The organism is Shewanella sp. OMA3-2 (assembly GCF_021513195.1).
Taxonomy (GTDB): domain Bacteria; phylum Pseudomonadota; class Gammaproteobacteria; order Enterobacterales; family Shewanellaceae; genus Shewanella.
The window spans coordinates 2,797,539-2,855,209 of record NZ_CP090974.1; the positions used below are offsets into that span (position 1 = coordinate 2,797,539).

General features: G+C 41.0%; 46 protein-coding genes and 1 pseudogene (2 of these 47 cut by a window edge). 32 read left to right on the forward strand and 15 right to left on the reverse strand.

What is annotated here, in order from left to right:
• The 4 genes from L0B17_RS12365 to L0B17_RS12380 all read left to right on the forward strand — a co-directional run.
• On the forward strand, positions 1–1,329 hold the end of the coding sequence (locus tag L0B17_RS12365; protein WP_235085195.1) for a TonB-dependent receptor. The gene continues 1,395 nt to the left of window position 1, outside the view; the window shows 1,329 of its 2,724 coding nt (coding positions 1,396–2,724); its start codon lies off the left edge, out of view; its stop codon occupies positions 1,327–1,329.
• A 79-nt stretch (positions 1,330–1,408) separates the two neighbouring features.
• Positions 1,409–2,908 carry a tryptophan halogenase family protein gene (locus L0B17_RS12370; protein ID WP_235085197.1) on the forward strand — a complete coding sequence of 500 codons (1,500 nt, stop codon included), beginning with the start codon at positions 1,409–1,411 and terminating at the stop codon, positions 2,906–2,908.
• A gap of 158 nt (positions 2,909–3,066) precedes the next feature.
• Entirely contained in the window at positions 3,067–5,013 is a 1,947-nt protein-coding gene (locus L0B17_RS12375) for a glycoside hydrolase family 13 protein (RefSeq protein ID WP_235085198.1), read from the forward strand.
• A gap of 19 nt (positions 5,014–5,032) precedes the next feature.
• Positions 5,033–7,027: an alpha-amylase family protein gene (locus tag L0B17_RS12380; protein WP_443019951.1), complete on the forward strand. Its 1,995-nt coding sequence runs from the start codon at positions 5,033–5,035 to the stop codon at positions 7,025–7,027.
• 533 nt (positions 7,028–7,560) lie between these two features.
• On the opposite strand, the gene istB is transcribed toward L0B17_RS12380, so the two are convergent.
• Together istB and istA are read right to left on the reverse strand one after the other, a co-directional pair.
• A complete protein-coding gene (istB, locus tag L0B17_RS12385) occupies positions 7,561–8,319 on the reverse strand; it encodes an IS21-like element ISShfr5 family helper ATPase IstB (RefSeq protein WP_011637026.1) in 759 nt (252 codons plus the stop codon).
• Positions 8,320–8,347: 28 nt separating this feature from the next.
• Entirely contained in the window at positions 8,348–9,892 is a 1,545-nt protein-coding gene (istA, locus tag L0B17_RS12390) for an IS21-like element ISShfr5 family transposase (protein WP_041412878.1), read from the reverse strand.
• Positions 9,893–10,620: 728 nt separating this feature from the next.
• Between istA and L0B17_RS12395 the strand changes: the two genes are divergently transcribed.
• Entirely contained in the window at positions 10,621–11,370 is a 750-nt protein-coding gene (locus L0B17_RS12395) for a TerC family protein (protein WP_235085202.1), read from the forward strand.
• Positions 11,371–11,738: 368 nt separating this feature from the next.
• On the opposite strand, the gene L0B17_RS12400 is transcribed toward L0B17_RS12395, so the two are convergent.
• The 3 genes from L0B17_RS12400 to L0B17_RS12410 form a co-directional block, all read right to left on the reverse strand.
• Positions 11,739–12,590, reverse strand: a complete 852-nt coding sequence (locus tag L0B17_RS12400) for a mechanosensitive ion channel family protein (protein WP_160056807.1) — start codon at positions 12,588–12,590, stop codon at positions 11,739–11,741.
• A gap of 65 nt (positions 12,591–12,655) precedes the next feature.
• Positions 12,656–13,627: a calcium/sodium antiporter gene (locus L0B17_RS12405; RefSeq protein ID WP_124017004.1), complete on the reverse strand. Its 972-nt coding sequence runs from the start codon at positions 13,625–13,627 to the stop codon at positions 12,656–12,658.
• A 9-nt stretch (positions 13,628–13,636) separates the two neighbouring features.
• Positions 13,637–14,437 carry an undecaprenyl-diphosphate phosphatase gene (locus L0B17_RS12410; RefSeq protein WP_124017005.1) on the reverse strand — a complete coding sequence of 267 codons (801 nt, stop codon included), beginning with the start codon at positions 14,435–14,437 and terminating at the stop codon, positions 13,637–13,639.
• A gap of 503 nt (positions 14,438–14,940) precedes the next feature.
• On the opposite strand from L0B17_RS12410, the gene L0B17_RS12415 reads away from it, so the two are divergent.
• The gene (locus L0B17_RS12415; RefSeq protein WP_124017006.1) at positions 14,941–15,537 is read left to right on the forward strand and encodes a tyrosine-type recombinase/integrase; all 597 of its coding nucleotides are present in this window, start codon (positions 14,941–14,943) and stop codon (positions 15,535–15,537) included.
• Positions 15,538–15,764: 227 nt separating this feature from the next.
• On the opposite strand, the gene L0B17_RS12420 is transcribed toward L0B17_RS12415, so the two are convergent.
• Positions 15,765–16,852 (reverse strand): IS3 family transposase gene (locus L0B17_RS12420; RefSeq protein WP_188923338.1). Its coding sequence is split into 2 segments (ribosomal slippage): positions 15,765–16,591 and positions 16,591–16,852, totalling 1,089 coding nucleotides; the frame shifts between segments, so codons are not numbered across the junction.
• 138 nt (positions 16,853–16,990) lie between these two features.
• On the opposite strand from L0B17_RS12420, the gene L0B17_RS12425 reads away from it, so the two are divergent.
• From L0B17_RS12425 to L0B17_RS12455, 7 genes are all read left to right on the forward strand, one after another.
• Positions 16,991–17,281 carry a hypothetical protein gene (locus tag L0B17_RS12425; RefSeq protein WP_235085204.1) on the forward strand — a complete coding sequence of 97 codons (291 nt, stop codon included), beginning with the start codon at positions 16,991–16,993 and terminating at the stop codon, positions 17,279–17,281.
• Positions 17,282–17,356: 75 nt separating this feature from the next.
• Positions 17,357–17,683, forward strand: coding sequence for a hypothetical protein (locus tag L0B17_RS12430; RefSeq protein ID WP_235085206.1), 327 nt, complete (start codon positions 17,357–17,359; stop codon positions 17,681–17,683).
• A gap of 32 nt (positions 17,684–17,715) precedes the next feature.
• Positions 17,716–18,189, forward strand: a complete 474-nt coding sequence (locus L0B17_RS12435; RefSeq protein ID WP_235085208.1) for a DUF2971 domain-containing protein — start codon at positions 17,716–17,718, stop codon at positions 18,187–18,189.
• A 215-nt stretch (positions 18,190–18,404) separates the two neighbouring features.
• Positions 18,405–19,538 (forward strand): tyrosine-type recombinase/integrase, encoded by a 1,134-nt coding sequence (locus tag L0B17_RS12440; RefSeq protein WP_188741110.1) that lies wholly within the window; start codon positions 18,405–18,407, stop codon positions 19,536–19,538.
• A gap of 8 nt (positions 19,539–19,546) precedes the next feature.
• A complete protein-coding gene (locus L0B17_RS12445) occupies positions 19,547–21,184 on the forward strand; it encodes a hypothetical protein (protein WP_235085209.1) in 1,638 nt (545 codons plus the stop codon).
• Positions 21,181–22,983: a site-specific integrase gene (locus L0B17_RS12450; RefSeq protein WP_235085211.1), complete on the forward strand. Its 1,803-nt coding sequence runs from the start codon at positions 21,181–21,183 to the stop codon at positions 22,981–22,983. The genes L0B17_RS12445 and L0B17_RS12450 overlap by 4 nt, the downstream gene beginning before the upstream one ends.
• A complete protein-coding gene (locus tag L0B17_RS12455; RefSeq protein WP_011638872.1) occupies positions 22,976–23,383 on the forward strand; it encodes a hypothetical protein in 408 nt (135 codons plus the stop codon). The genes L0B17_RS12450 and L0B17_RS12455 overlap by 8 nt, the downstream gene beginning before the upstream one ends.
• Before the next feature lie 1,148 nt (positions 23,384–24,531).
• On the opposite strand, the gene ltrA (L0B17_RS12460) is transcribed toward L0B17_RS12455, so the two are convergent.
• Together ltrA (L0B17_RS12460) and ltrA (L0B17_RS12465) are read right to left on the reverse strand one after the other, a co-directional pair.
• Entirely contained in the window at positions 24,532–25,881 is a 1,350-nt protein-coding gene (ltrA, locus tag L0B17_RS12460; protein WP_235084858.1) for a group II intron reverse transcriptase/maturase, read from the reverse strand.
• 661 nt (positions 25,882–26,542) lie between these two features.
• Complete coding sequence (ltrA, locus tag L0B17_RS12465; protein WP_235084858.1) at positions 26,543–27,892, reverse strand: group II intron reverse transcriptase/maturase; 1,350 nt, start codon at positions 27,890–27,892, stop codon at positions 26,543–26,545.
• Between the two features lie 569 nt (positions 27,893–28,461).
• Between ltrA (L0B17_RS12465) and L0B17_RS12470 the strand changes: the two genes are divergently transcribed.
• On the forward strand, positions 28,462–29,067 hold the full coding sequence (locus L0B17_RS12470; protein ID WP_235085213.1) for a DUF998 domain-containing protein: 606 nt from the start codon (positions 28,462–28,464) through the stop codon (positions 29,065–29,067).
• Between the two features lie 147 nt (positions 29,068–29,214).
• On the forward strand, positions 29,215–30,981 hold the full coding sequence (locus tag L0B17_RS12475; RefSeq protein WP_235085214.1) for a hypothetical protein: 1,767 nt from the start codon (positions 29,215–29,217) through the stop codon (positions 30,979–30,981).
• A 203-nt stretch (positions 30,982–31,184) separates the two neighbouring features.
• On the opposite strand, the gene L0B17_RS12480 is transcribed toward L0B17_RS12475, so the two are convergent.
• Together L0B17_RS12480 and L0B17_RS12485 are read right to left on the reverse strand one after the other, a co-directional pair.
• A protein-coding gene (locus L0B17_RS12480; protein ID WP_235084953.1) for an IS3 family transposase occupies positions 31,185–32,353 on the reverse strand; the annotation gives its coding sequence in 2 pieces (ribosomal slippage) (positions 31,185–32,107 and positions 32,107–32,353; 1,170 coding nt in all).
• A 62-nt stretch (positions 32,354–32,415) separates the two neighbouring features.
• Positions 32,416–33,120 (reverse strand): annotated as a pseudogene (locus tag L0B17_RS12485) (IS110 family transposase); the annotation flags it as partial.
• A gap of 1,065 nt (positions 33,121–34,185) precedes the next feature.
• Between L0B17_RS12485 and trmY the strand changes: the two are divergent.
• The 14 genes from trmY (at position 34,186) to L0B17_RS12555 (ending at position 50,660) form a co-directional block, all read left to right on the forward strand.
• On the forward strand, positions 34,186–34,782 hold the full coding sequence (gene trmY / locus L0B17_RS12490; RefSeq protein ID WP_235085216.1) for a tRNA (pseudouridine(54)-N(1))-methyltransferase TrmY: 597 nt from the start codon (positions 34,186–34,188) through the stop codon (positions 34,780–34,782).
• 560 nt (positions 34,783–35,342) lie between these two features.
• Positions 35,343–35,747 carry a large-conductance mechanosensitive channel protein MscL gene (gene mscL, locus L0B17_RS12495; RefSeq protein WP_235085218.1) on the forward strand — a complete coding sequence of 135 codons (405 nt, stop codon included), beginning with the start codon at positions 35,343–35,345 and terminating at the stop codon, positions 35,745–35,747.
• A gap of 330 nt (positions 35,748–36,077) precedes the next feature.
• Positions 36,078–37,256, forward strand: coding sequence for a porin (locus L0B17_RS12500; protein WP_235085219.1), 1,179 nt, complete (start codon positions 36,078–36,080; stop codon positions 37,254–37,256).
• A 167-nt stretch (positions 37,257–37,423) separates the two neighbouring features.
• On the forward strand, positions 37,424–37,996 hold the full coding sequence (locus L0B17_RS12505; RefSeq protein WP_235085221.1) for an FMN-binding protein: 573 nt from the start codon (positions 37,424–37,426) through the stop codon (positions 37,994–37,996).
• Entirely contained in the window at positions 37,983–38,486 is a 504-nt protein-coding gene (locus L0B17_RS12510) for a PepSY domain-containing protein (RefSeq protein WP_235085222.1), read from the forward strand. Before L0B17_RS12505 ends, L0B17_RS12510 begins: the two co-directional genes overlap by 14 nt.
• Positions 38,487–38,499: 13 nt before the next feature.
• The gene (locus L0B17_RS12515; RefSeq protein ID WP_235085224.1) at positions 38,500–38,805 is read left to right on the forward strand and encodes a PepSY domain-containing protein; all 306 of its coding nucleotides are present in this window, start codon (positions 38,500–38,502) and stop codon (positions 38,803–38,805) included.
• A gap of 198 nt (positions 38,806–39,003) precedes the next feature.
• On the forward strand, positions 39,004–39,201 hold the full coding sequence (locus L0B17_RS12520) for a CPXCG motif-containing cysteine-rich protein (RefSeq protein ID WP_235085226.1): 198 nt from the start codon (positions 39,004–39,006) through the stop codon (positions 39,199–39,201).
• Between the two features lie 325 nt (positions 39,202–39,526).
• Entirely contained in the window at positions 39,527–39,997 is a 471-nt protein-coding gene (locus tag L0B17_RS12525; RefSeq protein ID WP_235085228.1) for a DUF6795 domain-containing protein, read from the forward strand.
• A gap of 21 nt (positions 39,998–40,018) precedes the next feature.
• A complete protein-coding gene (locus tag L0B17_RS12530) occupies positions 40,019–41,173 on the forward strand; it encodes a lipase family protein (RefSeq protein ID WP_235085230.1) in 1,155 nt (384 codons plus the stop codon).
• A 363-nt stretch (positions 41,174–41,536) separates the two neighbouring features.
• On the forward strand, positions 41,537–43,318 hold the full coding sequence (locus L0B17_RS12535; protein ID WP_235085231.1) for a protein adenylyltransferase SelO: 1,782 nt from the start codon (positions 41,537–41,539) through the stop codon (positions 43,316–43,318).
• A gap of 139 nt (positions 43,319–43,457) precedes the next feature.
• The gene (locus tag L0B17_RS12540) at positions 43,458–45,623 is read left to right on the forward strand and encodes a glycoside hydrolase family 97 protein (protein ID WP_235085233.1); all 2,166 of its coding nucleotides are present in this window, start codon (positions 43,458–43,460) and stop codon (positions 45,621–45,623) included.
• Between the two features lie 365 nt (positions 45,624–45,988).
• A complete protein-coding gene (locus tag L0B17_RS12545; protein WP_235085235.1) occupies positions 45,989–47,518 on the forward strand; it encodes an MFS transporter in 1,530 nt (509 codons plus the stop codon).
• A 106-nt stretch (positions 47,519–47,624) separates the two neighbouring features.
• Entirely contained in the window at positions 47,625–50,087 is a 2,463-nt protein-coding gene (locus tag L0B17_RS12550; RefSeq protein WP_235085236.1) for a glucan 1,4-alpha-glucosidase, read from the forward strand.
• A gap of 177 nt (positions 50,088–50,264) precedes the next feature.
• Positions 50,265–50,660: a DUF805 domain-containing protein gene (locus tag L0B17_RS12555; protein ID WP_235085238.1), complete on the forward strand. Its 396-nt coding sequence runs from the start codon at positions 50,265–50,267 to the stop codon at positions 50,658–50,660.
• A gap of 157 nt (positions 50,661–50,817) precedes the next feature.
• Here the strand turns inward: L0B17_RS12555 and L0B17_RS12560 are convergent, their stop codons facing one another.
• The 5 genes from L0B17_RS12560 to L0B17_RS12580 form a co-directional block, all read right to left on the reverse strand.
• Complete coding sequence (locus tag L0B17_RS12560) at positions 50,818–51,798, reverse strand: DUF808 domain-containing protein (protein WP_235085240.1); 981 nt, start codon at positions 51,796–51,798, stop codon at positions 50,818–50,820.
• 28 nt (positions 51,799–51,826) lie between these two features.
• Positions 51,827–52,195, reverse strand: a complete 369-nt coding sequence (locus L0B17_RS12565; protein ID WP_235089955.1) for a hypothetical protein — start codon at positions 52,193–52,195, stop codon at positions 51,827–51,829.
• Positions 52,102–52,680 (reverse strand): transporter, encoded by a 579-nt coding sequence (locus tag L0B17_RS12570; RefSeq protein ID WP_235085242.1) that lies wholly within the window; start codon positions 52,678–52,680, stop codon positions 52,102–52,104. The genes L0B17_RS12565 and L0B17_RS12570 overlap by 94 nt, the downstream gene beginning before the upstream one ends.
• A gap of 183 nt (positions 52,681–52,863) precedes the next feature.
• Positions 52,864–53,895, reverse strand: coding sequence for a LacI family DNA-binding transcriptional regulator (locus L0B17_RS12575; protein ID WP_235085243.1), 1,032 nt, complete (start codon positions 53,893–53,895; stop codon positions 52,864–52,866).
• Positions 53,896–53,943: 48 nt separating this feature from the next.
• Positions 53,944–54,645 carry a DUF3334 family protein gene (locus L0B17_RS12580; RefSeq protein ID WP_235085245.1) on the reverse strand — a complete coding sequence of 234 codons (702 nt, stop codon included), beginning with the start codon at positions 54,643–54,645 and terminating at the stop codon, positions 53,944–53,946.
• A gap of 271 nt (positions 54,646–54,916) precedes the next feature.
• Here L0B17_RS12580 and L0B17_RS12585 point away from each other — a divergent pair, with 271 nt between their 5' ends.
• The 3 genes from L0B17_RS12585 to ptsP form a co-directional block, all read left to right on the forward strand.
• The gene (locus tag L0B17_RS12585; RefSeq protein WP_235085247.1) at positions 54,917–56,524 is read left to right on the forward strand and encodes a methyl-accepting chemotaxis protein; all 1,608 of its coding nucleotides are present in this window, start codon (positions 54,917–54,919) and stop codon (positions 56,522–56,524) included.
• 101 nt (positions 56,525–56,625) lie between these two features.
• The gene (locus tag L0B17_RS12590; RefSeq protein ID WP_235085248.1) at positions 56,626–56,883 is read left to right on the forward strand and encodes an HPr family phosphocarrier protein; all 258 of its coding nucleotides are present in this window, start codon (positions 56,626–56,628) and stop codon (positions 56,881–56,883) included.
• Between the two features lie 9 nt (positions 56,884–56,892).
• Positions 56,893–57,671, forward strand: partial view of a phosphoenolpyruvate--protein phosphotransferase gene (gene ptsP, locus L0B17_RS12595; protein ID WP_235085250.1) — the 5' end (the start) only. 940 nt of this gene lie beyond the right edge of the window; only the first 779 of its 1,719 coding nucleotides appear in the window; its start codon is at positions 56,893–56,895; its stop codon lies beyond the right edge, outside the window.

The following is a 57,671-nucleotide window of genomic DNA, read 5'->3' on the forward strand; positions in this document are numbered from 1 at the left end:
ATCGAATTTGGCGTAAACCTCACTGAACGTGACAAAACAAAATTAGACAAAGGTTACTACTTAACTCTTAAAGGTTATGACGGCACCGATCCTAATTATATGATGACAGTACCAGACCAATACCTGTTAGCGCCGACATCACTTGGCTTCTTTGGTATGGGTGATGTGCTCAGCTATGATTCATTAGCCTTCTATAATGACGGTAACTATACTGAAACTGACGTCGCTAGCGTTGATTTATCACGTGCTACCAATTCTTGGGCAGTAAGTGAAGAAATTACCACAGCATACGTGATGGGTAATTTAGAAACTGAATTATTTGATATCCCAGTGACCGGTAACCTAGGTTTACAAGCAGTACAGTCTAAGCAAAGCTCTGACGGTACTGTGGCAACGGTTGCTGATGGTGAAGTCACCATGACACCACGCACAGCAGGCGATGATTATGTTGAATGGTTACCGAGTATCAACTTAGGCTTTGAAGTGGCTGATAGCCAAATGATCCGCTTTGCCGCAGCGCGTACATTAACTCGCTCTCGCATGGATCAAATGAATGCTAACGTTAACTTTAGCTACAATGAAAATCCAAATGACGGTATTAACTGGTCTGGTGGTGCAGGTAACCCTGAACTACGTCCTTGGTTAGCCCGCCAGTTTGATTTAAGTTACGAAAACTACTTTAGTGACCAAGGTTACTTTGCAGTAGCAGCATTCTATAAAGACCTAGAAAACTTCGTATACAATCAACAGGCTGTATTTGATTTTAGTACAATTTTACCGCAAAACCCAGGTGATAACCCAATGGGTCTAGTATCGCAACCACAAAATGGTGACGGCGGTTATGTACAAGGTATCGAAGCAACATTCTCGTTAGACTTCGGCTTATTTGCTGATTCACTAACGGGTTTTGGTACTGTGCTTAGTGGCGCTTATAACGATTCTGAAGTTAAAGAAACCGCAGACAGTGACCCTACGGCACTGCCTGGTTTATCAGAAAAAACATTTAGCGCAACGGTTTACTATGAAAACTCAGGCTTTGAAGCCCGTGTTAGCTCACGTTACCGTAGCGACTTCTTAGGTGAAGTCACTGCTATCAGTTTGACTCGTCAAAATGTTAACGTTAAAGCTGAAACCGTGGTTGATGCGCAAGTGGGTTATGACTTTACTGAAAGTGGAATTGATGCCTTATACGGTCTATCAGTGGTACTTCAAGTGAACAACTTAACCAATGAGCCATTCACTTCATATACTGGTGATGATGCCCGTCATGTACGTGACTATCAAAACTACGGTCGCAATTTCATGTTAGGTGCGAACTACAAGTTCTAATCTAGCGGCGACTAAAAAGCCTCTGTAACCTGTTACAGGGGCTTTTTTACTTTATAGCTAATATTACAAGGCGATTACTATGAATAATAACAAAATCAATAACATTGTAATTGTAGGTGGCGGTACATCGGGTTGGATGACAGCGGCCATGCTCACTCGGCTATTTAAGTCTCAACTCAACATTACCTTAATTGAATCTGAGGACATTGGTACCATAGGCGTTGGCGAAGCAACAATACCCCCGCTACAAATATTTAATAGTGTGCTGGGCATTAAAGAAGCAGACTTTATCAAGCAAACCCAGGCCACCTTTAAATTGGGTATTGAATTTGAAAATTGGGGCAAACAACAACAAAGTTATATGCATGCCTTTGGCGACATAGGTAAAAACATTGGTTTTACCCAGTTTCACCATTATTGGTTAAAATCAAACCCACTAGCTAATGCCGACTTCTGGCAATACTCTCTCAATTACCAAGCAGCCAGAGCCAACAAATTTAGCCTAATGGACAAGGTTCCTGGCTCGCCACTGGCGGGCATTACCCACGCCTATCATTTCGATGCAGGCCTTTATGCCAAACTACTGCGCCAATACAGTGAAAACCTTAACGTTAAACGTGTTGAAGGAATAATCACCTCCACTCAATTAACTCAAAACGGCGATATTGAGTCGGTGACGTTAAATGATAATCAGTGTATTTATGGTGACTTTTTTATCGATTGTTCAGGCTTTGCCGCACTCCTTATTGAAAAACAATTGCGCGTTGGTTTTGAAAATTGGCAACACTGGCTTCCCTGTGACAGTGCTTATGCTGTGCAATGTGAACGCACAGCAACAATCACGCCCTATACACGTTCAATTGCCCACGATGCAGGCTGGCAATGGCGTATACCGTTACAAACCCGTACCGGTAATGGTTTGGTTTATTGCAGTAAATTTATCTCCGATGACGATGCTAAAGCACTGTTATTAAACAATCTTGACGGTAAACCATTAACCGAACCCAGAAAGATTACCTTTAAAACTGGCCGACGTGAAAAGCAGTGGTACAAAAACTGTGTCGCTATTGGGTTATCAAGTGGATTTTTAGAGCCGCTGGAATCAACCAGTCTTCATTTGGTTCAGTCAGCCATTATTCGGCTCAGCAAACTATTTCCCCATAATGGGGTTCAGCAAGCCAATATTGATGAGTTTAATCGCCAATCAAAAACAGAGTTTGAACAAATTCGTGACTTTATTATTCTGCATTACCACCTTAATCAGCGGGTAAATAAGCGCGATGAACAAGCTGATTTATGGCAACAATGCCGCGAAATGACCATACCTGAATCACTGCAACAGAAGATAGATTTATTTAAAGCAACAGGTACCGTGACTCGTCATCAGGATGAATTATTTACTGAAGCCGCCTGGGTGCAAGTGATGTTAGGCCAAGGCATAACGCCAAAGGATTTCAATCCACTGGCTAATAGCATTCAAGATAGCGATTTGCAGGAGTTTCTGTCTAATATCAAAACCATCATAGGCCGTGCAGTTGATGCAATGCCTGAACATGAGCATTTTATTAACACCCTGTAGATGACAGGCTTTGATAGCTGATGCTTTACACCAGCCCTTAAAGTAATCAGCTTAAACCGTTTTATCGATAACTGAGTCACTTAGCTATTAGCTATTAGCTATTAGCTATTAAGAATTAGCAATTAAGAATTAAAAACTAAAATTAACTAAGGTATCCCATGGAATTAACTCGTCACCAGCAGGCCAACGCCCTTATCTCAGGTATGATATTCAGTGCCACTGTCTTGTTCAGTGCAGCGACTTTTGCTGATATAAAGTCAGCAAAAGTAGAATCCGCTAAGGTTAACTCAGTGGCCGTCGAACCAGAGTTCTGGTGGTCTGGTATGCACAATAGTCAATTACAACTATTAGTGTATGGCAAAAATATTAGCCAATTTGACGTTAAACTGATTAATGCCACCGATATTAACTTAGTCAGTGTTGACGCTGCACAAAGTGACAATCACCTGTTTATCAATCTAGACTTAGCTAATGCACAACCACAAACGTTAACTATCGGGCTTTATGATAATAATACCTTAGTACAACGTATTGATTACGCTATTCTCGCCCGAGAAAAAGAGTCTAGAAATCGTCAGGGATTTAGCAATAAAGATGTAATTTACCTCATCACCCCCGACCGTTTTGTAAATGGCAATCCTGATAATGATAATCACCTGGATATGCTTGAACAGGCTAACCGAGCCGATAAAGATGGCAGGCATGGTGGTGACATTATGGGTATTCGCAAAGCGCTACCCTATTTGAAGGATTTAGGTGTGACTCAGTTATGGATCAATCCATTACTGGAAAATAATCAAGCGCAGTATTCTTACCACGGCTATTCAACCACCAACTTTTATAAAATTGATCCACGCTTTGGCAGTAATCAAGAATATAAATCCCTGGTAGAAGAAGCTAATACCTTTGGCATAGGTATTATTAAAGATGTGGTTGTTAACCATATGGGCTCGGGTCATCAATGGATGAAACCTAATGGTTTAGGTTTTCCAACCTCGACATGGATTAACGGCCAAGCTAAATGGCAACAGGATAGTAAAGATATTACCTACACCAGCCACAGACGCACTACAGTACAAGACCCGTACACAGTGACCGCAGACACCGCTGAGTTTGAAGATGGCTGGTTTACCGACACCATGCCTGATTTAAATCAGCGCGATCCGCACTTTGCTACTTATCTTATTCAAAACAGTATTTGGTGGGTCGAATATGCAGGCCTAAGTGGTATTCGTGAAGACACTTACTCTTACGCCGATAAAGCTTTTTTAGCAAAATGGTCTAAAGCTGTGATGGATGAATATCCGCACTTTAATATTGTGGGTGAAGAATGGACCGCCAACCCTGTCACGGTAAGTTATTGGCAAGCTGGCAAAAATAACAAAGACGGTTATCAGTCATACGTGCCTAGTATGATGGATTTCCCTTTGTATGAAAAAATCATTTCAAGTTTGAATGAAAAAGAAGACTGGGGGTCTGGGTTAATCAACTTATATGAAATGCTCGCCAACGATGTGGTGTATGCCGATCCTACTGAGCTGGTGTTATTTGAAGGTAATCATGACACTAATCGTTTATACAGCTTGTTAAATGAAGACATGGCATTATACAAAATGGCCATGGCATACGTGCTCACCAGTAACCGTATTCCACAAATTTTTTATGGTACTGAAATCGCGATGACCAGCCCAACAAAAGACCGAAATGATGGCGCGGTTAGAGCTGACTTTCCAGGTGGTTGGCAAAGCGATAGCAGCAGCGTGTTAGATAATACCAATCTCAGCGCCAGCCAATTAGATGCGCTTAATTTTAATAAAACACTATTAAATTATCGTAAAAAGTCTGTCGCCATCGCGTCGGGCACATTGCAGCACTTCGCACCTAAAAATGGGGTTTACGTGCAATTTAGACAAGCCGATGGTGAAACCTTGATGATCATTTATAACAAAAATGAACAGCCCGTTGAGTTAGATTTACAGCGTTTTAATCAAATTATTCAGCAATCGAAGCAGGCGAAAGATATCCTAACATCTAAAACTTACTCATTGGATTCAGCGCTTAAATTGACACAAAAAGGTGTCACTATTTTGTCAATCACTCAATAAAGAATACAAGACTTATATGATGAAACAATATCAACATAACCGTTATGCGCTATCAATCATCACCGCAACGGCTCTACTAACACTGTCGGCTTGCTCAGACACTGCGCCTAACACTGCCGATTCAGCTAAGCAGATAATAGAGGCTAAACAAGGCGTTGCTAAACAAGATGCTGTTAAAGAAAACGGGCCGAGTAAAGAGTCAGCAAACAAATTTAGCCCTGAGTTGCCCCATAAAGCCGTGGTTTATCAAGTATTCACTCGACTTTATGGCAACACCAACACAAGCAATAAACCTTGGGGCACCATTGATGAAAACGGCATTGGTAAATTCAGCGACTTTACCGACACCGCATTGCAAGATATTAAATCATTAGGCACCACCCATATTTGGTATACCGGAGTCCCCCACCACGGGGTCATTAATGACTACAGTGCAATAGGTATTAGCAATGACGACCCTGATGTGGTCAAAGGCCGTGCGGGTTCACCTTATGCGGTAAAAGACTATTACAATGTTAACCCTGACTTAGCAGATAATCCTGCTAACCGCTTAGCCGAGTTTGAATCGTTAATTGCCCGAACCCATCAACAAGGCATGAAGGTGATTATCGATATCGTACCTAACCATGTGGCGCGTAATTATCAATCTTTATCCTCGCCCGCAGGTGTAGAAGATTTTGGCGCTAAAGATGATAAAACCCAAACCTACAGTAAAAATAACAACTTCTATTATGTGATCGGCGAAAACTTTCAAGTCCCTGAGGCAAGTAATGGTTATCAACCACTTGGCGGCGATACTAATCCACTCAGTGACGGTTTGTTTACTGAGTCACCAGCTAAATGGACGGGCAATGGCTCACGTTTAGCCAAACCGGACGCTAATGACTGGTATGAAACAGTTAAAATTAATTATGGTGTTAAGCCCGATGGCAGCCATGATTTTCCTGCCTTGCCCAGTGGCTTTGACACAAAATCTGCCGCTGAACATTATCAATTTTGGCAATCGCAACCAAATGAGAAGATTCCTGATTCATGGCGTAAATTTGAAAACATCACCCAATACTGGTTAGCCAAAGGTGTTGATGGGTTTCGTTACGACATGGCCGAAATGGTGCCCGTTGAATTTTGGAGCTATCTCAACAGCCACATTAAACACACCAAACCCGATGCGTTCTTACTTGCAGAGGTATATAACCCAAGTCTTTATCGCGCCTACATTCAGCAAGGTAAAATGGATTACTTGTACGATAAAGTCGACTTATACGACACCCTAAAGAACATCATTCAAAACAAAGCCAGTACCGCTCAAATTGCAACCGATCAGGCAAAAGTTGCTGATATTGAAGCGCATATGCTGCACTTTTTAGAAAACCACGATGAACAGCGAATTAATACCGCAGACTTTGCTGGCAGCCCTGAAGCCGCCTTACCTGCTATGGTTATATCAACCACATTAAGTCGCTCGCCGACACTAGTGTATTTTGGTCAGGATGTGGGCGAGCAAGGTGCAGAAAATGCCGGTTTTGGTCAGCCTACTCGCACCAGTATTTTTGATTATATCGGCGTACCAGCACATCAACGTTGGATGAATAACGGCAAGTTTGATGGTGGACAATCAACAGACCAAGAAAAAGCCCTGCGTCAATACTATCAACGCCTGTTAAATTTAAGCCACAGCGCACCGGCATTACAGGGCGAATATCAGGAATTAGATACCACTCAGCGTCAACTTAACGTGGTCGGATATGATGATAAAGTGTTTGCCTTTAGCCGTTATAATCAGCAGCAACAATTAATTATTGCCAGTAACTTTAGCCAGCATGAAGCCAAGCAATTTAACCTTGTATTACCGCAAACATTAATCAAAACATGGCAAGTCAGTGAAAATAGATCATTAACCGACTTACTCACATCGCCACAAACGCCCTATTCATTAGCAATACAAGCTGACGGCAGCGCAATAGTTGATATTAGCCTACAACCGCTACAATCTGTGATACTTGATCTTAAGTAACAATAAAGTAAAGACCATAACTTCCGACTCCCACCCTTAGAAACATTCGAGGGTGGGCTTTGTACGTTGATATTAAAGCTTGATAAATCATAATAAAGTCTGTTATGAATCCCTAAAGGTGTAACACCCATTATAATGGTTAATATCTAAGATTATGTGGGTGAACTGAAAGAAAGCATGGTTCTTATAGGAACTGTGTTTTCATTGCTGATTAGGATCGGATAGGGGCGATATTGGCAAACTCATTTCTGCCCCAAAGTTACTTAGAATCAAAACTCTATTTAACAATGCTTGCCTTCGTTTTCCATACAAAATTTAATTGATACTGCTCTTTTACAGAGACCATTTTTTACTGCCTAGATTGCATAATCTAATGAGCTGATTTTATATACAGTTATAATGCATTTTGGTTTAATTTATATAAAACAAGATAATAAGTAAATCCAAGTGCGTAATACCATGATGCCGATCGGTCAATACCATTCAAGCCGATCACTTTTTTGTTCGCCAGTAGACCTCCGTAAAATCTAGCTTCAGTGATCGGCTTCAGTCAAGGTATTTAGTTTTTTTCGCATCGATTCGCCTTTTAATTCCAACTTTATTGCTCCGTGAACAAGTCGATCTAGAATCGCATCAGCATGTGTCGATTCTCCTATCATTTCATACCAATTTTCGATCGGTAATTGACTGGCAATTAATGTCGATTTTGTATCATATCTTGCATCAATTAATTCCAATAAATCACTACGTTGTTGAGCCGTTAATGGCTCTAATCCCCAATCATCTAAGATCAGTAAATTAGCAGAGCTAAGCTTGTTGATCAGTTTTCGATAACTACCATCGGCTTGCGCTAAGAACATCTTTTCTAATAGCTCCTTGAGCCTAAAATAATAAACGCTACTCCCTTGTTGGCAGTGGTTTTGACCAAGAGCGCAAGCGAGGTAAGTTTTGCCACACCCCGTTGCTCCCGTAATCAAAATATTTTGGTGAAGGCGAAGCCATTCACCTTGTGCTAATGAACGGATCTGAGTTTTATCGAGTTGTCGTGCTGCGCCATAGTTGAGTTGAGCAAGCGTGCCGCCAACTCTGAACTTTGCTTGTCGAGTTAGGCGGTCAATTTTACGCTGGTCACGCTGCGTTATTTCATGCTCAAGCAATAAACTTAGCCGCTCTTCGAAGCTTTGTTCTACGTATAGATTAGGTTGTTCAAGTTGCTGTAATAGCGCATCACGTATGCCGCTTAGCTTTAAGTTACTTAACTGGTTATTGACTTGTTGATTGATATTTTTCATAAGATTTCCTTTGATTGGTTAGTTTTTATTAATGGTAATAGTTATTGCCGCGGATATTTTTATGATCAATATCTTGTAGCGAATCACCCTGAGCTTGTGGCAAGGGTTGCTTATCCAAGCCTTTTTCTAAGATGGTTTTCACTTGTTTTACGCGAGTAACACCTGTGGCTAATGCGCGATGACAGGCGGCTTCAAGACGTTGGTCTGTAAACTTCTTGCCTAGGCTTAATAACCCCATACAAGCACGGTAGCTTTGCTCTGGATGCTTTTTAGCTTGCATCAATTGCATAACAAACTGCTCGGTTGATTTACCAAACTGACTTGCCCAGCGCTCAAATCGCTGCGGTGTCCATTGCTGTTGTTTTTGGTGAGCGATAGGCATATGTAGCTCAAGTGTTGTATGCGCACCTTCTCGGTATGATCTGGGGTGAACAGCGACTCGTATGCCTTGATGGTAGAGTGTCACCAATTTTCCTGAGGCATGTGCTTCAAGTTTTTGCTTGATCAAGGTATGTGGCACTGAGTAATAGTGCTTTTCAATCTCAATATGATAATCAATATGTACTCTCACTTGTTTCACTAAGGTGTAGCTGTAAGGCTGCAAGGGCAATGGTTTTAACGCTGGTTTATCAATGGCTTCAAATTGACTTAATCGTGAGCCAGGATGTTTTTTCATTTGTCGCTGATTTAAATCGATGAGTAATTCTTGAATCTTTAGATTTAATTGACGCAAGCTAAAAAAGGTTTCATTACGAAGACGTGCCATGATCCAACGTTCAACAATTTGTACACCCACTTCAGCCTTGGCTTTATCCTTTGGTTTATAGGGTCTTGCAGGCACAATGACGGTATCGTAATGCGTCGCTAGTTGTTGGTAGGTTGGGTTTAAGTCAGGCTCATATCGGCAGGGTTTGGTGACGGCACTTTTAAGGTTGTCAGGAATGATCTGCTCAGGAACACCACCAAGAAACTCAAAACAACGGGCATGACTCATCACCCAATCTTCAAGTTTCTGGCTGTAAGTCGCTTCGGCATAGGTATAATTTGATGCCCCCATGACCGCGACGAATACTTGTGCAGTACGGCATTCGCCTGTACTTCTATCAACAATACTCATGGTTGGGCCACAGTAATCCACAAACAGTTTTTCACCAGCTTTATGGTTTTGTCGCATCGAGGGTTTTTGGCATTTAAGCCATGCCTTGTACTGACGGCAGAAGTGAGTGTAACTGTAAAAACCTTCCGCGTGCCGCTCTTTGTATTCTTCCCAAAGCAGCAACAACGTCATGGTTTTAGGCCGAAGCTCTTGTTGAACTAACGACCAGTCAGGAATGGTAAAGCCTTTTAAACGAGGCTTTGTTTTGAAAAACGCTTGTTGTAGAGAGTTATCATCCCACTTCTCATCAAGCGGCCAGCAAGTAATGTCTAGCTCTGCTGATTTACAGGCATATTTAGACACGATTGAGGGTGAAACAGATAAGCTTTTTGCTATCTGACGATGACTGAGTTTACAGCCGTATTTTAGTCTTAAAATTTCTTTGAGTTTACGCATTGAAATAGGTGCCGTTGGCATGGTCATTCTCATCATCAAAAATGAAAAGAATAACGGTTAAAAACACCTACGGGCAGACAAAAAAGTACAAAAAACGAACGGTACTATTCAAGCCGATCACTCAATACTATTTTGACCGAAAAGTGATCGGCATCGATGGTATTGAGTGATCGCGATGAATGGTATTAGGTGATCGGCTTAGATGGTATTAGGTGATCGCGATGCATGAGAATATGCATCAAGGTAGTAAGTATCAATTATGCGATTAAACTTAACTGATTGATATTGTAGTAAATAAATTTTATGAACACTTTATTTAGGCTACATCAGTTTGTTCTTGGGTTTTGCGAATATCTTATTGCTTTACATCAACGATATTGCAAATGTAGGATGATATTGATCAATAACTTTATTTGGCGAGCCGTTCAATAAGCTATTAAACTAAGCCGCTGCGCGGAGCCAAATCAAGCTTCAATTGACTGTATTACTCATATTGAAGCAGCACACAGCAATGACAAGGGAATTTCAATGAAATACGTAAAAACCAAGCTATATGATCAGTTCGAAACTACTCTACAGCCCAGAGTTAGCATCAAAAAAGGAAAACCCTATAGTATAAAGCGTACCAATTAACCTGGACTAGGCATCGACCAAGTCAAACAAGAGATTTATGCGCAGCAAACAGCGCAACGCATAAGTACTAAAACGTTAGCCAATCGTAACTTCACACAAATGTAGAGTAAAAAAGAATGTTTGAATGGATCGCAAGTCCAGAGGCGTGGGTAGCATTAGCAACCCTGATAGCCTTGGAGATTGTTCTTGGAATAGACAACATAATATTTATATCAATACTTGTTGGCAGATTGCCAGAAAAACAGCGGGCTAAAGCTCGACAGATTGGTCTATCTTTAGCTATGGGCACTCGGTTACTACTGCTTTTCAGCTTGGCTTGGGTTATGGGCTTAGTTGAGCCTTTGTTTATTGTCTTCGGAAATGAAATATCTGGTAGAGACATCATACTAGTTATAGGTGGGCTTTTTCTTCTCGCAAAATCCACACACGAAATACACGGTAGCTTTGAAATACAAGAAGCATCTCAGGCACAGGTTGCAGCCTCCGGGTTTATTTCGATCCTCATTCAAATTGCTATCCTTGATGTTGTGTTTTCACTTGATTCGGTAATAACTGCTGTAGGGTTAGTTGATCATCTAAGCATTATGGTGATAGCAATAGTTGCATCGGTTGGCGTTATGCTTGTAGCTGCAAAACCAATAGGTGATTTTGTAGATGCGAATCCTACAATCAAAATGTTGGCATTGTCTTTCTTGATATTAATAGGATTCACTCTTATAGCAGAGGGGTTCGATGTTCATATACCAAAAGGTTACGTTTACTTTGCTATGGCTTTTTCCTTCTTCGTGGAGATGCTCAACATAAAAATAAGAGATCGCAGGGCAAAAGCTATTGAGACAATCCATCTAGCAAAAAAAAATCACTGAAGATGAAAATACCTAACAAGTACATCATGCAAGGACTGGAATAGACTGTCACCTTTTTCGCGCTGCGCGGCAAAAAAGCCGCCAGCTTACCAGGCTGAAAACGCAGGCATTAACGGCTCTCATAGTCATACTTTTCCTAATGGTAATAGGCTAACACTCTAAAACGTTTATTATCCAAAAGTTTGTTAGATAGAACACAAGCCATTTTGTTTTTCGTAAAAAAATATCATTCTCCCATAAATATCTATTTTTTATATGTTTCGATTTGTCAGACTATGGGTTTATTTTATATGCGGTCATGTCAGTGATTAGGTTCGGCGACAGAACTGCAACTAAACCCATTGTTAGGGTAAATAAAAGGAAAGTAATTAATCTTTTCGTGCATTTTTCTGTATTGCTTGGGCGTTTTGTTCACCGACAATATGCAATGTTCGCTGAGGGAATGGGATGGTTAGCCCTGCGACTTCTATTGCTTCTTTCACTCGCTTATTTAAATCCCAGTACGCTGACCAGTAATCTTCATTTTTTGCCCATACTCTTAGCTGAATGTTCACTGCACTATCGATCATTGATGCAACCATCACTTGAGGCGCAGGTTCAGCTAACAATCTTGATTCACTCTCAGCAATTTTCTTTAATACAGCAAACCCTTCATTAATAGAGTCTGAATATGAAATACCCACAATAATATCCATACGTCGTTTACCATTACGAGTGAAGTTTTTAATATTATTACCCCATAGCATGTTATTAGGTGAGGCAATATATAATCCATCAGTGGTTTCAAGAATGGTTGTAAATAAATTTATTTCTCTAACGGTACCTTGCGTTCCACCAAACTCAATAAAATCGTCGGCGCGAAATGGGCGTACTATTAGTAACATAATACCTGCGGCGATATTGCTTAACGTGTCTTTCAGAGCCAGTCCAATCGCTAAGCCCGCAGCACCAACCAGCGCGATTAAGCTCGCTGTATTGACGCCAAAAATATCCAGAATAAATACACCACCAATGACATAAACCGCGTAACTGGCTATTGTTGAAAATAACGGGATTAATGTTTTATCAAGCCTGGTTCTCGTATTCGCGATTGCTTTACGAACCGTTTTGGCTATTAATGAGCTAGCGATCAGTATGGCAACTGCCAATAACAAATTATACCCGAGTGTTATAATTGTTTGTGAGTGATCAGACCAAAACTGCATGAGTGATTCTTTCATATCATTTATTCCTGTTTTTTGTTAAATAAAGCTAAATGTTAAGGCGTACTTAAAAAGGAGTAAAGCTAAGCAATTACTGATGACACCAACCAGACATTGTAGGCACAAAACGCGATTAATAAACCAACACCTTCATATCGGTTAATACGGCCCGCTCGACGAAAACCATAAGCAATAATCAATAAGGCTACCGTCATGCTCATCATCACTAACCAGTCGCGTGATAGTACTTGTTCAGGTAAGCTGGACATTGGCGAAATAACACCCGCAATACCAACAACAGCAAGTAAGTTAAACATGTTCGAACCAACAACGTTGCCTATCGCAATATCGTGCTCGCCTTTTCTAACGGCTATAACCGAAGCGGCAAGCTCTGGGAGTGAAGTACCCAATGCGACGATGGTGAGTCCAATAATCAAGTCACTTACACCAAATGCATGTGCAATGTTTACAGCTCCCCATACCAAAACACGCGAACTTACGATTAACAGCACAAGACCCAGCACTAACCAAAAAATGGCTTTTTTGAGCGGCATAGCATGATCAACTAATTCCTGATCCATCTCCGTTTCTAATTTGTCACCTTTACTTTTAATGGCAGAAAAAATACTCCAACCAATCAAAGTAAAGAACCCAACCAATAGCAGCACCGCTTCAACACGCGTCAATGCGCCATCCAAGAGAAAATAGCCCAACAGTAAGCCTATTAACAACAACAAGGGGATTTCTTTTCGGACAATTTTAGACTGCACCATAATCGGTGTAATAACGGCTGTTACGCCAAGAATTAAGCCAGTATTAACAATATTCGAGCCTAAGGCATTCCCCAGCGCTAAATCAGGATTACCATCTATTGCCGCCATGGCGGAAACCACCATTTCAGGTGCAGACGTACCAAAACCAACGATCACCATACCAATAAGCAGCGAGGGCATTCCAGCATGCTTAGCGGTTACCGCAGCGCCTTCAACAAAGCGATCAGCGCTCCACACTAATAAAATAAAACCACCTAATATAGCCAATATAGCAAGTGTCATAACGTTACCTTAAGTTAAAAAAATGAAATAAATTAATGCAGCCAAGACGATTCTATAAATCACATAAGGCCACATACCAAATCGATCCAGCCACTTTAAGAAAAAGTGGATAGCAGTCAAAGCCATGACGAAAGAAGTTAATCCGCCTACCAAAAAAGCAAGCAAATCGATATGTATGTCACTTGATGCCACTTCCAATATTTTTGCGCTCGCGGCCAATGCTGTAATGGGAATGGCAAGTAAAAATGAAAAGCGCGAAGCGGCTTCTCTGCTTAAACCTAGCAGCAAGCTTGCGGTGATGGTTGCACCTGAACGAGAGGTGCCAGGAATAAGAGCAAATGCTTGTGCGATACCGATGAGTAAAGCGTCTTTTAAGCGCAATGAAGATAAGTCGCATTGCTGGTTAGGCCGCCAATCAGCCCAGCCTAATAACAAACCAAACCCCAATGTGGTGAAAAAGACGACTTCAACGGATCGTAACTGCTCGTCAATGAGATCCATTAACAACAAACCAACCAAAGCCGCCGGCACTGTCGCAATGATTAACAACAGCAGGATTTTCCCTTGACCAACGAATTGACGATGTTGAAATGAACACAAACCATCGTAAATTAGGTTTGTTACATCATTTTTAAAGTAGAGTAAAACAGCAAGCAAGGTGCCTATATGGACAGCTAGGTCGAATGCCACCCCTTGGTCCTTCCAGCCAGCAACCAGAGGAGCGAGAATAAGGTGAGCAGAACTTGAAATCGGTAGGAATTCTGTAATACCTTGTATAATCCCTAGTATTACAGCATTAATTAAATCCATGTACACTCACTGAATACAAGAATGTACAAAAATAAAAATCAGACAAAATATTTATATCCTTGGGGTGGTTTGGACACAGGCAAACGTGGCTCTCCACCCCGAGAGCCGCATTTGCCTTAAGTCTTGTCAATCCAAATAGGACATAACCGCCACGAACTGCTGTTCGGGATATGTTGACTGCTATCTCAGACGGTACTGAGAGACTACTCCCCTAAGGTTATAATCATTATTTTAATTTTTTATATTCAACAGGTCAATAGAGTACTTTTGTATCCCTATTGAAGTGAAAATACTTTAACTGTGGATATACACTTAATGATAACTATGTCGTGAATTAGCTAATTTTCTCTGCAACATAGAGGTTATCCGTCAATCAAAACTTGCGTTAATGGGTAAGTTTGGCTAACTCATTTATCACTAAATTAGTGGGCGGCCTGACTCATTTCTGTCCTAATTCCACTAACTATAATCGTGATGACCAAGCAACCAAAAAGGAGGTCATCATGGTCATATTAAACCGTGGGCAACGAAGTGGTGTCAAAAAGCCTTTTCGTCTTGAAGAAATTTGGCGAATTCGTACCAGACTTGAGATTGAGAGCAACTTGATGCAGTTAGCACTGCTCAATTTGGCAATTGATAGCAAACTTAGGGCGAGCGACTTATTACCTTTGAAAGTATGCGATATTTCTTCTCAAGACCGGATATTTAATCGAGTTAAGCATATCCAACATAAGACTGACATTGAAGTTCAGTTTGAAATCACGTCAAGAACCCAACAAAGTCTGATTAAATGGATTTTGCTTGCATCGTTAAGCGCAAGCGATTTTGTTTTCCCCAGTCCTAGATTAAAGCAACAGTCGATTAGCTACTCATACTATAGATACATTGTTAGGAAATGGGCATCCGATCTGGGATTAGATCCGAACCTATATGGAACCCACTCTATGAGGCGAACCAAGGTGACTCTTGTCTATGCCAAAACAAAGAATATTCGAGCAGTTCAACTTTTACTAGGTCATACAAAGGTAGATAATACGATAAGATATCTTGGTGTTGAATTAGAAGATGCTCTCTTACTTTCAGAAAGTACAGATTGCTAATATTAAATGGCCCTACAACCTAGGGCTACTTTATCATCTAAAGGAAACGGGTTTATTACTGGCAAATTGTTGCCCCCATTATCATTTAGAGCATATGCTCAGCGGCATTCTAGCGAGCTAGGTTAAGCCCTACCCCAGCTAATGTTCATCGCCATATCTAGAGGCCACTTTACTCACATCTATAATCGGTAATCTCCCCATTTTTAACTGAGATCAAAAGTAGATATTTAGGCCACTAGTGCCAGTTTTTGCTTTGGTGGGACACCACCAATTGCTGTATTGGGTCTTTCATTGTTATAAAACCATAGCCATTGTGTCGCATGTTCCTGTACCTCGGCAATACTATTCCAAAGATATTGGCTCAGCCATTCGTATCGCACAGTCCGATTATAGCGTTCTACATAAGCATTCTGCTGTGGATTGCCAGGCTGAATAAATTTCAGTTCTACATCGTGTTTTTCAGCCCATGCAGCCAGCACCGCACTGATGTACTCTGGACCGTTATCACTGCGTATTTGTTTCGGTTTTCCACGCCATTCGATGATTTGCTCCAAGGTTCTGACCACACGCTCTGCTGGTAAGGAGAAGTCGACCTCTATCGCCAAGCCTTCACGGTTGTAATCATCAATCACGTTCAATAACCTAATGCTGCGACCATCTTCAAGTTGGTCATGCATAAAGTCCATAGACCAACATTCATTGATTGCCTCAGGCACCGCCAATGCGTCCGGTTTATCACGCTTCAAGCGTTTCTTCGGCTTAATCCGTAGGTTTAGCTCCAATTCACGGTAAATTCTATACACTCGCTTATGGTTCCATCGGTAGCGTTTCACGTTACGTAAAAAGTAATAACACAGCCCAAATCCCCAACTTCTATGGGTCGATGTTAGTCGCTGTAACCAATCAGCAATCACAGCGTTTTCACCGCTGAGTTTTGCCTGATAGCGATAACAGCTCTCACTGAGTCCAAACAAGGCACAGGCAAATGCGATTGGAATGGCTTTATCATGCACCGCCTTTTGCGCCAGCTCCCGCCGCCGCGACGGCTTTACCACTTTTTTTCGATGGCCTCTTTGAGTATTTCGGCTTTTAGACGCTCTTCGGCATACATTTTTTTGAGTCGTGAATTTTCAGCCTCTAACTCTTTCAATCGCGCCATCATAGAGGCGTCCATGCCGCCAAATTTGGCCCGCCACTTGTAGAAGGTAGCCGAGCTCATGCCGTGCTCACGGCACAGCCCCGGAACTGGGGTGCCAGCTTCGGCTTGCTTGAGGATAGCCAAGATTTGGCTGTCGCTAAATTTTGATGTTTTCATGCAGAATCTCCCTGCGTATATAGTACGAGAAAATTCTACTTTTGAAATCAGCTTTTTTTAGGGGGGATTACCATTGATATACACGCAGGAGATTTTAAAAAAGGAAATGAAAGCCAGTACGTGCATGGTAAATTCTCAATGAAAAATGAAGGTGAATTTTTTCGTGAAAAGATAAATCCTTCGGAAATAGAAAGGTTAGAAGAGGCATCTGAGGAGTCAGTTATAAGTATCGGTGGTGCAGCAGGCTGGGGCGTTGCAGGTAGTGTTCTACTTGGTCCTGTAGGGTTGTTAGCGGGATTAATATTGGGTGGAAAAAGCAAAGATACTACTTTTATTTGTGAGTTCAAAGATGGTAGGAAATTCTTAGGTACTGCATCCTTTAAAGTATTTAATGAGCTTAAAAAAGGCATTATGGCTTCATCATTTTAGTGTTGCATAGAGAACGACATAACAAGTAATACTTCATGCAATAACAGATGAGTAGCACCGTTAAAGGGAAATAATATGTCCGTAGAAAAGAAACCTCGTAGTTTTTACAAGTATTGTCCCGTTTATAATTCGCCAGAAAAGATTCTTCAGTGTGATAGCCTGGATAAATTAGAAGAACTAGAGGAATACTCCTTACTAAATCTCTTTAAGCATCAAGCTAAATTTTCATCTCGTACTGATTTTAACGACCTATTTGATACCATCATTGATCTTATACCTCCAGACATAAGAGAAGTGGAAAGTTTTTTACAACAGCTATCGGCGAAAGAAAGAAGGGTCGCAAAGCCGTTATTGGGCAAAAAAATGGTCAGACCAACTTTAGAAAGTATCGAGATGAAATAAACAAGCTTTTTGACAGTTATAAAATGTTCTGCGTGACCATCAAAGACAACAATGATCTCATGTGGTCACATTACACGAACAATCATAAGGGTTTTTGTATTGAATTGGATGCAAGTAAGTTAGATGCTGAAAAAGTTAGCTATAAGTCTGAATTAGCCAAATTCAAACTTCTTGATATCTTCAAAAATGAATACGGCTTGATCACCACAGAAAATTTAAGTCATCTAATCAAAGAGGCTATGCTAACCAAGCTAGAAAAGTGGCGCTATGAAGAAGAGTACCGAATTACAGCTAGTCACAAAATGCATGAGCTCCATCAGCTTCAAGATAATACTAAATTTACTATATATAGAAGTAACCAGGAGTGGGTAAAGGCAATAATTTTTGGGCATAGAATGGATGATAAAGTTCGGCAATATATTATCGATACTTACGGGGAAAGTGTTAAATATAAGGTGGCAGTCCCTGACATGCGTGTAGGTACAATAAATATAATTGATTATTGATACCGGCGGGGTGGGATTTTATGGATGTTGAACACTACCGAAATTTTTTCCATACATCAATTAATCCGAACTCAGCTCAATAGACTTGGAACTCTAACAAGCTTTTGTCCAGAAATGTGTTACATGCCCATGTGCGCATAAAAATTACTCTATGTTATAGCAAAGCATAGTCTAAATGCTTATGCTGTGTTTACATACAGTTCTTTGGGGTAATTATGCTTTGCATCAAATCTACATCTGACTTTGAAATTGAAAGTGTAAAGTACCCTAACTTTCCCCTCTTAACGTGGGAAGTTGATAATACAAAGCTAGGGATTGAATCTGGAATGCTTTGTGTTGAAGCAATGCAATTCCTTATTTATGAGTGCTTGAAACGTGGGCGAGTAGACAGTGAAAATACTTGGTGGACTTATGCCCGCCACTTAAATCAATTCCTGACATTCTGTGAATATAACGGTTTAGATTGGCGAAATATTTCTGAAAGTAGTGAAGATGAAATGTTAGTCAGCGCCTATCGTGACCTTTGCGTTGGTGAGTTTGGCATGTCGGTCAATTCAACCAACCAACACCTAAGAACGATCGTGCGGTTTTACAGTTATGGTGTTGGCAAGTGGTTTGACTCATTGCCTTACTCACTAGAGTCGGTTTCGGTGCGAAAGGGTCAGCAGTTTTTGGCTCATACCGAGAGAAATGGTGGCAAAAAATACAGCTCGGACTTGATGATGAAAACTTTTGAAAAGAAAGCAGAGTTTTTATCTGCCTATGAAGTTCAAGAATTGTTATCTTCGATTGAAAACCCAACGCTCAAACTGATGGTTCGTTTATGTCTACAGACAGGAATTAGGCGTAAGGAGCTACTGCTTTTCCCCCTACACGTAATACGAAAACCTTCTGGAAACCAAACTTACTACGAAGTAAATATCTCACGGACTAAGGGTGAGAAAGAGCGCAAAATACACATTCCATCAAGGCTAATGGAAGATTTGTGGCGTTATGTAAATGAAGCTCGTTTTCAGAAGCAACAAGAATCAGGAGTGAACTCAGATTGCCTTTTCTTAACCTCTGATGGTCAAGAATGGGCTTCGCAAGGCTCTGCCTTTGGAAAGGCGCTCAAATCTCTGAATCTGCCCTTTCATGTGGCTCCGCACATGTTAAGACACTCCTATGCAACTCACATGCTCAAAGGGCTCTTAGAGCGCAAAAGCAGTAAGTTTGAGCCATTGATGTATCTACAAAGCCGTCTTGGACATTCCAGTATTACCACCACAATGAAATATTTACATCTGGTTAATGATTTGGTGGACGACCTGTCGATTGAGTATCAACAACAAATTGATGCAATTGTGTAGGCAGTAGCATGGCAAGACAACGAAAATACCTCACCATCAACAAAGATAAGATCAGGAAAACTTCGGCAGTAGAGCTAACCGTTGACGCCCTCCAAAGCCAAGGCTTAGTGCGAGCAATACACCCAGTTGTTACCTACCCAAATCTGGGTTCTAAAGGTGGCAATGGCGTAAACTTCGACTTTACCTCTTATTACGGCAAAGGCTACGACGACATCACGAATCGAGTTTACTACACTGCAAAGGCGTTACTGAGAAACACTAATGCTTTTACTGAAGAAACTCAGCACACGTATTTAAAGAATGGCTTTCGCTATTTTGCACAATATCTTGAGTTATTCAGGCACTCAGTCAGGGGAGATTTAACGCAAGATGACATTACGCCTAGACTGATTGAACAATATTTGCTGCACCTCAAAGGTAGTGAGTTTAAACCTAGCTTTCAAAAAGCTCTCTACACGCACCTCAAGTCATTGTTAGTCCGTATGAAAGAAAAAGGCTACTGGCCACTTGTCGATGACATCAACCTTAATAGTGATTTTTTCCCCAAGAATCCTTTTCCAAACTCCGGTAAACATGCAAAAAGTGAAAGATCACTCTCTCCCTATGAGAAAAGACAGGTTGTTGTTGCGTTAAAGCAAGCGGTTAAACCTATTTATCAAAAGAGAGAGTCATTGTCGGGTTACGAATTAACGTTGTGCCTACTTGCTGTGGCAATTCAAACGGGTATCAATACTTCACCACTGCTTAACATGACAACGGATGCTTTAACTGATCATCCACTTAAAGATAATCGAAAGCTTTTAACTGTGTTTAAAAAGCGGGGTAATGCAAAACAATTACATAACTTGCGCAAATCAGAAAACGTTGAGGTAGTACAAGGGGTAAAACTAGATGTGGCTTACCTGATCGATACCATTATTCAGTTAAGCTCGTCATTGAGGCAAGTGAGTGGTAGCAATTTAGTATTCTTATATGTCGCTAGCAACAGTAAAAGCGCTATTACCTCTCTGTCAGACTTATCGCTGCACTTCAACATAAAAAAATTCATCAAAGAAAACGACCTAAAGGATGAAGATGGACGCACAATTAAGCTTAATATCAGTCGTATTCGCAAAACTTTCATCAATAGCATGTACGAACTGAGTGGTGAAAGTTTGTTGATTGCAGCACAGCAAGCTAAACATAGTGGAACAAGTTCACTTGACTACTATTTGCAAGCCCCTGAGCAATCAAAACGTAACCTAGGTTTGATGGGTGAAATACGAGTCAAAGAGCTAACTTGCGATGCTCCAAGCGTTCCTGTCGGCCATTGTAAAGACCCGAAAAATGGGGATAAAGCACCGAAAGATGGAACGTTCTGTAATGACTTCTTAGGGTGTTTCCGTTGTAAGAGCTTCGTTATTACAGGCAATGATTTGTATAAGCTCTTTAGCTTCTATTGGGCAATAATTCGTAACCGTGATGAATTTGGTCGTAAAGACTGGAAGCGGCACCTAAAGAACGTGCTCAGAATTGTGGATGAAGAGGTTGTGCCTGAGTTTGCCAAGCTTGGTCAATTGCAGCATGTCAATGCTGAAAAGGAACGAGCAAGAACCAATCCACATCCATACTGGCAAAATCTCGATATGTTAAAGGTGACACAATGAGTTTGATTGAGTTGATACTAACGGACGTTGAGTTTGCGGAGCAGCAATGTTCAAAGCCTAATCAAAGCACACTAGAGCGAGCGATTGATGGCACCCTGACGGGCATTGTAACCTATGTAAAGTTAGCCAACGGTCACTATCAAGTTTACTCTCGATATGAAGAAGAACTATGGAAATTTCCTGCTGCTAAAGGGACTAAAGGCACCACCAAAAGTAACCTTACACTTAATTTTGGCACAATAAATAACCCTGAAATGAAACAAATGGCAAAATGGGTCATATGGAATAAATTAAAAGAAGGATTAGCGGTCAACTCTTTACTACATTCTTTAAGTTCTCTTAAAGGCTACTTTAAATGGGCCTTGAGTTCAGACACAACTGCAACGCATGGCTTGACTGCTTTTACCTCTAGTGCTTATGTTAAGTATGTGAATAGACTAAGCGCAAAGCGGAATGGCGAAATAAAGCCTCTTTCGTTAACAACAAAAACGCTTAAGTTCCTCGCAGTGGAAAACCTTTATCAGTGTTGCAAAGCATTTTATTTTGTTAAAGAGCATCCTTGGCCTGGTTCTGGTGCCAATATGCAGGCAGGACTGATTGGAGAGGCCGCTCAAAAAGCGAAAACCAAACCCAAAACCCCTATCATCCCTAACGAAGTGCTAATTCCACTCTGTAAGTTTACAAAGTCATGTTTAGACAGGGCTGATGAAATTTTGGCATCAAAAGGTAAGCGTGAATCATTACTGCTGCGAGACAGTTGCATCTTCTGGTTGCTACTCACAACAGGTATGCGTATCCATGAGGTTTTAGGTATTAAACGCGGAGCGTATCGCAGTGAGACAAGAGATGAGGTGACGTATTACTACATTGAAACCGCGTCAGAGAAGACCCATACGGGATTAGCTGAATGGATTGCGCCAGAGATTGCAACTCAAGCTATCGACATTCTTGGTCGTTATAGTGCGCCATTGCAAAAGCAGCTTGAAAATGACTTATCAAAAGCAAGGGATAGTCAAGACCATGTGGAAGTTCATAGGCTAGAAGAAATCTCAGACCATATTTGTTTGTCGGTATCTAAAAAAAGTAACGCTATTAGCCTGTTGTCTGGATGTACAATTACTGTTCATAGGTTGCCTAATTTATGTCAACAGATAGATTGCAACTGGAATTTGTCAGCGCACCAGTTTCGCCGCACCTTTGCCAACTATGCAGTGCATTCTGAATTGGGTGATTTAAGGGCACTAAAAGACCATTTTAAACACTGGTCAATCACCATGACGGCTCTGTATGCCTTTAACGAAGATTTAGACGCAGAATTATTCGAAGAACTGCTCCGAGAAAAGTATTTGATCGAAGAAGAAATCAAGCAAGACTGGTTTGAACTAGACACACCGATTACGGGTGGCGATATGGCTAAAAACATCAAGAAAGTCCGTGCAGATGGAGAGCTAATTAAAACTTTCGGCTCTCTCAGTGATATGGCTAAAGCCTACTCTAGCTCTATTCCTATCCGTTCAACAGGTATTGGATGGTGTACCAATGATGATGAATGTAAGTGCGGTAAGCCCGATAGCTGCGAGAGCGGAATTGTAGATAAACGGCATCTTCCCTACTGGGAGGGGATGCTTGTTCAGCAAATAAAACTTATGCAGTTGGATGATATAGGGGAAGCAGGTAGAGATGCAGCTAGGAAAGGTATGGAACGCTGTGAAAAGGTATTGAGTGCTTTAGGTATCGATGTTGAAGCCATGAAGCAGAAGTTTAGCCAAAGAGATCTAATCGAGGTAGAGAATGTCTAACCAGAAAGAAAAGTCGACACATAAAGCGGTAAGACTTGCCATTATTCGCATAGAAAAAGCTCGGCCTAATGTTGTCTCTGATAAGCGTAAAATGAGTGTTGCTGCCGTTGCCGAAGAAGCTGGCGTAAGCCGAGCGTTGATTCATCGCGATTGCCCTGACCTGTTAGAGCGTATTAAAGGTGGTGTGAATAAAGCTATTCGACAGCAGCGTGATGCCAAGCAAATTGAGCTGAATGAATACAAAGAGCGCAATCGAGAACTTCGAACTGAGGTCGAGGAGTTAAAAGCCATGTTATCTAAGGTTCAATCGCAAAACGCTACGTTAATACGGAAAAATATGGTGTTAAGTGGTGTTAGTGCTAAAAACAGCAATGTTACACAGTTATATTGTAGTAAGTAATTGTATTAAAAGCTAAAATCAATAGATTTACTGAGATTACTTGATGGTTTAATTTCAATAAAATCGCAACAACAAACAAATCCATATAAAACAATTGCATATAGTTAGTTACATGTAACGTGGTATTTATAAAGTTTGACCATTTATATTATGGTTTGATAATTTTTGGCATTGCTTACAGGCAGAAACGGGTTAGGAGTAACACATTTTTGCCTCGTTATTTGTTTGCCATTTTTAACAAAATCAGCGTCATGGTGCTTCGCCCACACCAGACCAAAGGGGCAAAACGCACGCTTTTTTTTACAAAAGAAGCCCTTTAGAAACACTCAGTGCTCCAGACGAAAAATGCTGAAAAGCGCATAATTTTCGATGTGGTTCGATCCAGCTTTAAACCTCATTTATAACCGGCTTACAAATTGCTGCTAAATATCTAGTGTCAGCTATATCTCCCACCTTTATGTAGCATACACTGTATATAAAAACAGTTATAATGGTTGTTGGCATGTTTTAAGTTGAATCGGCTAATAAGTAAACTAAAGTAGTACTTGTAATAAGTAGATACTTCTGTAATCAATTGAAATTGATGCATTTTTTTATTTTTTGTCGAATGTTTAGTCCACTTTTAACGCGCAAGCTCGCTTCTATTTGTCAGTGGAGTTAAATAAAACCGCTTTACATCAATAAGATACTAAATGTAGGATGATATTAATCAATAACTTAAACGACCGACTTTAAATTTAATTGGCCGTTCAATAAGCTGTTATATGCTCTTTGACTTCATCGTTATCGAAATATTTAATTGGATAATAAAGAGTAAGTTTAGACCTACGGTAATATTCTCTGTACTGCCCCAAATGGCAAAGTAAATTAAGGTGCTGTAAATCGATATTGGTATAAGTAGCGATATTATTCTGTGATATTTATTTTGGTTTAAGTTCATGTGTACCTCGTTAGATTATTGTTATCTAATGGGTAGGTTAATAGTTATTCAGTTTTAGTTGGTCATTACATAAGCATGTTTCACGCGTGAAACTCAAGTTAATATGTACTGTAAATAGAGCATATAATCGGGTAGCCGGAGGTATCTAGCCTCCAGCCCCCACACCACCCTGCATGCGGCTCCGCACAGGGCGGTTCATTTAGAACTCCTAACTCACTTTTGGGTTAGGATAATGAACTGCGATCCATCCATCTCTTAGTGAATATAATCCTGCTTTCTTCAGGTACTCATTACTCAGCGCTTGCTGTATCCCTGGTGTTTTCGAACTTCGCCATGGACCTTTGCTTGTGATCCCACAACCAACAGCCACTTGGATCCTGACGCCACGCTTAAGTAAGTTTTGTACCTTAGTCCGTGGTTTTCGCCACTGACGCCAGTAACACATACGAACACGACGTCGGATCCAATGGTCTAAATCGACACACCCTTGATAAGCGTTAGCGATGCCAAAATAATTGATCCAGCCTTGCATGTATTGACGCACTTTAAATAGCTGATAACTCATACTCACGCCCCAATTTCGGTTCGTTAGTCGTCTCATCTTTTGTTTGAAAATGTGTAATGTTTTAGCATGCCACTGGATCTTGCCTCGGTTAAATGTAAACCCAAGAAACTTGCTTTGAGCGACCTTAACCACTTGGCTTTTCTGTTCATTTACAACCAGTTTTAACTTAGTGGCAAGGTATTGAGTAATACTCTTGAGTACCCGTTCGCCAGCGCGTTGAGATTTTACCAATATGATAAAATCGTCCGCGTAGCGGGCGAATTTGTGCTCTCGGCTTTCCAGCTCTTTATCCAGACTATCCAACATAATGTTAGAGAGTAATGGCGAGAGTGGACCGCCTTGAGGCACACCTTCAAAGCTTGCTTCAAATTGGTCATTGACCATCACCCCTGCTCGTAGGTACTTACCGATAAGCGCCAACAGACGCTTATCCTGTACCTTGCTCCTCAGCTGAGTCATCAAGAGATCATGATTAACTCGGTCAAAGAACTTAGACAGATCAACATCAACGGCAAATTTGCGTTTCTGTTTGATGATATCCCTGACTTGCAGTACCGCTTGTTTAGCATTTCTGTTCGGCCTAAAGCCAAAGCTATTAGTCGAGAAGAATGGGTCAAACAGTGGCGTGAGTATTTGTGCAATAGCTTGCTGTATCACACGGTCAATGACGTTAGGGATCCCCAATTTGCGTTTACCGCCATCGGGTTTGTCGATCTCTACGCGCCTGACCGCTGAGGGTTGGTATTCACCTCGCTCTAATTGAGATTTACACTGTTGCCAGCCGCCTTGTTGCATCCAGAGCGGGAAGGCTTCGATGGTCATGCCATCGATGCCCGCTGCACCTTTATTGGCTTTAACTTGACGCCAAGCTCGGTGTAGATTTTCAGGTTCGAGCAGTTGTTGAAATAGATCGCGGTTGAAGGCCGGTTGCATATCAATACGCTGCCGATAGTAATCGTCTGGCGACGTAGTGGGTATCGACAAGTTTGACAAGACTCCTCCTTCTTCTAAATGTTCAGGCCTTCACCATGTCCCAACCATTACGATGGGCGTTGGGCTACTATGCCGTCTGCTGACTTCTGCTTAATCACATGTCAAGTTACCTCGTCATGCGCTATCGGTTTCCATCTGATTCGCTCTTTTCAGTCGATGAAATTGAAAAGCCAAGGCACTTAATAAACCAGAGCCTTACTGGTTAATGACCAATCGCGTGTTAAGCAGATCTCCCCAGATAAGAACATGAACTTTCTTTGCACTGCTGCATCATTTACGGTGGCCATTAGATCACGTGGTTTCGTCGTCTTGTGCCAACTCACCTCTAGCCTACGCCTCATATGATGTTCTTGTTCATCAGCTCGCAAATTTGCTAGCGGCTTCCTCCGGACCTAACCTCGCGATTAAGCCCTTGCCATTCGCTAGTAGTTAACGTTTAATAACAGTATGTTATTTAAACGGTGACCTTCCTACAGAGGACTTTCACCTCATTAGTTCATGCCCATGCTGGGCGTACACAAGGCGTTCAAAAGGACTAAAAACAGTTGGCCACTGCTCGTGCCTCGCTGATTTTAGCCAATCGGGTAGCCGGAGGTATCTAGCCTCCAGCCCCCACACCACCCTGCATGCGGCTCCGCACAGGGCGGTTCATTTAGAACTCCTAACTCACTTTTGGGTTAGGATAATGAACTGCGATCCATCCATCTCTTAGTGAATATAATCCTGCTTTCTTCAGGTACTCATTACTCAGCGCTTGCTGTATCCCTGGTGTTTTCGAACTTCGCCATGGACCTTTGCTTGTGATCCCACAACCAACAGCCACTTGGATCCTGACGCCACGCTTAAGTAAGTTTTGTACCTTAGTCCGTGGTTTTCGCCACTGACGCCAGTAACACATACGAACACGACGTCGGATCCAATGGTCTAAATCGACACACCCTTGATAAGCGTTAGCGATGCCAAAATAATTGATCCAGCCTTGCATGTATTGACGCACTTTAAATAGCTGATAACTCATACTCACGCCCCAATTTCGGTTCGTTAGTCGTCTCATCTTTTGTTTGAAAATGTGTAATGTTTTAGCATGCCACTGGATCTTGCCTCGGTTAAATGTAAACCCAAGAAACTTGCTTTGAGCGACCTTAACCACTTGGCTTTTCTGTTCATTTACAACCAGTTTTAACTTAGTGGCAAGGTATTGAGTAATACTCTTGAGTACCCGTTCGCCAGCGCGTTGAGATTTTACCAATATGATAAAATCGTCCGCGTAGCGGGCGAATTTGTGCTCTCGGCTTTCCAGCTCTTTATCCAGACTATCCAACATAATGTTAGAGAGTAATGGCGAGAGTGGACCGCCTTGAGGCACACCTTCAAAGCTTGCTTCAAATTGGTCATTGACCATCACCCCTGCTCGTAGGTACTTACCGATAAGCGCCAACAGACGCTTATCCTGTACCTTGCTCCTCAGCTGAGTCATCAAGAGATCATGATTAACTCGGTCAAAGAACTTAGACAGATCAACATCAACGGCAAATTTGCGTTTCTGTTTGATGATATCCCTGACTTGCAGTACCGCTTGTTTAGCATTTCTGTTCGGCCTAAAGCCAAAGCTATTAGTCGAGAAGAATGGGTCAAACAGTGGCGTGAGTATTTGTGCAATAGCTTGCTGTATCACACGGTCAATGACGTTAGGGATCCCCAATTTGCGTTTACCGCCATCGGGTTTGTCGATCTCTACGCGCCTGACCGCTGAGGGTTGGTATTCACCTCGCTCTAATTGAGATTTACACTGTTGCCAGCCGCCTTGTTGCATCCAGAGCGGGAAGGCTTCGATGGTCATGCCATCGATGCCCGCTGCACCTTTATTGGCTTTAACTTGACGCCAAGCTCGGTGTAGATTTTCAGGTTCGAGCAGTTGTTGAAATAGATCGCGGTTGAAGGCCGGTTGCATATCAATACGCTGCCGATAGTAATCGTCTGGCGACGTAGTGGGTATCGACAAGTTTGACAAGACTCCTCCTTCTTCTAAATGTTCAGGCCTTCACCATGTCCCAACCATTACGATGGGCGTTGGGCTACTATGCCGTCTGCTGACTTCTGCTTAATCACATGTCAAGTTACCTCGTCATGCGCTATCGGTTTCCATCTGATTCGCTCTTTTCAGTCGATGAAATTGAAAAGCCAAGGCACTTAATAAACCAGAGCCTTACTGGTTAATGACCAATCGCGTGTTAAGCAGATCTCCCCAGATAAGAACATGAACTTTCTTTGCACTGCTGCATCATTTACGGTGGCCATTAGATCACGTGGTTTCGTCGTCTTGTGCCAACTCACCTCTAGCCTACGCCTCATATGATGTTCTTGTTCATCAGCTCGCAAATTTGCTAGCGGCTTCCTCCGGACCTAACCTCGCGATTAAGCCCTTGCCATTCGCTAGTAGTTAACGTTTAATAACAGTATGTTATTTAAACGGTGACCTTCCTACAGAGGACTTTCACCTCATTAGTTCATGCCCATGCTGGGCGTACACAATTTTTAGCCTCTTAACAGGGGCGTTAGTTTACAAAAAGGATTTTGGTAGTGTTTGAAAGTATTGCGATCTATTCAGGGTTAATTGCAACAATCTGGATCTTCATCGGTGTTTATGTAGCAAGTAGGTTTTATGCTGGTTACAGCCATTCTAAGCAATTTTGTAGTGAGTTAGGTGCAACTGGTAGCCCAACTGAAAAATTGTCTCCTTTAATTAATAATTATCCACTTGGTTTTCTATTTTGCTTCTTCGGTTGGTATTTGGCACAACTCTCAAATGTTTCAGCTTTAGTGAATGTTGCGGGTTGGTTAGTTATAGCTCATGGTGTTGGTACTTGGGTCGCAGGCTATTTCCCTATGGACGCCGATCCATTTACTAAGAATCCAACTTTTAATTGTAAGGTACATTCTTGGGCTGGTTTTATCATGTTGCTTTCGTTAGTTGTTGCACCAATATTAATTGCTATAAGTCCAACAACTGAGATTATCCCATTATATTTCCGTATTTTTTCACTGGTTTCTGTTATGGCTGCTGTTTATTATCTTTTTGCTATGGCTAAAGCCGTAAAATCCCAAAGCAATCCTGGCATCCATCAGCGTATTTCATATGGTTTTCAGCTAATTTGGCTAAGTGCTTTTTCACTAGTATTGGTGTAATTGTAAACTAACAAGCAAATTAATCAGGACAAATAACAGTTGGTTTTTGCTCCTGCGTCGCTTATTTTAACCAACTGATATTTGCCCATTATTTGGGCGTTAGGGCTATTTTGCTAGTTTAGTCGTACATAAAAGGATTTTAGAAAAATGATTAGTGACTTAAGTCTAAGTAAGAATGTTCAGTTTTATGAACTAAATAAAGCACTCACCAAAAAATCTATTGAAGATACATTCAAAGAGATCTCTAAAGAGCGTGTAGGAAATTACCTTTTAAACGAGCCTAAAATAAACCATACAACGGCCTCGGGTAATCAAGTCATATACTCTATTGTTTCATATAAAATAGAAGCAGAGCCTTCATTTTTAGCCGGTACTTCGGTTAAAGAACAAAAGTACGCCTATCTGCTATTAATAGAATGTGATGATGCTTTAGCTATTTTGAAAAAATATGTTGATTCACCTGATAAACACTTTTCTTCTTTTATAGACGAGTTTGATTATGAAAAATTCTGTCATTTTCATGGTGATAAAAAACCAGAGTATGAAAGAGTTACCATGAAAAACATGAGTATATCAAATGCTGTCATTAGATCCCGTTCATTAGAAGCTAAAAGCTTGAATGGTATTATCTCATCTAATTCGTCTAGCCGATCAATCCCAAGCAACTTCAGAATGAAAGTCGGAGAAGACTCATACACTCTAACACCAAGTACTTCTAGAGTTAGTCATAGGGATAAAAAATCAGCATTTGATGGACTAATCGACTGGGTTATTGAAATTAAAGAGGAAATAAAAATAACCACTAATCAAAGTGAGTTTCTTAGTAATTTTGCTTCCCCTATTTGTTTGAAGGATATTATAGATTTAGGTCATCAAGTCGTGGCTATTCTCATAGATTTGACTGAAATAGAAACTAAGGTTTTAAATGGTGTAGCTGTTTTAAGTAAAGCTGATGGTATTCAATTGAATAGCCTGGAAATTAATAGGCTTTTTAATCAATTAAAATCTCCGATTTTAGTTGATGGTAATTTAATGAAGGTGAAAGGTTCCACTTTAGCGGGCAAAGTATCATACTCAAAAAACTTAATTACAATTAGAAATAAACTTCTTGATAGTATTTCAGTGACTGAGAATGGCTCTGATAGCTATTCTATAGGTGGGTATATAAATAAAGAAAAGCCATTTTCTGCTGTATTCGACTCACCAAATTATTCATATTATTCAAAGTCATGCTTTGAAGATAAACACTTAGTAAATAACATTCAGTCAATACTCAATATTTTTGATGATAGTTATAACTTTAATGGCATCGGTAGTGAGAAAGAAAAACCGCATGCAGCCAATTTAACTAGGTTTCCTGCTAACTCTCTATTTAGGAAAGTAGAAGATCAATATTGTGTACCTCATAATATTGTTATCTGTGATGATATGAATGACGAATGGTCTGATCATATTGCTATAGATAGTAATAGCGCTATTCCATCTATCTCTTTTATCCATTCTAAATTTACTAAGAAAGATACATATGGTGCTAGTGCTTTTCATGATGTAGTAGCTCAAGCACTAAAAAACATTGGCCGAACTCAAGCAGAAAAACAACTATTTAAGAATAAATATGATAATGAGTGGCACAAGAATTATGAAAGCACCAATATTAGTAGGGTTACAGGTGCCCAGAATTGGCAAGATTTAGAAGTAGCTCTCGACGCTGTAAATCAAAACCCTAACTCTATAAAGAAAATTGTACTTGCAACCCCTTTTCTAAGTAAGGCTAAATTGATAAGAGAATTAAACAAATTGGCTTTGGGTCAAAAATGTAAGCCACACTATGTGCAGTTAATCTGGCTTATAAATACGTTTATAAGTTCATGCAAAGATTTTGGAGTTCAAGCTCATATACTGTGTAAACCATAGCCCTAACTAATAAGGATAGGCCGCGCGAAGCCGCGTCCTTATCCCAAGTGTTGAACAAGCCCGACACGTGGGATGCGACTCTTTATTATGTAAATATCAGCTCGAGAAAACGCGCTGTTTGATGTGATGGTTATCGTGCTAGTTTTTTGTAGTCAGCAAGTACTGACCTGGTCAACTGAATTCGGTCACCCTAGTTAAGTTCGTTACGCCACTTCTGTTAACGGCTTATCCGTACGCTCAAATTCATTGGGACTTTGGTAATTAAGGTATGAATGCATCCGTTGGCTGTTGTACCACATAGTGATGTAATTCAAGACATCTTGTTGAGCTGCGTAGCGTGTTCGATAATTGCGCCAATGAACTCGTTCCTGCTTCAAGCTTCCGAAAAAGCTTTCAGCTACTGCATTATCCCAACAACATCCTTTTTTACTCATACTGCCGACAAACTTATGCAGCCTCAGTATTCGTCTATATTGATGGCTCGCATATTGAACACCTTGATCTGAGTGTATTATCAATCCAGCTTTAGGTTTTCGTTGCCATATAGCCATTGTGAGCGCATCACAAACGAGTAGTGCCTTCATTCTGCTGCCCATACTCCAACCAACAACTTTACGGGAATAGAGATCGATTACGACGGCTAAATACAGCCATCCTTCGGCAGTCCATATGTACGTAATATCTTGAACCCACGCTTGATTGGCGCATTGAACATCAAAATCCTGTTCAAGCTCATTTTCATATATAGGCTTCTTGTGGCCGCTGTTGGTTGTTGCTTTGTACTTCTTTTTATAGCGCACCCAAACGTTTGCTTCTTTCATCAGTTGCGATGTTTTCCTACGCCCAACAGGGTAATCAAGGGAATTCAATGCCTTTTGAATGCGTCTTTGTCCGTAGGTGTTATCGCTAAACTCGGCAATATCCTTAACCCACTGCAACATCTCTTGATGCTCTGTATCAACAGGTGACTGAGACTTCCGCTTTTGATAGCTGTAGTAATTATTGTTTTTCACACCCAACACGTGACACATTAATATCACAGGCCAGATCTTCTTATTTTGGGTAATAAACGCGTATTTCACTTCGTTTCTTTGGCAAAGAAGACCGTCGCTTTTTTTAATATTTCACGCTCTATTTCTAAGCGCTTTACTTGTGCCTTTAGCTTGCGGATCTCTTCCTGCTCAGGTGTCAGCTTGCCGTTGCCTCTAAATGCATGACCATCATCATTTTCTGCTTCTTTTATCCAGCGGCCGAGCAGTTGAGGAGTCACCTCTAAATTTCTAGCGGCTTCAGCAATACTGTAATTTTGCTCTCTTACCAGTGTAATGGCATCAAGCTTGAATTCTTTTGAATAGGATTTACGTGTTTTCATTTGAATCTCCAGTTAAATCAATTATGTCTTAACTGGGTTAGTCGTATCAATTAAACCACGTCAGCTTGTCCTGCGCCAATGGAAGCGGCGAATGCTGAAGCGATAATCGGGCCAACACCTGGAATACTCAATAGGATTTTACCATTAGGGTCTTGCTCGACCAGCTGCTTTAATAGTGAATTAATTCGTTCAAGACGTTTAGTGAGTGCTTGATATTCTTCCCAAAAATCATTGGCCATTAATTTGATAAGTGGTCGTTGCGCTTCATCACAGATGATGCCCCACATCGCTCGCTCAAACGCACTGTGACCTTGCGGAAAACAAATACCAAAATCGACTAACACGCCACGAATTTGATTGGTACAGGCAGTTCTTTGTTTTACTAAGCGCTCTCTAACGCGGTGTAACATCAGAATTTCTTGCTGCGCTTCGGTTTTAATCGGTACAAAGCGAATGTTAGGCCTAAAACTGGCTTCATAAATCGCCATGGCATCATTCTTATCATTCTTGCTACCACGCACAAACGGGGTGACATGTTGGGCCGGAATGAGCTTAACGTTATGCCCCATAGCGAGAAACTTACGTCCCCAGTAATGGGATGAATAACAGGCTTCAAAGACCACATTGCAAACAGATTGCTGGGACATAAACTCAGTCAGCTGAGCGCGATTTAAACGCTTATTGAACATTTGCTTTGCCTGACTATTCATCCCCAGGACTTGAAATACATTCTTTGCCAAATCAATCGCAATAGTGCTAACTTTCATAGTGGACGCTCCTTAAGTAACTGTATGGTTCAACATCAGTTTGGCGCATTGACGCCGTATTAGGGAGCGTCCATCTCATCACCCACTCTAATTGGCTAAATATCAACACTGAACTAGGCTTTATTACCCTTCCAAAATGGTAATTGAGGTATGTGGAGGTATGTGGGGTCAGGGTAAACTTTATTTTATTACCATATTTTTTCTAATCCCACGACCTAACTTTAGACTCCTTGCTCTAACGCATTTATGTCCAAAAGTGAGTTAACTATTGTGTTTATCTAGTGTTGCCACAGTCATCAATAAACCTAAATCGAAGAAACAAAAATTCAGGTGCAGATGAGCCAGCGAGTATCCAAAACATGGATGTTTTGGTTAAGCCCACATGGACGCTGATTTTAAAACCAAGAGTCGGCGTCTCGCGGGATCATTTGCACTTGAAGATCACCTTTCTACCAAATATTCTCCAAAAATCAGTTAACTCTTGTTCTGATTTAGCTTTTGCCACTGCCATCAATGAAGCTAAATCGAAGAGACAACATTTCCGGTGCAGATGAGCCAGCGAGCATCCAAAACATGGATGTTTTGGTTAAGCCCGCATGGACGCTGATTTTAAAACCAAGAGCCGGTGTCTTACTGGCTCATTTACACATGGAGTCACCCTTTTAAACCCATGAAAATTTAAATAGGCTCAGGTAAAGTTTTTATAAAATGAAACCTTTCAACCCGTTTTTCCAAAAACGAGTTGAAAAATGATCGGTAATCTCCCCTAAAAAGCAATGATGTTTTTTTTCGTCTCGCTTTAATGTAAACACTTGGCACCCGTAAACCAAACCAGCCGTTGGTTACACAGCTCAAATAAATCGGTTAATGACATTGGGTTATGTTGATTATTAGCGTTACAGCTTCATGTAAAGCTGAGATAATAGTTAAACACGCATTCGTTGATTGATTATCTTTCAGTGGCACACATTTACCACGTATCCGGCTGTTGCTTAACTAAAGTCATTTTTAGTGACGTTATCTTAAATTAAACAGGGTTACGTTTTTATTTCAACAGGACTTTTCATGCGCGCCTTTGTATTACGAGCCAGAGCAGCACCCGTCGACAGTAAACTTTTTCTAGCAGGTATTGGCCAAGAAGCCCATACCGAAATTTTAGCCCATGTGCTAATGAACACTATTTTTGTAGCGCAATCATATCGTGACGATGTAATTGTGCATTTGGTACTTGAAAGTACCAATGACTTCTCCCGCACCATTAGCTTCACGTCTAATGAGCTACGTAATATTGGCGGATTTCACGAACAAAATCTCACCGCAAAAATAGCCAAAGCGTTAGATGTATCCAAAGGGATGAGCAAAGAACAAACCCGTGAGGTTGAATCTGGCATTACCGTGCGCACAGTCAGTTTTGAAAAATTAATCCAAGAGTTAGCAGAGGATTATCAGTTATACATGTTAGAGAAAAAAGGCACTCCAGTACGTGAAGTCGAGTTTGCTCACAATGCGTGCTTTTTGTTAACCGACCATATTCCTATGCCAAAAAAGAGTTTTAACAGCCTGAAACGTCTTGGTACCCAGCACATAAACTTAGGCCCTAAAATGCTGTTTGCATCACAATGCGTGCTGTTAATTCACAATGAGTTAGACATGAGATTGTAGATACAAGATGCGGCGTTTCAGCTTAGAACGCTCTCAAACTCGCACGCCACTAACAACCAAAACCTTCTGAAAGGAAAAAGTCACAGTGCCTTTTAGGCATTGATTTTTTTATTCGAAATATTAAAAGGGCTGATTACTGCCTATCAAATAATTCGTGATTAGAATAGCCGAACTTAACACGTCGTTGATGCTGTTAGAATAAATGTATAAAAGTGATCGATATGCATGATGATCGGCATCTTGTATTAATGCTAAATTAACCAAAAAATATGCTAAACCATCACACAGACAAGTAGTATTGAAATACTCCCGCAGAATATAAAGTAAGATAAAACACCTCATAAACTGCCTTTAAGGCCGCAAGAACAGCTGCTTAAGTATGATTACTAAAAAAACAACTACCGTAAAAAATCAAATTCCTATAATCTTTTAAATGGTCCCTACACTACAAGTTAAGTGGGCATGAAATTGACGAAGCTCAATTAGCAATCTGTATGTTACCCACAATACTAAACATAATTAAGCACACCATCTATTTTCAGATAAAAAGGAATAAGACTATGAGCATGATGAAAGAATTTAAAGATTTTGCCGTAAAAGGCAATGTAGTCGATATGGCTGTCGGTATCGTCATAGGCGCGGCATTTGGCAAAATTGTCAGCGCATTAGTAGCAGGGGTTATTATGCCTCCAATAGGCGTATTATTGGGAGGTGTGAATTTTTCTGATTTAGCCATTGTGGTACAAGAAGCCGTTGGTGATACACCTGCAGTAGTGATAAGTTATGGCGCTTTTATTCAAACTGTTATTGATTTTACTATCATTGCATTCGCAATATTTATGGTGGTAAAAGGTATTAACAAATTAAAGAAAAAAGAACAGGCGGCACCAAAGGCACCACCAGCGCCCTCTTCTCAAGAAGTTTTGCTTACTGAAATACGTGATTTATTAAAAGCAAAATCATAACGATACAGTTTAACTAAACAATTTATCGCAATGGGTCGCACATCTTCGATTCGCACACTGTTGCGTATTCAAAATAGTGCCCCACCCTATTTCGGATAAAATGTGGCCAATCCTGGTTGGCCACATTTTATCGAATTAAGTTAATGTTTTTCTGTAAAGCAAATTACAGTTAAATTGCCATCCAAAACCTACATTTTTCAGAATGTTAATATTAAACTCTTTAAAGTTATGTGATCTTTAATACAAATTCTAAATACGAATAGTTTGCATTATTCATATCAATTGATAGAATCCGTGTAATTTCCACCTTTACTATTAATTGAGATAAACATGATCAAGAAAACATTACTTGCTACAGCATTGTTAAGCGTATTTGCAAGCTACTCTGCCGTTGCGTCAGAAGAGACTCAAGAACTACGTAAAATTATTGAACAGCAGCAGAAAGTATTAAAAGATTTAGAAAAACGCCTTGAACAGACAGAGCAACGTGTAGAAAAAACGGCTGACGTTGTTGAATCTACAGCATCAAGCAAGTCTGCTACAACTATTGGTGGTTACGGTGAACTTCACTATAACAATATTTCTAATAATCTGAATAACACAGATAAGAAAGAATTCGATTTCCACCGTTTTGTATTATTTGTAGGTCATGAATTTAACAGCACAACACGCTTCTTCTCTGAATTAGAAGTTGAGCACTCAATTGCTGGTGAAGGCAAAAAAGGCGAAGTGGAATTAGAGCAAGCTTATATCGAGCATGACTTTAATAACATGTTCACCGGTAAAGCGGGTCTATTCCTGATGCCAGTGGGTATTATCAACGAAACTCACGAACCAACCACATTTTATGGCGTTGAGCGTAATCCTGTTGAAAAAGACATCATCCCAGCAACATGGTGGGAAGGTGGTTTAAACCTAAATATTAAAGCAGCCCCTGGCGTTGCGTTTGATACCGCGGTGACATCTGGTCTTTATCTAAGCCAAGATTCAGGTTATAAAATCCGTAACGGTCGTCAGAAAGTATCGGAAGCCAAAGGCGAAGATTTAGCCTATACCGGCCGTGTTAAGTACACAGCAGTTCCAGGTCTTGAGCTTGCTGCGACGGTACAATACCAGTCAGATTTAACTCAGGGTGAAGCAGGTGTTGATACCGCATCAGCAACATTAATGACAGCTCACGCTATCTACAACATCGAAAACTTCTCTGTTAAAGCGCTTTACGCTCAGTGGAATATCGATGGTAAAGAGGCTGAAACGTTAGGCCGTGATAAGCAAAACGGTTTCTATATTGAGCCTTCTTATCGCATCAACGACCAGTTTGGCGTATTCGCTCGTTACAACGAGTGGGACAACAATGCGGGCGATAATGCAGACACTAAGAAAAAGCAAACCAACGTAGGTGTTAACTACTGGTTGCACGAAAACGTAGTCTTTAAAGCTGACTATGAAAACATCGGCGGCGCCGCTGATTCAGACGGCTTTAACTTAGGCGTTGGCTATCAATTCTAAGTAATTGAGTCTGTGGATATAAGTCTTTGGGCTTAATCACATAAAACACTTGGGGTGGCTATCATTTTTTCAGTATGATAGGCACCTTTGTTTTATGTGCCTTTTTCAATAGTGCCTAATTAAGCCATTTCTAATTAGTCGACCCTAACTAAGAGCTCCCCTGATTTATGAGATTACTTTGCTGCATCATACTTGGTATCAGTTTATTAATACCTCAGGCTCAGGCCGAAACCACTCAATATTTATCTTCTCAGGATTTTATCAAACAGGCTTTTGCTGGCGACTTACCTAAAGCTAAAGTGTTTTGGCTTGATGATGAAGCCAAGGCGGCCATTGAAGATATTTTATCCCATAGCTTTAATAAAATGCGGGTGCGTTATTGGCAAAAAGATGACGCCAGTGTGTGGATTTTAGATGAAATTGGTAAAGAAGCCCTGATAACAGTAGGCATTCATGTTAAGGCTGCGGAGATCGTACAAACAAAAGTGCTAGTATACCGTGAAAGCCGCGGCGATGAAGTACGCCATGACTTTTTCACCGACCAATTTAAAGCAGCAAAATTAAATGCTGATAACAAACTGAATAAACACATTGACGGTATCACTGGGGCGACCTTATCTGTGCGCGCATTAACTAAATTATCTCGAATTGCACTGTGGCTCGATGCCCATGTTAATAAAGCTGAAAATCAGTCAACGGCTATGACAGGTATGATGAGCAACAACAATGACAAAAAGTAGACGCCCAAATCAACAACTGAGACGCCAAGGGGTTAAATATAAAATCCTCAGAGCACTGCGTCCTTGGCATCGACGTCTGGGTATATTAAGTAGCTTTTTTATTCTTTTATTAGCAGTTACTGGTGTGGCCATAAATCATAGCCAAGACTTCAATTTAGATATTGCTCAGGTAAAACAAGCTTGGTTGCTAGACTATTACGGCATCAATGCACCGCAAAAAATAACGGTATTTTGCATAGCCTCCACTACTGGCCTCAATGCAGAGTCGCCTTCCCAATGTAAAACACAGGTGGCAGCAACAGACAGTCAATTGTGGCTGAAAGACAAACTTATTCTTGAGAGTCAGTTACCTATACTTGCGGTAACAAGGGTTGGAGACTCACTAGTCGCCATTGATACTAGGCATGTGTATTTGTTTTCTGCAGCAGGCGAACTCTATGAAACCCAAGGGCCAAGTACGGGCTCCCCAGGACATATTGGCCTTAGCTAATAATGATCAAGGTGTGTGGCTCAACACTGCCAATGGGATATTTTTAAGTGATACAGATTTACTGGAATGGTCATCACAACCGGAAAAGACCACTATTAACTGGTTAACTCCAATGACTAAAAATGAATTAACGCCATCACAGTGGCAAGCTATCGAATTAAATGCCCGCAGTAACCACTTAAGCTGGGAACGAGTCATACTGGACTTACACAGCGGTCGTGTATTTGGCCCCTTAGCAATCTGGTTGTGGGACATATTCGCCCTCGCCTTGTTACTAGTTGCCTGCAGCGGAGTATGGATTTGGCTAAAGCAGCGCTAAAATTATCAATTATTATATTAATATGACCCTGAGATTAAGAAACAAGCAGATTCAAATTAATTAGATTAAAAATCTATTAGATTAAAAACAATTAGAGTCAAGCATAATTGCAGTCTGTGTCTTAGCCAGAGTTATTTGATTAAAAGCTTGATAATAACTGCCCTGTCTCATATTTAGGCCATTTAGGAGCACATCAAATTGAACCAATTAACAGAGCAACTTATAGACTGCCCCTACTGTGGTGAAGCGATTGACATTCTCATTGATTCATCCGACATGGGACAAGAGTATATTGAAGATTGCCAAGTATGTTGTAAGCCAATCAATTTCTTGATTTCTGAACGTGAAAATGGCGAGCTTACTGTTAATGTTTATGGTGAAGATGAAGCCTACTAATCATCAAATATATTTCACAGCCCAATTCAGTATGAAAGAATACTAGATGTAAAAATTATCTCTAAGTACACAGACCTAAACTTCACGTGAACAAGACAAATATTTTATGACTTTGTTTATAAACGATAGACTATTCTAAATTGAAACAGTAAAGTAAAATTAATTGTTAGGGATGATAATGTTGTTGAAGGGAATCAAATGGTCTTTCGCCGTATGCGCATTACAATAGAACGCCAGTCAAGCGTTAATCATAAGCTAATTAGCCCCTTCTCAATTACATTTCTTTTATATACTTCTTTGTACTTTTAATACAGGTTATATCGCTATGTTTGGCTTTTTTAAAAAATATGATGCTCACTTATGCTCAGCTGTATCAGGAAGAATACTGGATAACGGTAAGCCATTAGTAGGTGTTAAAATTGAACGGGAACTCAGATACATTGATAATAAAAAAAGAATCGATAGCACCTTAACTGATAAAAATGGCTGTTTTACCATGCCTGTTGTTAATATTCGTTCAAAAGCACCAGGGTGGTTATTTTGCGAACAAATGACAGGGCAAACAATTGGTTTCTTTTATAAAAGTGAATTTTATAAACTATGGGGTACATTTTTATCTGGCACAGAGTCAATCGCTGCATATGATGAAAAGTTATCTCAATTAAATGCAGATATAGTAAATCCTAACGTTTTCTTTACATTTGAAAATAAAGAGGTATCTCATGTTCCATATGGTGCCTCTAGTATTTGCCGTTGGGATACGGATTTTGAAATACAACAGATCATTGAAGATTAAATTAACATAAGGGAATATAATATGCGTGATTTAACGCCTGCAATAGCGGTAAAACTTGCCGAGGGTGCATATCAAATAAAAGAGACAACTCTAGGTGGAGGGTATGAGACACCTGCACTTCAATTTTTATCCAATGACTTCAACTTTAACCTCTCAAAAAATGTGCTTCAGGGCACTAGTGGCTCTTTTATTGAGCATATTTTTAAACATAAAACTGGTTTTGCTGTTATTGGCACGGGTAAAAAAAGCGGTAGTTATGATGGTCATACTGTAATTGCGCTGCGTGGTACTGCAAATAAACGCGACGCAATAACCGACATGCATTGCGGGTTAAGTACCAGTGCAAATAACTTACCAGCCCATGCAGGCTTCAACAAAACCTTTAACTCTATTCAGCCTGCATTAAATACTTATTTTACAAAAAATAATACAGGTCCAGTACATTGTGTTGGACATAGCCTAGGCGGAGCACTGGCACATTTAACAGCAAATTGGTTACATGAAAAACAAAATGGTAGACCTATTAGCTTATATACCTTTGGCGCACCTCGTGTAGGTTATGCGGGATTTGCCGACAAAACTAGCAATAGCTTACATAGAGTTTTTCGTTGCTTGCATTCAGCTGATCCAGTGCCATTACTACCTTTTTGGCCTTTTGTTCATACCGAAGGTGAATATACACTTAATGCCGCCCCTACCATTAGTGCAGGTGCACACAAAATGGCTGGTAATAGTCCTGGATATATTAACACTGCGAGTGCTTTTAAAAGTTTTGCTGCGGTAAATAAGCGAAGTGCTCATTGGCATAAAGAGCAAGTAAGACTCGATTATGAAAAACGCCATCAAGCAAGCTTCACCTCAAAATGGGCTCATAGGTTAGGGGCGGCTTTAATCACCCTATTGAAAGATACCGGCCACTTGTATGAAATTCAACACATGATCACTACTGGTTTAACCTTTTACGATAAAGTAGCTATGTTACTCACAAAAATTGCTAACATGCCTGGTAAGTTTGCCGAACAACAAAAAGGTATGTTAGGCCATATGCTAGTATTTGCGGGTAAAACAGGTGTCGTAATAACTGAGATGCCTTATAAGTTTATTCGTTGGGTTTTATCAGTGACACTTGAGAAAGTCGCTCTGGTTGCAGGAAATGCATTGAGTATGATCAAGTAAATATACAAAGTGATTTGTGGGATGGAATTGCCTTTCCCACAAATAGTATCATTTGGGTTTTGACACTAGACTTAAGTCACTTCCAGATTTAGTCACATATATATAACGACTGATCTCGTAATCTAAATTAATACACCATTGATAGTTTATAATCCTAGGTTGCTTTGATTAACTAACCGTCTCATTTTTGAAAATACCTAATGTTCTAGCATGCTACTGGATCTTGTCCCACATAAAGGTAAAATTTACAACTTGCTTTGATTAAACTTAACAGTTTGCTGTTATGGGCATTAAGTGTAATCGTCAATGCGAATAATACCCCAGGGGGAAACAACCCTTCCTCTTCATTATTAAGGTCCCCCTATGATAAATAAACTGTCCCAGAATACTTCTACTGCTGTCGACACTATCAAGACTATCGACGACCTTGCTAAGTTCGTTAACTATTCATTTATGAACACGCTTAATTGCGATCCTGACGCGACAGAACATGGCATCGACTATGCGCCGCGACAAGTATTCTCAGGCCACTACGTCACCGTAAAACCAACACCTATCGAAGCCCCTGAGTACGTAGTACATAGCAACAGTTTGTTTCACGAATTGGGTTTTGCTGACAGCATGGCGCAGTCAGCCGATTTCATGAGCATGTTTTCCGGTGATATGTCCAACCTGCCTGCACCTATGAGTAAAGTCGGTTGGGCATGTGGCTATGCGCTGTCCATCTTTGGTACTGAATACATCCAACAGTGTCCATTTAAAACCGGTAACGGCTACGGTGACGGCCGTGCTATGTCAGTACTTGAAGCTGTCATTAAAGATCAACGTTGGGAAATGCAGTTAAAAGGTGGCGGTCGCACGCCATATTGCCGCGGTGCAGACGGTCGTGCAGTTCTGCGCTCCAGTGTCCGTGAGTTTTTAGCGCAAGAGCACATGCACGCGCTTGGCGTGCCAACGTCTCGTTCGCTGAGTTTATATGTGTCGAAAACCGAAACAGTCAAGCGGCCGTGGTATTCCGAGGGTTCTCGCTCGCAAGATCCCGACAGAATGATTACTGAGCCGGTTGCTATTTCTACGCGTGTGGCCTCTTCTTTTATTCGGGTCGGACAACTCGAACTTTTCGGTCGCCGCGCTCGCAAAGCGGAACATCCACATGCGATGGCAGAGCTTGCACAACTGGTATTGCACTTAATCGATCGTGAATATGCGAATGTTATTGACCCACAACTGAGCATTAACGATAAAGTACTATTGCTGGCTCGCGAGTTCCGTCAGCGCCTAACGTCATTAGTGGCCAACTGGATCCGCGTGGGTTATTGTCAGGGTAACTTTAATAGCGACAACTGTGCTGCCGGTGGTTTTACCCTCGACTACGGCCCCTTCGGATTTTGCGATGTATTTACTCCACAATATCAACCCTGGACTGGTGGCGGGCAGCACTTTGCATTTTTGAACCAAGGTGTGGCTGCTGAGCATAATTTTCTAATGTTTTGCACTGCATTAAGTCCATTATTAACAAGTTCACCCGATGACTTAACGCAACTCCAGCAGTTGGTTAATGACTTTTCGACTGAGATGCAAACAAAAATGGAGCAAATGTGGGCAGCCAAACTAGGGCTTAACACATTTAATGCGGCGCTATTTACTGAGCTTGAATCGCTAATGATACAAACGCCTGTGGATTACACTCTATTCTTCCGCGAACTCTCAGCACTACCCGTTGATATCACTCCATTGAAAAAAAGCTTTTATCAGGAATTACAGTCTGCTCCCTCAGGGTTTGAGGCGCGCTGGTCAGCTTGGTTAACCCAATGGCAATCATTGCTTGGCGACACTGCGGATTCAGATGGTGCGGCAAGTGTTGATGCCAAAAACCAGGCAGCAAAGGGTAAGCCGCGCACTCGTGAGGAAATATCTAAGCAGATGAAGCTCGTTAATCCCAAATACACTTTACGTGAATGGTTACTAGTGCCTGCGTACAGCAAAGCAAGTGAAGGTGATTACTCGTTGGTTAAAGCGTTGCAGACTGTGATGACACAACCTTACTTAGAACAGTCACAAGAAGTCGAAGATAAATTTTATCGTCTTAAGGCAGCTGAATTTTTTGCGGTTGGCGGCTTGTCACATTTGAGCTGCTCGTCGTAACGGCTTGTCTTTCATAGTGTGAAAAGCGAGTAAGCATACGTATTCGTGTTGAATACGTATGCAGATCTTTGCGGTCAAAACCCAAAGCGTCATATATTGCATGTTGAATAAATAAAATAATAAACAACAAGGACTTTGTATGGCGCACGCTTACTCATCTGACTCTACAAAACCAACTCAAACCACCAATTTCACTCGCGTTAACGCCTCAACTGGCGTCATTCATTCAGCGATCTCAACGGCGTATTCACGCTTTACGCCTAATATTATTAGCTTGTCCTGTGCATTAGTACTAACCAGCTTGGCCATACCAAACATAGCACAGGCTAAAACGGTCAATGTCGCCTCCCCAGACAAACATATTTCAATCAGTTTAACGGATGATAATGGCCGCCCTGAATATCAGGTGCAATTTAACGGCAAAACCGTGGTTAATCCAAGTAAACTTGGCTTGGTATTCCAGCAGCTAGGGGAATTTGGCGTCGATTTTAGTATTAAAGATGTTAAAAACAGTAATGTCGATCAAACCTGGCAGCTGCCTTGGGGTGAGCGTGAAAATGTGCGCGATCATTACAACCGCATTGTCGCTACACTCAGTAATGGCAAAGTCGATTTTGATATTGAATTTAAAGCGTTTAACGACGGTATTGGTTTTCGCTACCTAGTGCCAAAACAAGCTGGGCTAGCAAACACGCCAAAACTGGATATTACCGACGAGTTAACCGAGTTTGCTATACCCAATCCGCACACAGCTACCGCATGGTGGATCCCTGGGCGCGGTTGGAACCGTTACGAGTATTTATACCGCACTACCTCGCTTGATAAAATAGATAGAGCTCATACGCCAATGACGTTTAGAACGGCTGATGGAGTGCATTTAAGCATTCATGAAGCGGCCCTCACCGACTACGCTTCTATGGTACTTAATCAAGGTCGAGATGGTATTCTACGCGCAGATTTAACCCCATGGTCAGACGGGATTCGGGTTAAAACTCAGCCTGGATTCTCAACACCTTGGCGCACCATTCAAATCGCTAAAGATGCCCCAGGGCTGCTTAACTCAGATATTATCCTTAATCTTAACGAGCCAAATAAACTCGGCGATGTGTCGTGGGTGCAACCAGGTAAATACGTTGGTATTTGGTGGGGAATGCACTTAAATGAAAACACCTGGGGAAGCGGGCCTAAACATGGCGCGACCACCAGCGAAACCAAACGTTATATGGACTTTGCTGCAAAGTATGGCTTTGATGGTGTGTTAGTTGAAGGTTGGAATGAAGGCTGGGACGGCAGTTGGTTTGATAACGGTGATGTGTTCAGTTTTACACAGCCTTACCCTGATTTTGACATCGATGCAATTAGCCAATATGGCAAAAGTAAAAATGTGCGCTTAATTGGTCACCATGAAACCTCTGGTTCAGTCACTAATTACCGTAAACAAATGAGTGATGCTTATGACTTATATAAAAAACATGGCGTGACTCAAATTAAGACCGGCTATGTGGCCGATGGTGGTGATATAAAACGGGTCGATGAACAAGGTATCACTCGTCATGAGTGGCACGACGGCCAGTTTATGGTTAATGAGTACCTTCACAGCGTAACTGAAGCGGCTAAGCGTGGCATTAGCATTAATACCCATGAACCGATTAAAGACACGGGTCTTCGCCGTACTTATCCTAACTGGATAGCCCGAGAAGGCGCTAGGGGCCAAGAGTTCAACGCCTGGGGATCACCGCCTAATAACCCTGAACATACAGCCATTTTACCTTACACTCGCATGTTGTCTGGCCCGATGGATTTTACCCCAGGCATATTCAATCTTGCGCCTGAAGGCTTAGATGCTGTTAATCGGGTACAAACCACATTAATGAAGCAGCTTGCACTTTATGTAGTACTTTATAGCCCTATTCAAATGGCGGCCGACTTACCGCGTAATTATGTTGAGCGCTTAGATGCATTTCAATTTATTCTGGATGTGCCAACCGATTGGAGCGAATCAAAAGCACTTGCGGGTGAAGTGGGCGATTTTGTAGTGTTTGCGCGTAAATCACGTAAAAATGACGATTGGTTTATCGGTGGGCTCACCGATGAAAACCCACGCACTGTCGATATTGCTTTAGACTTTTTAACCCCAAATACAACATATCAGGCACAAATTTACCGCGATGGTGCTAAAGCTAACTGGTTAACTAATCCGTATGATTATGTTATTGAGCAAAAAGTAGTGTCAGCTAAAGACAAACTGACGTTAACAATGGCCGCCAGTGGCGGTACCGCCATTAGGTTTAAATTAATTAAGTAACATGTACTTACTAAAAAGTACTCGGTAAAATATCAAGCTCAAAAATGTAGCAAAAATGTGCAGCTTAAGTTGCCTATAATTGATGAATACGTATGTATTCAGTTGTGTAAATCCAGACAGCGAGGCTACTATAAAACCTGCTAAATTCGCTCTCGCTTGTGGAGATGAAGAAGGCTAGGTCGTTTCTGATACTGACCATATTATGGACAATATCGGCTTTAGAGTACCTCGATTAACTTTATTTAGCGTTTTGTTTGCTGAATAAAGATATTAGGTCATTGGCGAATACCTGTCTTAGTGAGATGTGTATTCGCTTTTTTTTATCTATCGACTGAACAACCGCCTACCTATAATAAGGATAAAAAATGTCGGCAAATAACCAACAGATTCAGCCTCAACTCAATTTTTGGCAAATATTTAACATGTGCTTTGGATTCCTAGGCATTCAATTTGGCTTTGCGTTGCAAAATGCTAACGTTAGCCGAATATTTCAAACCCTAGGTGCAGACATAGATGAAATTCCTATTTTATGGATTGCAGCCCCGCTCACCGGATTAATCGTTCAGCCCATTATTGGTTACCTAAGTGATAACACTTGGAATTTCTTAGGCCGTCGCCGCCCTTATTTTTTAATCGGTGCTATTTTTACCACTCTGTCATTATTCATCATGCCCCATTCGCCTACTTTATGGGTCGCCGCGGGTATGTTATGGATTATGGACGCATCAATAAACATTGCCATGGAGCCATTTCGTGCTTTTGTCGGTGATAACTTGCCACAAAAGCAACGCACCCAAGGCTATGCAATGCAAAGCTTCTTTATTGGTGTCGGCGCGGTAATCGCATCAGCACTGCCTTATATTTTAACCAACTACTTTGATGTGGCTAATACTGCCCCTGCAGGTGAAATTGCAGATTCAGTACGTTACGCCTTCTATTTTGGCGGCGCGGTACTTTTTCTTGCAGTCGGCTGGACTGTGGTATCCAGTAAAGAATACTCTCCGGAAGAATTAGCCAGTTTTCATCAGCAAGAAGCTGACCAACAACCACAAATAGAAAACCAACGCAGTGTAAGCCAGTATCGTAATGGTGCAATGGTTTGGATGGCTATAGGGGCAATATTTACCGCGATAATTGTGGCGCAAGATCTCGATAAACAGCTTTATATCTTAAGCTTGGGCATTTTTGCCTTTGGCCCTTTACAGCTAATATGTTCAATAAAGCTGGCAAACAAAAACCAGCAAGCACGCAGTTCACTGGGGTTGATATTTAACGTAGTAGATGATTTATTTCATATGCCAAAGGCGATGCGCCAATTGGCTGTTGTACAGTTTTTTGCCTGGTTTGCCCTATTTGCCATGTGGATTTACACCACAGCCGCAGTTACCTCACACCACTACGGTTCTACCGATGTTGTCTCCCAGGCCTACAATGATGGCGCTGACTGGGTCGGTATGTTATTTGCCTCATACAATGGTTTTGCCGCTATCGCAGCAATCATTATTCCATTTTTAGCCAAAGCGGTTGGGATTAAGTTCACCCACACCATCAACATGTTTTTAGGTGGCATGGGTTTAATCAGTTTTTACTTTATTACAGACCCAAGCCAACTGTGGATCCCTATGATAGGTGTTGGCTTTGCTTGGGCGTCTATTTTATCTGTGCCTTACGCCATGTTATCGGGTGTTATTCCACCGAAAAAAATGGGCGTATATATGGGGATTTTCAACTTCTTCATCGTGATCCCACAGCTATTAGCAGCGAGTATTTTGGGGCTATTACTGAAAGTGTTCTTTGATGGTCAGCCAATATATGCGGTAGTGCTAGGCGGAGTGTTTATGATGATTTCAGGCATAGCAGTGTTATTTGTTGATCAAAACAAACACACTCAATAAGCATAAAGCATCAGCTGATCCCAAGTGGAAGAGTAAAAACTAACACCTAAATTCAATTCTAATAATAGATTCGATACATAATTAACAATAAAAATTGGGGAACTCAATGTCAAAAATTGAATCACTTATCAAACAGTCAGCAATAGCCAGCGCTATTAGCCTTGCTTTATTAACGTTAAGCGCCTGTTCAGATAACACAGTTGCATCAGCAACAGCCTCTTCATCTGCTAGCGAAGTCATTCATATTGCCCCTGGTGCACCTGGGCTTGACCCTGTTTGGGCCTTTTCAGGTAAAACTGGTATTGGCACATCCTATGAGCCTTACTCCAATGGCCAATATGTGGGTAACGAAGCCAATCCAGTGAGTAAAGTATGGTTCTCGGTTGCCCAGGGTATTTTAACTGAAACCATGTACGGCATGATCCACAATGCGCAGTTAAAAGAATTACAGTTTGTGGTTGTGGGTAATGGTTTTGTTGACACTGAAAAAGATCATACCAATAGTACCATTGAGTATCTGCATACCGACAAGCAAGGTCGTCCATTATCTTTAGCCTATAAAATTGTTAACACAGACAAAGAGGGCAAATACAAAATAGAGAAACATATTTTTACCGATCCAAACCGCGACAGCTTAATGATGAAAGTGGTCTTTACTGCGTTTGAAGATGGCATTACCCCTTACCTATATGCCAATCCACATGTAGACAATAGCGGCGCTAATGACATCGCCAGCATTGAAAACGGTGCGTTGGTGGCTTATACCAATGCAGATAATTCATCTGTATTAACCATTAAGTCAGATATTGATTACGTTAATGCCAGTGTGGGGTTTGTCGGTACATCTGACGGTTTAGTCGACTTAGCCGATAATGGCCAGCTCGATAAGCTGTATCAAAGCACCAGTAAAGACAATTCAACCGTCGGTAACGTCGCATTAACCGCGCAATACCCTACCCTCAATAGCAACAGCTATACGGTCAATTTTGCCATTGGTTTTGGTCACAGCAAAGAATCAAGCCTAAGCAATGCTAACACCACTCTTGAAACCGGTTATGACGCGGTGTTAAGCGCCTATCTTGGGGATGATAAACATATTGGTTGGAAAGACTATTTAGCCTCGCTAACGCCACTTAACAATATGTCGAGTAACACAGCTGATAATGGCAAGTTACTTTACACCAGCGCATTAGTGTTAAAAGCTCAGGAAGATAAAACCCATGCAGGCGCCTTAATTGCGTCACTGTCTAACCCTTGGGGTGACACAGTTTCAGCTAAAGTGGGCAGTACGGGTTATAAAGCGGTATGGCCGCGTGATTTTTATCAATGTGCCATGGCATTTTTAGCCATGGGCGATACGCAAACGCCTAAAGTCGCGTTTGAATATTTGCAAAAAGTGCAGGTAACAGATCAAACACCAGGTTATGAAGGTACACCAGGCTGGTTTTTACAAAAAACCCATGTTGATGGCGAAATTGAATGGGTGGGTGTGCAGCTTGATCAAACCGCTATGCCTATTATGCTCGGCTGGAAACTCTGGCAAGCGGGTGTGTTGACCGATGCTGAAACGGTTAAGTGGTATCGTGATATGCTTAAACCCGCAGCGGACTTCTTGATCACAGGCGGCAAAGTTAAACTAGATTGGAATGAGACTCAAATTACTCCGCCAAGCACTCAGCAAGAGCGCTGGGAAGAACAAGCAGGTTACTCTCCATCTACCACTGCAGCTGTGATTGCAGGCTTAGTAGCCGCAAGCGAATTAGCCGTGTTAGCTGAAGATGAAAATAGCGCTAAGTATTTATTGGCAGCACGTCAATTAGCCGCAGAATTAGAAACCACTATGGTGGCCAACACCGGCGATTTTGCGACTAATCAACACGCCGAAGTTGCCCCTTACTATGTGCGTATTAGTCCTAATGGTACCCCAAATACTGCGGATAAATTACTGGATAACAATGGTAAATCTGGTGTTGATCAACGCACCATTTTAGACGGTGGTTTTTTAGAACTGGTCCGTTATGGGGTTAAAAATGCCCAGGACCCCATTATTAAAAACACCGTGGTGCTAATAGATAACACTAAGCTTGAAGATAACCTTAGAGTGAAATATGAATTTACCGCCAAAGACGGCAGCACAGTGCCAGGTTATCGCCGTTACGGTAACGACGGCTATGGTGAAGATATTGCCACCGGATTAAGTTATGCGGAAAAAGGCAACACCGAGCAGCAACGTGGACGCGTATGGCCATTCTTTACTGGTGAGCGAGGCCACTATGAATTAGCTCTGGCTAAGGCATCAGGCACGTTTAATTCAAAAACTAAATTACAGCTTATCCTAACTTATGTACAAGGCATGGAAACGTTTGCCAATGAAGGGTTAATGTTGCCAGAACAAGCTTGGGATGGTGTCGGCAATGCCACTCGTTATAACTACAAAATGGGCCAAGGCACAAACTCAGCCACCCCACTTGCGTGGACACATGCTGAATACGTTAAATTGGTTCGCTCAATAACAGATGAAAGCGTATGGGATCACTACCCTATTGTCACTGATAAGTTGAGCCAATAACCGTAAACTAAGCGAGTAAGATGCCTGTTAACCGCTATTGAATTTTATAGCTTCATACCGTGGTATCGAAAGATAACACGGTATTTTTTTAGGCTTTTTACTTGTTAACTGACTGTAAAATTGTTACAAATAGCCCTGCAGAGTTTGCATTATAAAAATTGGGATTAGGAAAAAACAATGGAATGGTATTTAACAGTTTTAAAAAAATATTTTGTCTTTAGTGGCCGTGCCCGCCGTAAAGAATACTGGATGTTTGCTTTATTCAACTTCATCGTTAGCTTTGTATTATCACTGGTTGACATGGGTATTGGTAGTTACAATGAAGTGATGGGATTTGGAACACTCAGCGGCATTTACACTTTGCTGGTGCTGATCCCAAGTATTGCCGTCTCTGTTAGACGACTACATGACACCAATCATTCTGGCTGGTGGTTACTCATTGCATTAATTCCACTACTAGGTGCATTGTTCTTGCTGGTTGTATTCTGTTTCGACAGCAAAGAAGACAATGAATATGGTCCAAACCCAAAAGCGTTAAATGACAGTAACAACAATGCTACCGTCGAAGCCTAAAAAGTAGATTGACTCAATAAGATTAATTTTAAATTGATTGAAAAGTGAGTTAACAATACATAGACATAGCGTGGGACTTTATTGTACTCACGCTATGTTTTTAGCGTTAACTAAATCAATACCATATAACTAAAACAACTCAATTTAGCTACATGCATTACGCCCTCACCTTCTGCACCAACGTCATTACCGCTAAGGCCATCGCGCCCGCAGCAATACCAAACAATGCATTTAGAATACTTGGAGTGAGTATTTGCAATAGGCCACCAGCATATTCTAATTGCCCAACCCAAGCTGCGGCATGTTCAATAGATATACCTACAACATGAATACCGTGGGTTAGAATTCCGCCCCCCACCATAAACATTGCAACAGTACCCACCACGGTTAATGTTTTCATTAAATAAGGTGCTAGCGTGATTAATTTAAGCCCAATATATCGCGCTAGGCGAGGTAAAAATCCTTCGCCTTGACGTTTGTTCAAGTAAAAACCAAGATCGTCAATTTTGACAATGCCGGCCACTAACCCATACACGCCAACGGTCATCACAATAGCAATTACCGATAAAGTTAAAAATTGGCTCATTAGATCTGACTCAGCAACCACACCTAAACTAATAGCAATAATTTCTGCTGACAGCACAAAGTCGGTGCGAATAGCCCCTTTCACTTTCTCTGTTTCAAATGCTTTTAAATCAGCAACATCTCTGGCTAACTTTTGTTCTACTTCTGCTTCTACTTCTACTTCTACTTCTACTTCTACTTCAGCTGATTGTTGAGATTGCTTATGTTGTGACGGTTTGTGCTGATACGAATGATGTAATTTTTCAAAACCTTCGTAACATAAGAATAATCCACCAAACATTAGCAATGGTGTAATTGCCCACGGAATAAACGCACTAATTAATAGCGCTGCGGGCACTAAAATAAGTTTATTGCGAAAAGAGCCTAATGCCACAGCCCAAACCACAGGCAGCTCACGTTCTGAGCTAACCCCTGAAACCTGCTGCGCATTTAACGCTAAATCATCACCCAGCACGCCTGCGGTTTTACGCGCAGCAATTTTGCTCATTGCGGCTACGTCATCTAAAATTGTCGCAATATCATCCAGTAATGTCAGTAAGCTTGCACCAGCCATAGCGAGTTAATGTCCTTGAAAAGTAAAGTTATAATGCGTACTGCCAAAGCACACCAAATGAGTCAAAGTCGGTGCCTATACGAGTGATAACGCCAGTATTGGCATAAAATTTTACACTGTGATGTTGATTTAACGCTAATGAATACGTTAGCCCCAAACGTGAGTTTTCTTGGTCATCATGCGCTTCAATACCATTTTTATGGGTTTCACCACCAATAAAATAATTGCTACTCAGTGATAGCCACTGACCTTTTGCCAAACTATAAATCAAATGTCCTTGCAATGAATATTGCGGCGCTTTCTCTAAATATACGCCATTATAGAACTCATCATTGTCACTGTATAAACGCACTGTGGTATTGGCACTGTAATACCAACGCCCCACTCGATAAGACACACCAAAACCGGCCTAAACACCCACTGATTTGCGCCAATATTCACGAGTTTACTGGCATCATATTGCCCAATAGGTGCGGTCACTTGCAAGCTCGCCCCCATGACAAACCCTTCTTGGTATTGACCAAAATCTTGTCGAGTTAACGCCGGTGCGCCATGAAAGTTCCAAGTTAATTTAAAGACAGGATCTGAGTAACCACAGCGCTCAGCTTCAACATATTCATCTTGGAACACCGCTGAACCGCTCATGCAAACACGACTTGCCACTACATCAAATTTAGATGAACTGCCACCTAAATCAAATGTAGTGGCATAACCAATTATACCGGCATTCATTTCAATTTGTGATTGTTCAATAGGCACTTCAGGTGCAGGAGATAATCCCCCTTGTGAGCGACCATAACCCGCCACTAAGAAGTGCATATTAATAGGAATATTAGTATAACTGCGGGGCTCTAAATCCTGCGCTATGTTTTGAAAACTCATCACACTTGCTAGCACGGAAAAAAACCAAACGGTAGATCTAAACGTTAGACGATATGACTGCATTTGCATTGAATCTATTTATCCTTAAACGATATCGGATGCGAGGGCATTAAAAAATCAGCGAGAAAATCATCCTGAGGTCATAAAGGTCGAAGCCACTCCAACCTTAATTCAACTTCTCGATTAATCTGTTGTTGCGCCACATGAGTGACGTACCACTAGATTAGTCGGAATTAACATAGGTGATACTTCTTGCCCACGAATAAGCTTAAGCACACTTTCCACTAAAATTTCCCCAGCCAATTGGGTATTTTGCTTAATGGTTGTCAGTGGCGGATTGGCAAAGCTTGCCACTGGAATATCATCGTAACCAATAATTGCGACATCCTCGGGAACATTAACCCCTCGTTTTTTTAAGGCTCTCAGTGCGCCAATAGCAATTAAATCACTGGCGGCAAAAATAGCATCAAATTTAACGCCCTTATCCAACAAAGCGTTCGCGGCATCAAAACCTGAGCTTTCAGTGCTAATGGCATCAAACTGCAATTGCTTATCTAGGGTAATATGCTGGGCTTTTAAGGTTTCGCAGTGGCCTAAGTAACGGTCTCTAAATTCTGGGCTACGGCTAGATGAGTCTCCTAAGAATGCAATATGTTTACGACCTTGTTGCAGTATATGTTCAGTGGCTATCACTCCACCTTGATGATTGTCACAGCCAATAGATAACACCGACTTATTATTATGCTCAGCTCCCCATATTACAAAGTGGGTGTTTTGTTGTAGCAGTTTCTCAAGCTTATGGGCGTAGTCCATATAATCGCCATAACCCAGTAAGATAATACCATCGGCCTTATTACTGTCTTCATAGTCCGCATGCCAGTCACTAGAAAGCTGTTGAAATGATACCAGTAAGTCATAACCCTGACGTGCTGTAGCACGGGTAATAGAGCCCAACATTGACAAAAAGAAAGGATTTATCAATGAATCATCATTAGTGGGGTCTTCACAAATCAGTAATGCCAATGTATGACTATTTTGAGTGCGAAGATTGCTGGCGTTTTTATCCACTTTATAATTTAATTCTTTAGCAATCGCTTGTATGCGCTGCCAGGTGTCTAAATTAACTAAAGGACTATTTCGTAACGCGCGAGAAACCGTTGACTGGGATACCCCTGCGCGATAGGCAATGTCAATTGAGGTTGCTTTAGATGCCATTTTTACTGTTCTACCTTGTTAATTAAATGAGTGATAAATGATCTTTACTTATATCCCTAACTCATCAAGTAAACTATCAGCTTCATCTGTCACTAAGTCTTTAACTGCATGTGAATTGGCTGATTTACTGGCAGTTTCATCGTGTTGTTTTCTATGGGTTTCAATTAATGCATCAGGATCAAACTCTTCATCCATTTCAAAATCATGTGAACGAATAAACTCTGTTTTATCCATTGCAAATTCAAGATAAAATATATGGTTGTTCTGTGTTTTAAACGATACACGACGGGCGACAGCATTATCTAAATTAGTATCAACAGAAATAGTAAGTTCTTTATTAAGCGTCAGCATTTTAGGCTGGCTTTGGCTAATAGAGGTTTGTAACTCTTTCGACACTTTGCTAATAAAATCCCCCAGCATTTGGTTCATCAACTCCCCCATCACATTGGCAACGTCATCCGAGGTATGAGAAAAAGCCAATTCATTTTCAGGCATCCCCATGCTGATCATATAACGACGATAAATCTCAATCGCTGCATCAGCTGAAAAATTGATAACCACTAAACCAGAAAAGCCACCGTCAAAAATAGAAAAGCAGCCTAAGTCAGGCTTTAAACGGGTACGAGAAATAGATTGCACCATTCCGGCATGGGTAACACTGCTTGCTGTGGTATTGGATAATACATGAGAAACTGAATGGCATAGTTTTAACAGAATATCGTCATTATTAACGGTTTGAGAAGCGTTCATCGCGGACACCTTATTTTTATAATTAAGCTAATCTTGCGGGTAAAATGATAAAAAATCAAAATTAAAACAACTCTTTAGCGCAATATGTGACCCAACATAACATTTAACAATTTAAACTATTGATTTACAATAAATTAATAAATGATAGTTGTTATTTTAATTTTTAGTAGTAAATGTATGGTACCTCACATTTTTGCGACAATAATCTCCTGTAAAGTCGATTAATCCTTATAATCTCTCACTTCTCGGCTTGATAATTCTAAGGATAAAAATGATTGCTTCATTACGCCAGTTAACCATATTAAAACGCCTATTTATCATGCTAATTCTTGCGGCAATTGGTACTGTGTGTTTTGGCAGTTTTTCTGTTAAAGAACAATACAACAATCTGGTTAATGAGAAATATCATCAATTAGCCAGTAATATTGTCCTGTTCAATGCCACAGTCAATGAATTAACCGCTCAAAATACCGCTAGTTTAACCATTACCACCATACTTGATGGCATTAATCAGCAAGCTCAGAATCCTATTTACCTGTTAGATGACAACAAACAACTATTATCACCGTCTACTAGTGCTATTTTTGCTAATGCGGACATCAGCACGTTAACCGATATTAACGGCCAGCGCAGTCTAAATGTGTTGCTTGATTTAGCTAAAAGTCAGGGATTATCAAACGGGTCGATTGAATTCAATATCAATGGCAATGCTCAAACACATTTTTTGTCAGTAAAATATGATAACCAACAGCAACATTATGTGCTTTCTTATGCTGATAACCACAATATCAATACAGCACTCAAAGATATCATGATTGATTATTTAATCATTATGATTATGATTTCTTTGCCTATTTTTCTATTCTTTTTATTACTTAATCATTCAATCACCCAACCTATCAATACAGCGATTAAAGCCATGCATGGCATTGCCGCAGGTGAAGGTGATTTACGTCAACGGCTTGATGAAAATGGTAAAGATGAAGTGTCTGAATTAGCTAAAGCCTTTAACTTATTTGTGATCAAAATTGCGAATGTGGTTGGCGAATTAAATCCAATAGGCAATCAGTTAACTATTAATGCCAATGAGTTATTAACAGCGGTTAACACCTCACAACAGAGCAGTCAAAATGTTAATCAAGAAACTCAAAGTGTTGCTGCTGCAATTCATGAGATGTTAACAACAACCCAAGATATGGCGCGTAATACTCAGCAGGCAGCTGAAAATGCTCATAAAGTCACTATAGAGGCCAAGCATGGTCAGCAATTAATGTTATCGACAGTGGTTCAAAGCGAGGCGCTGGGCAGTGAGTTACAACATAATGTGCAAGTCAGCGAAAGTTTATCCCAGGCATCTAATGAAATAAGCTCTATTTTAGATGTGATTAAAGCGATTGCAGACCAAACTAACTTACTGGCTTTAAATGCCGCCATTGAAGCCGCACGCGCAGGCAGTCATGGGCGTGGATTTGCAGTTGTGGCAGATGAAGTGAGGGCGCTAGCTAATCGAACCCAACACTCGACCAATGAAATTAATCAAATCGTGTCAAAAATTCATCAAGGTATTGAATCATTACGCCAAAGTAATAGCCAAACACTTAAACAGTCAGACGACTTACAATTAAAAGCACGTCAATCAAGTGATTCGATGGCAAGCATTCTGACGTTAGTTGACAATATTAACGACATGACCAGTCAGCTTGCCAGTGCAACCGAGCAACAAGCTATGGTCACTGAAGAAGTTAATATTAATATCAATGCCATTTCAAGCCTAACTCATCAAGTAGTTGCGGCAAATGAATCTAATGAACATGAAGCTAATGAGTTAGAAAAGATAAGCCAAAAAATGGATAACACTCTCAAACAATTTAAGATTTAACCCATAAATTTATAATATCGAATTGCTTACTTTGATGCCCTGTCGCATTAAGGTATAGTGACTCGTTTTTCGTTTTCGTCATTAATAAGAGTTCAAGCAGTATGTATCAAAAAACGGTGACCATTATAGCGCCACACGGGATCCACACCCGCCTGGCAGCATTATTGGTAAAAGAGGCAAAGAGTTTCGATTGCGATGTCATCGTAGAATGCAATGGTAAGCAAGCTAGTGCTAAAAGTTTATTTAAATTACAGACTCTCGGGTTATATCAAGGCGTTGAAGTCACGGTCATCGCCCAGGGCGAGCAAGCTCAACAAGCTGTTGAGAGAGTTTCAGAGCTACTTATCACCTTAAGTTAAGAGGTTATCATGCAGGTTAATGGCATTGTGGTATCAACAGGTATTGCCTTTGGGCAAGCGCTTAATATTACCACCCAACCACAACCACTTGATCTTCGCTTATTACCTCTTTCGAGTATAGAAACTGAAAAAAAGTCGCTAAGAAGCGCAATTAGCAAACTGATAAAATACTTACAAGACTGCCAACAACGTGTTTGCCCAAGTTGCGATAATTTTCAACTTATCGATGCCGACATCTTGCTACTTGAAGATGATGAGTTATTAACTGACATGCTACAGCACATTGTGCAATATCGCGTCAGTGCAGCTGTCGCCATTGATAGGACCTTTAATGATCAGGCGCGAGTCATCGCAGAAATGTCTGACCCTTATCTTGCTAATCGCAGCCAAGATATTTTATTACTCAGTCAGCGCCTAATCGCTACATTACAAGGTGCTAACCAACACGACTTATCCAAACTGAGCCAAGACACCATCTTGCTCGCAGATGATCTTACCCTGGCAGATTTTGCCATGCTGCCACTCGAGTTTATTAAAGGTATAGTGTTAGAGTCTGGCGGTTTAACAAGCCACACCGCCATTCTTGCTCGGTCCGCCGGTATTCCTGCCTTGCTTAATTGTCCCTGGTCTAGTCAGGATGGCCATATTCAAGATGGATCGCCACTGATTTTAGATGGCATTAATGGCGTTTTATGTGTCCACCCCACGCCAGCTGAATTAACCTCTTTACAGCTAAAACACGCTCATTACCTTGAACAACAACAAGCGCTAATGGCTTACAAAGACAT

Excerpts from the sequence above, each read along its gene's own strand:
- L0B17_RS12475 (WP_235085214.1), top strand. The coding sequence starts at position 29,215 with ATGATTAGTGACTTAAGTCTAAGTAAGAATGTTCAGTTTTATGAACTA.
- L0B17_RS12525 (WP_235085228.1), top strand. The coding sequence starts at position 39,527 with ATGTTTGGCTTTTTTAAAAAATATGATGCTCACTTATGCTCAGCTGTA.
- trmY (WP_235085216.1), top strand. The coding sequence starts at position 34,186 with ATGCGCGCCTTTGTATTACGAGCCAGAGCAGCACCCGTCGACAGTAAA.
- L0B17_RS12425 (WP_235085204.1), top strand. The coding sequence starts at position 16,991 with ATGAAAAATGAAGGTGAATTTTTTCGTGAAAAGATAAATCCTTCGGAA.
- L0B17_RS12555 (WP_235085238.1), top strand. The coding sequence starts at position 50,265 with ATGGAATGGTATTTAACAGTTTTAAAAAAATATTTTGTCTTTAGTGGC.
- L0B17_RS12440 (WP_188741110.1), top strand. The coding sequence starts at position 18,405 with ATGCTTTGCATCAAATCTACATCTGACTTTGAAATTGAAAGTGTAAAG.
- L0B17_RS12410 (WP_124017005.1), bottom strand. The coding sequence starts at position 14,437 with ATGGATTTAATTAATGCTGTAATACTAGGGATTATACAAGGTATTACA.
- L0B17_RS12505 (WP_235085221.1), top strand. The coding sequence starts at position 37,424 with ATGAGATTACTTTGCTGCATCATACTTGGTATCAGTTTATTAATACCT.
- L0B17_RS12540 (WP_235085233.1), top strand. The coding sequence starts at position 43,458 with ATGGCGCACGCTTACTCATCTGACTCTACAAAACCAACTCAAACCACC.
- L0B17_RS12405 (WP_124017004.1), bottom strand. The coding sequence starts at position 13,627 with ATGACACTTGCTATATTGGCTATATTAGGTGGTTTTATTTTATTAGTG.
- L0B17_RS12430 (WP_235085206.1), top strand. The coding sequence starts at position 17,357 with ATGTCCGTAGAAAAGAAACCTCGTAGTTTTTACAAGTATTGTCCCGTT.
- L0B17_RS12560 (WP_235085240.1), bottom strand. The coding sequence starts at position 51,798 with ATGGCTGGTGCAAGCTTACTGACATTACTGGATGATATTGCGACAATT.
- L0B17_RS12585 (WP_235085247.1), top strand. The coding sequence starts at position 54,917 with ATGATTGCTTCATTACGCCAGTTAACCATATTAAAACGCCTATTTATC.
- L0B17_RS12550 (WP_235085236.1), top strand. The coding sequence starts at position 47,625 with ATGTCAAAAATTGAATCACTTATCAAACAGTCAGCAATAGCCAGCGCT.
- L0B17_RS12510 (WP_235085222.1), top strand. The coding sequence starts at position 37,983 with ATGACAAAAAGTAGACGCCCAAATCAACAACTGAGACGCCAAGGGGTT.
- L0B17_RS12590 (WP_235085248.1), top strand. The coding sequence starts at position 56,626 with ATGTATCAAAAAACGGTGACCATTATAGCGCCACACGGGATCCACACC.
- L0B17_RS12450 (WP_235085211.1), top strand. The coding sequence starts at position 21,181 with ATGAGTTTGATTGAGTTGATACTAACGGACGTTGAGTTTGCGGAGCAG.
- L0B17_RS12400 (WP_160056807.1), bottom strand. The coding sequence starts at position 12,590 with ATGAAAGAATCACTCATGCAGTTTTGGTCTGATCACTCACAAACAATT.
- L0B17_RS12535 (WP_235085231.1), top strand. The coding sequence starts at position 41,537 with ATGATAAATAAACTGTCCCAGAATACTTCTACTGCTGTCGACACTATC.
- istA (WP_041412878.1), bottom strand. The coding sequence starts at position 9,892 with ATGCCAACGGCACCTATTTCAATGCGTAAACTCAAAGAAATTTTAAGA.
- L0B17_RS12570 (WP_235085242.1), bottom strand. The coding sequence starts at position 52,680 with ATGAGTTTTCAAAACATAGCGCAGGATTTAGAGCCCCGCAGTTATACT.
- L0B17_RS12375 (WP_235085198.1), top strand. The coding sequence starts at position 3,067 with ATGGAATTAACTCGTCACCAGCAGGCCAACGCCCTTATCTCAGGTATG.
- L0B17_RS12580 (WP_235085245.1), bottom strand. The coding sequence starts at position 54,645 with ATGAACGCTTCTCAAACCGTTAATAATGACGATATTCTGTTAAAACTA.
- L0B17_RS12455 (WP_011638872.1), top strand. The coding sequence starts at position 22,976 with ATGTCTAACCAGAAAGAAAAGTCGACACATAAAGCGGTAAGACTTGCC.
- L0B17_RS12500 (WP_235085219.1), top strand. The coding sequence starts at position 36,078 with ATGATCAAGAAAACATTACTTGCTACAGCATTGTTAAGCGTATTTGCA.
- L0B17_RS12575 (WP_235085243.1), bottom strand. The coding sequence starts at position 53,895 with ATGGCATCTAAAGCAACCTCAATTGACATTGCCTATCGCGCAGGGGTA.
- L0B17_RS12545 (WP_235085235.1), top strand. The coding sequence starts at position 45,989 with ATGTCGGCAAATAACCAACAGATTCAGCCTCAACTCAATTTTTGGCAA.
- L0B17_RS12445 (WP_235085209.1), top strand. The coding sequence starts at position 19,547 with ATGGCAAGACAACGAAAATACCTCACCATCAACAAAGATAAGATCAGG.
- mscL (WP_235085218.1), top strand. The coding sequence starts at position 35,343 with ATGAGCATGATGAAAGAATTTAAAGATTTTGCCGTAAAAGGCAATGTA.
- L0B17_RS12370 (WP_235085197.1), top strand. The coding sequence starts at position 1,409 with ATGAATAATAACAAAATCAATAACATTGTAATTGTAGGTGGCGGTACA.
- L0B17_RS12415 (WP_124017006.1), top strand. The coding sequence starts at position 14,941 with ATGGTCATATTAAACCGTGGGCAACGAAGTGGTGTCAAAAAGCCTTTT.
- L0B17_RS12380 (WP_443019951.1), top strand. The coding sequence starts at position 5,033 with ATGAAACAATATCAACATAACCGTTATGCGCTATCAATCATCACCGCA.
- L0B17_RS12395 (WP_235085202.1), top strand. The coding sequence starts at position 10,621 with ATGTTTGAATGGATCGCAAGTCCAGAGGCGTGGGTAGCATTAGCAACC.
- istB (WP_011637026.1), bottom strand. The coding sequence starts at position 8,319 with ATGAAAAATATCAATCAACAAGTCAATAACCAGTTAAGTAACTTAAAG.
- L0B17_RS12530 (WP_235085230.1), top strand. The coding sequence starts at position 40,019 with ATGCGTGATTTAACGCCTGCAATAGCGGTAAAACTTGCCGAGGGTGCA.